Source organism: Marisediminicola sp. UYEF4, assembly GCF_040546025.1.
In the GTDB taxonomy this organism is placed as follows: Bacteria; Actinomycetota; Actinomycetes; order Actinomycetales; family Microbacteriaceae; genus Marisediminicola.
Genome location: NZ_JBEPNA010000011.1, coordinates 1 through 57,347 on the forward strand (window position 1 = coordinate 1; position 57,347 = coordinate 57,347).

Annotated in this window: 50 protein-coding genes, 1 tRNA gene and 2 pseudogenes (1 of these 53 running past the window's edge); 38 read left to right on the forward strand and 15 right to left on the reverse strand. The window is 68.1% G+C overall.

What is annotated here, in order from left to right; all coding sequences use genetic code 11:
- Positions 1-180 precede the first annotated feature (180 nt).
- The 3 genes from ABIB15_RS10630 to ABIB15_RS10640 all read right to left on the reverse strand — a co-directional run bounded on the left by ABIB15_RS10630 (position 181) and on the right by ABIB15_RS10640 (position 4,226).
- Positions 181-1,482 carry a HipA domain-containing protein gene (locus ABIB15_RS10630; RefSeq protein ID WP_354478084.1) on the reverse strand — a complete coding sequence of 434 codons (1,302 nt, stop codon included), beginning with the start codon at positions 1,480-1,482 and terminating at the stop codon, positions 181-183.
- Positions 1,475-1,888 carry a helix-turn-helix domain-containing protein gene (locus tag ABIB15_RS10635; protein WP_354478086.1) on the reverse strand — a complete coding sequence of 138 codons (414 nt, stop codon included), beginning with the start codon at positions 1,886-1,888 and terminating at the stop codon, positions 1,475-1,477. Before ABIB15_RS10635 ends, ABIB15_RS10630 begins: the two co-directional genes overlap by 8 nt.
- A gap of 880 nt (positions 1,889-2,768) precedes the next feature.
- Positions 2,769-4,226 (reverse strand): hypothetical protein, encoded by a 1,458-nt coding sequence (locus ABIB15_RS10640; protein WP_354478089.1) that lies wholly within the window; start codon positions 4,224-4,226, stop codon positions 2,769-2,771.
- 947 nt (positions 4,227-5,173) lie between these two features.
- Here ABIB15_RS10640 and ABIB15_RS15295 point away from each other — a divergent pair.
- Both ABIB15_RS15295 and ABIB15_RS10650 read left to right on the forward strand, forming a co-directional pair.
- Positions 5,174-5,242: pseudogene (locus ABIB15_RS15295) on the forward strand (hypothetical protein); the annotation flags it as partial.
- A gap of 281 nt (positions 5,243-5,523) precedes the next feature.
- A pseudogene (locus ABIB15_RS10650) lies at positions 5,524-5,778 on the forward strand (cell wall-binding repeat-containing protein); the annotation flags it as partial.
- A gap of 65 nt (positions 5,779-5,843) precedes the next feature.
- Here ABIB15_RS10650 and ABIB15_RS10655 read toward each other — a convergent pair.
- A complete protein-coding gene (locus tag ABIB15_RS10655; protein ID WP_354478091.1) occupies positions 5,844-7,388 on the reverse strand; it encodes an amino acid permease in 1,545 nt (514 codons plus the stop codon).
- Positions 7,389-7,615: 227 nt separating this feature from the next.
- Here ABIB15_RS10655 and ABIB15_RS10660 point away from each other — a divergent pair, with 227 nt between their 5' ends.
- From ABIB15_RS10660 to ABIB15_RS10685, 6 genes are read left to right on the forward strand one after another with little or no spacing between them, the layout of a single operon-like run.
- Positions 7,616-8,983 carry a glutamine synthetase family protein gene (locus ABIB15_RS10660; protein WP_354478094.1) on the forward strand — a complete coding sequence of 456 codons (1,368 nt, stop codon included), beginning with the start codon at positions 7,616-7,618 and terminating at the stop codon, positions 8,981-8,983.
- Entirely contained in the window at positions 8,970-9,704 is a 735-nt protein-coding gene (locus tag ABIB15_RS10665) for a gamma-glutamyl-gamma-aminobutyrate hydrolase family protein (RefSeq protein WP_354478096.1), read from the forward strand. Before ABIB15_RS10660 ends, ABIB15_RS10665 begins: the two co-directional genes overlap by 14 nt.
- Positions 9,701-11,065, forward strand: a complete 1,365-nt coding sequence (locus ABIB15_RS10670; RefSeq protein ID WP_354478099.1) for an aldehyde dehydrogenase family protein — start codon at positions 9,701-9,703, stop codon at positions 11,063-11,065. The genes ABIB15_RS10665 and ABIB15_RS10670 overlap by 4 nt, the downstream gene beginning before the upstream one ends.
- A gap of 13 nt (positions 11,066-11,078) precedes the next feature.
- Positions 11,079-11,867 (forward strand): 3-oxoacyl-ACP reductase, encoded by a 789-nt coding sequence (locus ABIB15_RS10675; RefSeq protein WP_354478102.1) that lies wholly within the window; start codon positions 11,079-11,081, stop codon positions 11,865-11,867.
- 2 nt (positions 11,868-11,869) lie between these two features.
- The gene (locus ABIB15_RS10680; RefSeq protein ID WP_354478104.1) at positions 11,870-12,628 is read left to right on the forward strand and encodes a FadR/GntR family transcriptional regulator; all 759 of its coding nucleotides are present in this window, start codon (positions 11,870-11,872) and stop codon (positions 12,626-12,628) included.
- Positions 12,629-12,683: 55 nt separating this feature from the next.
- The gene (locus ABIB15_RS10685) at positions 12,684-13,907 is read left to right on the forward strand and encodes a mechanosensitive ion channel family protein (RefSeq protein ID WP_354478106.1); all 1,224 of its coding nucleotides are present in this window, start codon (positions 12,684-12,686) and stop codon (positions 13,905-13,907) included.
- Between the two features lie 136 nt (positions 13,908-14,043).
- Here ABIB15_RS10685 and ABIB15_RS10690 read toward each other — a convergent pair whose 3' ends face one another.
- Genes ABIB15_RS10690 through ABIB15_RS10700 form a run of 3 tightly spaced genes read right to left on the reverse strand, consistent with a single transcriptional unit; the run spans position 14,044 to position 16,025 of the window.
- Positions 14,044-14,598, reverse strand: a complete 555-nt coding sequence (locus ABIB15_RS10690; RefSeq protein ID WP_354478109.1) for a LuxR C-terminal-related transcriptional regulator — start codon at positions 14,596-14,598, stop codon at positions 14,044-14,046.
- Entirely contained in the window at positions 14,592-15,161 is a 570-nt protein-coding gene (locus tag ABIB15_RS10695) for a sensor histidine kinase (RefSeq protein ID WP_354478111.1), read from the reverse strand. The genes ABIB15_RS10690 and ABIB15_RS10695 overlap by 7 nt, the downstream gene beginning before the upstream one ends.
- 15 nt (positions 15,162-15,176) lie before the next feature.
- Complete coding sequence (locus tag ABIB15_RS10700; protein ID WP_354478114.1) at positions 15,177-16,025, reverse strand: hypothetical protein; 849 nt, start codon at positions 16,023-16,025, stop codon at positions 15,177-15,179.
- Positions 16,026-16,198: 173 nt separating this feature from the next.
- Between ABIB15_RS10700 and ABIB15_RS10705 the strand changes: the two genes are divergently transcribed.
- Entirely contained in the window at positions 16,199-16,825 is a 627-nt protein-coding gene (locus tag ABIB15_RS10705; protein WP_354478117.1) for a hypothetical protein, read from the forward strand.
- Positions 16,826-16,842: 17 nt separating this feature from the next.
- On the opposite strand, the gene ABIB15_RS10710 is transcribed toward ABIB15_RS10705, so the two are convergent.
- Positions 16,843-17,019, reverse strand: coding sequence for a hypothetical protein (locus ABIB15_RS10710; protein ID WP_354478120.1), 177 nt, complete (start codon positions 17,017-17,019; stop codon positions 16,843-16,845).
- Between the two features lie 113 nt (positions 17,020-17,132).
- On the opposite strand from ABIB15_RS10710, the gene ABIB15_RS10715 reads away from it, so the two are divergent.
- From ABIB15_RS10715 to ABIB15_RS10725, 3 genes are read left to right on the forward strand one after another with little or no spacing between them, the layout of a single operon-like run.
- Positions 17,133-17,696, forward strand: a complete 564-nt coding sequence (locus tag ABIB15_RS10715) for a TetR/AcrR family transcriptional regulator (protein ID WP_354478123.1) — start codon at positions 17,133-17,135, stop codon at positions 17,694-17,696.
- 19 nt (positions 17,697-17,715) lie between these two features.
- Positions 17,716-20,661 (forward strand): MMPL family transporter, encoded by a 2,946-nt coding sequence (locus ABIB15_RS10720; protein WP_354478126.1) that lies wholly within the window; start codon positions 17,716-17,718, stop codon positions 20,659-20,661.
- Positions 20,658-22,511, forward strand: a complete 1,854-nt coding sequence (locus ABIB15_RS10725; RefSeq protein ID WP_354478129.1) for a YhgE/Pip family protein — start codon at positions 20,658-20,660, stop codon at positions 22,509-22,511. The genes ABIB15_RS10720 and ABIB15_RS10725 overlap by 4 nt, the downstream gene beginning before the upstream one ends.
- 151 nt (positions 22,512-22,662) lie before the next feature.
- Here the strand turns inward: ABIB15_RS10725 and ABIB15_RS10730 are convergent, their stop codons facing one another.
- Positions 22,663-23,457 carry a sugar phosphate isomerase/epimerase family protein gene (locus tag ABIB15_RS10730; protein WP_354478132.1) on the reverse strand — a complete coding sequence of 265 codons (795 nt, stop codon included), beginning with the start codon at positions 23,455-23,457 and terminating at the stop codon, positions 22,663-22,665.
- 138 nt (positions 23,458-23,595) lie between these two features.
- On the opposite strand from ABIB15_RS10730, the gene ABIB15_RS10735 reads away from it, so the two are divergent.
- The 14 genes from ABIB15_RS10735 (at position 23,596) to ABIB15_RS10800 (ending at position 38,189) form a co-directional block, all read left to right on the forward strand.
- On the forward strand, positions 23,596-25,080 hold the full coding sequence (locus tag ABIB15_RS10735; protein ID WP_354478135.1) for an alpha,alpha-trehalose-phosphate synthase (UDP-forming): 1,485 nt from the start codon (positions 23,596-23,598) through the stop codon (positions 25,078-25,080).
- An 11-nt stretch (positions 25,081-25,091) separates the two neighbouring features.
- Positions 25,092-25,907, forward strand: a complete 816-nt coding sequence (otsB, locus tag ABIB15_RS10740) for a trehalose-phosphatase (RefSeq protein ID WP_354478137.1) — start codon at positions 25,092-25,094, stop codon at positions 25,905-25,907.
- A gap of 102 nt (positions 25,908-26,009) precedes the next feature.
- A complete protein-coding gene (locus ABIB15_RS10745; RefSeq protein ID WP_354478140.1) occupies positions 26,010-28,913 on the forward strand; it encodes a Na+/H+ antiporter subunit A in 2,904 nt (967 codons plus the stop codon).
- Positions 28,910-29,344, forward strand: a complete 435-nt coding sequence (locus ABIB15_RS10750) for a Na(+)/H(+) antiporter subunit C (RefSeq protein WP_502908948.1) — start codon at positions 28,910-28,912, stop codon at positions 29,342-29,344. The genes ABIB15_RS10745 and ABIB15_RS10750 overlap by 4 nt, the downstream gene beginning before the upstream one ends.
- The gene (locus ABIB15_RS10755) at positions 29,341-30,903 is read left to right on the forward strand and encodes a Na+/H+ antiporter subunit D (RefSeq protein WP_354478142.1); all 1,563 of its coding nucleotides are present in this window, start codon (positions 29,341-29,343) and stop codon (positions 30,901-30,903) included. Before ABIB15_RS10750 ends, ABIB15_RS10755 begins: the two co-directional genes overlap by 4 nt.
- Positions 30,896-31,459, forward strand: a complete 564-nt coding sequence (locus tag ABIB15_RS10760) for a Na+/H+ antiporter subunit E (RefSeq protein ID WP_354478144.1) — start codon at positions 30,896-30,898, stop codon at positions 31,457-31,459. The genes ABIB15_RS10755 and ABIB15_RS10760 overlap by 8 nt, the downstream gene beginning before the upstream one ends.
- A complete protein-coding gene (locus tag ABIB15_RS10765) occupies positions 31,456-31,746 on the forward strand; it encodes an MrpF/PhaF family protein (protein WP_354478147.1) in 291 nt (96 codons plus the stop codon). The genes ABIB15_RS10760 and ABIB15_RS10765 overlap by 4 nt, the downstream gene beginning before the upstream one ends.
- On the forward strand, positions 31,743-32,129 hold the full coding sequence (mnhG, locus tag ABIB15_RS10770; protein WP_354478149.1) for a monovalent cation/H(+) antiporter subunit G: 387 nt from the start codon (positions 31,743-31,745) through the stop codon (positions 32,127-32,129). Before ABIB15_RS10765 ends, mnhG begins: the two co-directional genes overlap by 4 nt.
- A 34-nt stretch (positions 32,130-32,163) precedes the next feature.
- Complete coding sequence (gene ilvD, locus ABIB15_RS10775) at positions 32,164-33,873, forward strand: dihydroxy-acid dehydratase (RefSeq protein WP_354478152.1); 1,710 nt, start codon at positions 32,164-32,166, stop codon at positions 33,871-33,873.
- Positions 33,874-33,935: 62 nt separating this feature from the next.
- Positions 33,936-35,750: an acetolactate synthase large subunit gene (locus ABIB15_RS10780; protein ID WP_354478155.1), complete on the forward strand. Its 1,815-nt coding sequence runs from the start codon at positions 33,936-33,938 to the stop codon at positions 35,748-35,750.
- A 4-nt stretch (positions 35,751-35,754) separates the two neighbouring features.
- Positions 35,755-36,261 (forward strand): acetolactate synthase small subunit, encoded by a 507-nt coding sequence (gene ilvN / locus ABIB15_RS10785; protein WP_354478157.1) that lies wholly within the window; start codon positions 35,755-35,757, stop codon positions 36,259-36,261.
- Positions 36,262-36,291: 30 nt separating this feature from the next.
- Complete coding sequence (ilvC, locus tag ABIB15_RS10790; RefSeq protein ID WP_354478160.1) at positions 36,292-37,317, forward strand: ketol-acid reductoisomerase; 1,026 nt, start codon at positions 36,292-36,294, stop codon at positions 37,315-37,317.
- A gap of 99 nt (positions 37,318-37,416) precedes the next feature.
- On the forward strand, positions 37,417-37,836 hold the full coding sequence (locus ABIB15_RS10795) for a hypothetical protein (RefSeq protein WP_354478162.1): 420 nt from the start codon (positions 37,417-37,419) through the stop codon (positions 37,834-37,836).
- Complete coding sequence (locus ABIB15_RS10800) at positions 37,833-38,189, forward strand: hypothetical protein (protein ID WP_354478165.1); 357 nt, start codon at positions 37,833-37,835, stop codon at positions 38,187-38,189. The genes ABIB15_RS10795 and ABIB15_RS10800 overlap by 4 nt, the downstream gene beginning before the upstream one ends.
- 39 nt (positions 38,190-38,228) lie before the next feature.
- Here ABIB15_RS10800 and ABIB15_RS10805 read toward each other — a convergent pair whose 3' ends face one another.
- Positions 38,229-38,624, reverse strand: a complete 396-nt coding sequence (locus ABIB15_RS10805) for a DoxX family protein (protein ID WP_354478168.1) — start codon at positions 38,622-38,624, stop codon at positions 38,229-38,231.
- Positions 38,625-38,723: 99 nt separating this feature from the next.
- On the opposite strand from ABIB15_RS10805, the gene serA reads away from it, so the two are divergent.
- The gene (serA, locus tag ABIB15_RS10810; RefSeq protein ID WP_354478171.1) at positions 38,724-40,319 is read left to right on the forward strand and encodes a phosphoglycerate dehydrogenase; all 1,596 of its coding nucleotides are present in this window, start codon (positions 38,724-38,726) and stop codon (positions 40,317-40,319) included.
- Between the two features lie 72 nt (positions 40,320-40,391).
- On the opposite strand, the gene ABIB15_RS10815 is transcribed toward serA, so the two are convergent.
- Complete coding sequence (locus tag ABIB15_RS10815; RefSeq protein ID WP_354478173.1) at positions 40,392-40,649, reverse strand: DUF6458 family protein; 258 nt, start codon at positions 40,647-40,649, stop codon at positions 40,392-40,394.
- Between the two features lie 167 nt (positions 40,650-40,816).
- On the opposite strand from ABIB15_RS10815, the gene ABIB15_RS10820 reads away from it, so the two are divergent.
- From ABIB15_RS10820 to ABIB15_RS10860, 9 genes are all read left to right on the forward strand, one after another.
- Entirely contained in the window at positions 40,817-41,884 is a 1,068-nt protein-coding gene (locus tag ABIB15_RS10820; RefSeq protein WP_354478176.1) for a 3-isopropylmalate dehydrogenase, read from the forward strand.
- A 19-nt stretch (positions 41,885-41,903) separates the two neighbouring features.
- On the forward strand, positions 41,904-43,007 hold the full coding sequence (locus tag ABIB15_RS10825) for a branched-chain amino acid aminotransferase (protein WP_354478178.1): 1,104 nt from the start codon (positions 41,904-41,906) through the stop codon (positions 43,005-43,007).
- A gap of 223 nt (positions 43,008-43,230) precedes the next feature.
- Positions 43,231-44,001: a fumarylacetoacetate hydrolase family protein gene (locus ABIB15_RS10830; RefSeq protein WP_354478181.1), complete on the forward strand. Its 771-nt coding sequence runs from the start codon at positions 43,231-43,233 to the stop codon at positions 43,999-44,001.
- Between the two features lie 180 nt (positions 44,002-44,181).
- A complete protein-coding gene (locus ABIB15_RS10835) occupies positions 44,182-45,285 on the forward strand; it encodes a YeiH family protein (protein WP_354478184.1) in 1,104 nt (367 codons plus the stop codon).
- Between the two features lie 49 nt (positions 45,286-45,334).
- Positions 45,335-46,810 carry a glutamate--tRNA ligase gene (gene gltX, locus ABIB15_RS10840; protein WP_354478187.1) on the forward strand — a complete coding sequence of 492 codons (1,476 nt, stop codon included), beginning with the start codon at positions 45,335-45,337 and terminating at the stop codon, positions 46,808-46,810.
- Positions 46,807-47,769: an NAD(P)/FAD-dependent oxidoreductase gene (locus tag ABIB15_RS10845; RefSeq protein WP_354478190.1), complete on the forward strand. Its 963-nt coding sequence runs from the start codon at positions 46,807-46,809 to the stop codon at positions 47,767-47,769. Before gltX ends, ABIB15_RS10845 begins: the two co-directional genes overlap by 4 nt.
- Positions 47,770-47,771: 2 nt before the next feature.
- Positions 47,772-48,434: a hypothetical protein gene (locus ABIB15_RS10850; RefSeq protein WP_354478192.1), complete on the forward strand. Its 663-nt coding sequence runs from the start codon at positions 47,772-47,774 to the stop codon at positions 48,432-48,434.
- A 34-nt stretch (positions 48,435-48,468) separates the two neighbouring features.
- A tRNA-Gln gene (locus ABIB15_RS10855) sits at positions 48,469-48,540 on the forward strand.
- A 229-nt stretch (positions 48,541-48,769) separates the two neighbouring features.
- Positions 48,770-50,947: a S8 family serine peptidase gene (locus ABIB15_RS10860; RefSeq protein ID WP_354478195.1), complete on the forward strand. Its 2,178-nt coding sequence runs from the start codon at positions 48,770-48,772 to the stop codon at positions 50,945-50,947.
- A 137-nt stretch (positions 50,948-51,084) separates the two neighbouring features.
- Here the strand turns inward: ABIB15_RS10860 and ABIB15_RS10865 are convergent, their stop codons facing one another.
- The 3 genes from ABIB15_RS10865 to fgd all read right to left on the reverse strand — a co-directional run bounded on the left by ABIB15_RS10865 (position 51,085) and on the right by fgd (position 55,119).
- Entirely contained in the window at positions 51,085-52,359 is a 1,275-nt protein-coding gene (locus ABIB15_RS10865; RefSeq protein WP_354478197.1) for an alkaline phosphatase family protein, read from the reverse strand.
- The gene (locus ABIB15_RS10870; protein ID WP_354478200.1) at positions 52,356-54,011 is read right to left on the reverse strand and encodes an alkaline phosphatase D family protein; all 1,656 of its coding nucleotides are present in this window, start codon (positions 54,009-54,011) and stop codon (positions 52,356-52,358) included. Before ABIB15_RS10870 ends, ABIB15_RS10865 begins: the two co-directional genes overlap by 4 nt.
- 103 nt (positions 54,012-54,114) lie before the next feature.
- On the reverse strand, positions 54,115-55,119 hold the full coding sequence (fgd, locus tag ABIB15_RS10875; protein WP_354478202.1) for a glucose-6-phosphate dehydrogenase (coenzyme-F420): 1,005 nt from the start codon (positions 55,117-55,119) through the stop codon (positions 54,115-54,117).
- 221 nt (positions 55,120-55,340) lie between these two features.
- Between fgd and ABIB15_RS10880 the strand changes: the two genes are divergently transcribed.
- Entirely contained in the window at positions 55,341-55,748 is a 408-nt protein-coding gene (locus ABIB15_RS10880; RefSeq protein ID WP_354478205.1) for a four-helix bundle copper-binding protein, read from the forward strand.
- A 68-nt stretch (positions 55,749-55,816) separates the two neighbouring features.
- Here the strand turns inward: ABIB15_RS10880 and ABIB15_RS10885 are convergent, their stop codons facing one another.
- Entirely contained in the window at positions 55,817-56,170 is a 354-nt protein-coding gene (locus ABIB15_RS10885; RefSeq protein ID WP_354478208.1) for a hypothetical protein, read from the reverse strand.
- Positions 56,171-56,326: 156 nt separating this feature from the next.
- Here ABIB15_RS10885 and ABIB15_RS10890 point away from each other — a divergent pair, with 156 nt between their 5' ends.
- On the forward strand, positions 56,327-57,347 hold the 5' portion of the coding sequence (locus ABIB15_RS10890; RefSeq protein ID WP_354478211.1) for an MFS transporter. Its footprint extends 197 nt past the window's final position; the window shows 1,021 of its 1,218 coding nt (coding positions 1-1,021); it begins with the start codon at positions 56,327-56,329; the stop codon falls past the right edge of the window.

Below are 57,347 nucleotides of genomic sequence, written 5' to 3' on the forward strand. Positions count from 1 at the left end.
AAGAAGCCACCCGTTCTCCGGCCCACGATCGTCACCGCGCGACGCCAGAGCCAACGCCGCCCGCCACGTCACCCGATTCCGACCCGCGCACCTAGAAGGTTTGACGGGGTCTGAGCGGCTGGCGCGGCACACCCTCGAAGGGTGGCGCGTCCCGTCCGTCTGCGTGCGGTTCGCCCCGGGCTATAGCAGGGCGTCGATGCCGAGGGCCTCGGCGGCCTGCTTCGCTCGTATCGGCATCCAGGCCACCGTTCGCGCGATCGTATCCGTTTGCAGGCGCGGTGGCAGGTCGGAGGCGACATCTGACATGACGTCCGAAATCTCGATCAGGTAGACGGCCACGAGGGCCAGCAGGTCATCGCGATCCATTCCGCATCGTCGCGCGATCAAGCCCAGCTCAAAGCGTGCGACATCGCGGGCCAGGTAGCTCGCGCCGTACCGCACCGCCAGCTCTCGTTCCCCAGCCCGTTTCAACAACGAAGGCACATCCAGGGTCAGGTCGTTGCCCAGATAGGGCAGCGCGGACGAGGCGTCGTACAGCGGAGTAAGTCTCGCTCCGCCTGACTCCAGGAAGAGCGAGTGGTTCTTCGTATGCGCGTCCGTCGACAAGACTATCCAGGAGAAGAGGAGCATCGCGGCGTAGCGTCTGCGGGAATCGTCGTCGGCGACCTTCTCGAGCAAGCCAGCAATCTCGTCGACGCCCGGTCCGCCGTGTTTCTCAAACTTCAGGAGCCTGGGTTGTCCCAGAGCCTGCAGGATGTCCTCTTGATGCAGCCGGACGGTCCGGTCACCTTCGATTCGCCGGTCGAAGCGTTCGACCATGAGAGAGTGCTCGCCGCCGTGTTCGAAGAGTTCGACGGTTGCGGCAGGAATACCGAGGAGATACGCGGTGCGCATGACGAGGTACTCGATGAGTTCGCCGTCCTGGACGCCGGTGACCTGGGGCTTGAACAAGTGGGTTGATCCGTCGGCGCCGGCGGTTTCGAACCAGGCGCCACCGTGCCGGGCAAGAGAGAATTTCGTCTGGGCGCCGCCGAGCGAGAATTGCCCAGAGGCGGGCATGGAGTCGTCGTGCCACGCGGTGTCATCCTCTCGCAACAAACGGATTCGATCTGCGATCTCGCTATGGGAGATCGGCCGACGACTCGAGATCTCTGGTTCGCCCGCGCGGCGAAAGGACGCCGCCCCCGCGACATCCTGGCCATACTCTTGAAGCAAGTAGAAGGGTTCCACGGTGTCCAGCCCGGCGTCGTTTGCCCAGCGCTGCCGCACCTCCGGATTGTCCGGCAGTAAGTTGTCGACGAAGCTGGCGACGACCCTGCCGGTGTGCCTCCTCTGTCGCAGGGGGAGCGACAGAGATAGCGGGATCGCCTCATCGGCGCTCGACCATGCGTCGTCGTATTCAAGTACGTAGTCTTCGACGGCCCGGCGTTGCAGACGTCCGACCCGATAGCCATAGAGGACGACGTCAAGCGGGTCAGTCATCCTGGGCTCGGGGGTTCAGTCTCGCTGAATCGAGTTGTCGGATCGCGTCACGCATGGCCACCAGCTCGTCCTGCGAGGGGATCTGACGGACCGCCTCCAACGAGCGTCTCAGCACGTCCATGTTCAATTGCGGCATGTCGATCTTGGGAACCGCGTACTTCTTGGGCCGTGGGGACAGCGGTGAATCAGCGGACACTACCGGATCGGCGCGCACGATGAGGTTGAGCTCGCGTAGGACGGCGAAAACCTTCGCCAATGACACGTCAGAGCTATCGCGCTCGAATCGGACCAACCACTGGCGGGTGACCCCAGCGCGCTTGGCCAGTTCTTCTTGCGAGTGACCGAGTTCGCGGCGGCGCAGTCGTGCGACCGCACCAAAGTCATCAACTGTGCGGATCCGCATCATGCTCCTCGAGTGCCCAACACCACGTCATGTCGCTTTCGTGTTACATCATCAAATGTAACGCACAGCGTACATTTATGAATTGTAACGCAAATCGTACATTTGTAAAATGTAACGCAAACCGTACATTCAACCCAGTGTTGCATGGATGCGACAGGTCCCCACCGTTTTTCGATCAGTCGCCGTGCCGCCGCGGGTGAAGGCTGATCGGGCGTGGCATGGTTTCGGCCGACCGCCGGGGCCCCGCGGACGCTGCCGGAAACCGATGGGTTCGTCCGCCATATCTGTTAACTTCATCGAGAACGTACGGCCGGACCGTGCGTTGCCGATGGCACTGGACGCTCACCGCGGGTGGCGAGCACCGGTCGCATTCCACGCCAGCACTCGGTAGTCCTCGCCTGCCGAACCTTGAATCACCCGCTGAATGCACGCAATGCGTTGAGGACGTCGACGGCGAGATATGCGCCACTGACTCACCTGCTCCTTTCATTCCTGGATCAGGTGACGAGCACTGCCTTGTAGAGTTCCACAGCGTCTCGCTGGCGAGCGATCTCGTAGACCGTGTGTTCCGGCAAATTGACCCCGCGACGATCCCGTCGCGATCGAGAGCGCACGGCCGTCCGGTCGTCGACCAGCACTAGCGTGGAATCGCTGCCCGACCAATCGCTGAGGCGTGGAAGGGCTGAGGATACGCACCGCCCACGCTCGATTCTTGATCCCGACCGATTCGACGACGGCAGATGATCGGCCTGGTGCCGCGAGAAGGGTAGCGGGCTGTGCCCGGACCAACAGCGAACACTTTGATAGCCGCTCCACGTCCTGGAAGCACATCAGGTCGACCGTGTTATTAGCGATCAGTTGAACGGTCCGTCAATCGCCCACGCTATCCCGACCGCGCTGTCGGCACTTCGCTGCGCACTGATTCGAGGTCGCCTTGGTCGAGGTAGTTGTATTGGTTCCAGGCTCGTTCGAGGATCGGGTTCTTGCCGGTGTCGCGGAGGTCCTTCATGACGCTCACCAACGACCAGGTCCGCTTTTCCGGGTCTGCGAGCACGGTCTGTAGTAGGTCGACGGCTTCGAGCTCATCGAGGCAGGCGAAGTGCTCAAGCTCGCGGAGCGACATGACCTGGGCCGCGGTGGTGCCGTGCGCGCCGTACTCAGGCAGGATGCTGGCGTTGCCGAGGTAGAACGGTTCGGCGGTCACGATCAGCCCGATCACGGGCCGATCGGCTGGGACGTGCGCGAATGCGACGTGCCTGTTCTGGATCAGCGCGGCGGTGCGGTCGATCTGCTCCCGCGCTTTGCCGAGCGATCGAGCGACGACCGTGCCCAGCGAGGCATCGGCTGCTTTGGCGCCGAGAGTCATGCGCGCGCTCTTGCACTCGACCAGCACCACGGCACGCTCGGTGACCCAGATCCAGTCGACGGACTTGTCGCCTTTGCCATAGCTGATCTCGCCCTCGACGTGGTCACCGGCGATCAGCCGGAGTTGCCGCCCGACGTACTGCTCGACGCGGCCTCCGAGGTTCTCCGCGAACGGCAACCCCCACTTCTTCATACCGACGTAGTACAGGTTGGTAGGGAAGATTGCGCGCGAGACGAGCATGCTCTGCGGTGCCCAGACACCGGCCCGGCCGAGGTCAATCAGGGGGCGGGCAACGAAGGGATTGAAGGCGAAGCGTTGCCGGTGCCCGGCCACGGGCGGAGCCGCGCCGTGCAGCGCGCGTGCGCCATCGATTGTCGTGGTGAAGTGGCGGATAAGCTGCACCGGCTCGGCACGCGGCGCTACCCGGTTGAACACCAACTGCATGTGCGGGGCGTCTAAGAGGATGAAGTCGATGAAGCCGCTGTTGTGTGTCACCCAGGCGTGCAGGATCAGCGCTGCACGGGCGACCTCGCCAAGGCCGATCCCGAACACCTCATCCCAGGGGATCGGTGTACCAAGCGTGGGGTCTCCGAATAGTGCCCAGACCCGGGAGAGTTCCTCGAATTCCGACTCGCCATATCCGAATTGCTCGTAGACGAGCGGCGTCATAATGTCCGAGAGGCTCGGGTCGTCTTCCGGCTCGTAGGCATCATTGAAGCAGTTGTAGAGTCGCGCGAAGTCCGACTCCGTCGGTGTACCGCCGTGTCGCCATTCGTTGGAGTGGAGCACCGATTCGCGGGCCATCGCCGAGGCGGCCCATGGCCAACGTCCGTCATTGAGGCGGCCGCGACCGACGATCAGCGGATCGAGCTGGGAAGTATGTGCGGCGAGCGCGGGCAGGAACCTCGACGGCGGGAACCGGCGCACAGCTTGACGGAATTCGCTGTAGCGAGGCGACGAGCGTTCGAACGGCATGCCCTAACGGTATTCCGGAGCACCGACACGTGGTCGTCCCGGCCGACCGCCCACGCGCATGGGGAACTGGACGGCGACGGATGAGCAGTTGTAGCGTATAAGTTTTGATCAGCGCGCGCTAAGGGGCGCTAACGTCGTTGCGGTCGGCATCGATCCAGTCAGGTAGGAACCGGAGTCGAGCGGCACGCTCCGTTCGACCTCGTGGCCCGTTGGAGTCCGCTACCCAGAGTTCTGACCGGTAGCTATCGCTGTTCTGCCTGGCGCGCCGGTCCTTTACCTGCCATAAACCCACTCCGAAGTCGCCCCAAACAGTCCAAGCTCGACCGTAGAGTGGATCACGTAACGAAGCCCGAGATCCCCGTGATTCCGGGGGAGTAGCGCCTCAGATAGCCTGCAAACGGTGGGTGAAATCGCCTCCAGTGGGTTCTGGATTCAAGTCCCAGGGGGTGCACAGCGAAGCTCGTCGATTTACACCCGGGGCAACCACCCGACGCGCGGCACGAGATCTACTCGGCGCTCGCCAGGGCCGTTCTTTCCGCGCAGTCCGCGGCGCCCCCGGACGATCCGTGAGCCTCGCTCCAACTGGGGGTCTCGGCGCCACCACCTCGGCAGTTCGGGGGTGCAGAAATGGTGAAGCCGTCGGCGGGAAATCGGCGGCGGAACCGCTCATCACCCGCTCGGTGGAGCACGTCCGGCGTTATCGCGGACGCGGTGACGACATCGCCGGGGGCAACGATGGGCTCGAGAACACCGACAACGGGTGACGCTACACGTCGAATTCTCGGAACCGCCCTCCTCGCAGCCGCCCTTCTCGCGACGACCCTCGTGCCGACCATCGCGCCAGCCGCGGCGGCCGCGACCGGAGCGGACCGGTTCTCCTCACGCTGCCGACGGCGCTGCCGGATTCGGTAAAGACCGAACTCAACCGGCTGAGACCGCAGAAGATCATCGTCGTCGGCGGCACCGACCGCTTTGCGGCCTCTCAGGGTGTCGTCAGCGACGCCTTCGGAGCGATCGGCGCGACGAGGGTGTATCTGGCAACGGGAGCGAACTTCCCGGATGCTCTCGCGGCGAGTGCGGCGGCGGGAAAGCTCGGCGGCGCCGTACTCCTGGTGCAGGGGACCGCGAGCGGTCTCGATGCGACGACCGAGGCCCTCATCCTGCGCCTCAAGCCCATCGACGTTGTCGTGGTAGGAGGACCGGCGTCCATGTCGGCCGGGATACTGGCCGATGCGAAGGCACTGGGGTTGCCCGGCGGCGCCTTCCGGCTCGGAGGCACCGACCTGACCGAAACGAGACGTCGAAGAACATCAACAACGAGGCGTTCGAGGACGCGGAGTCCGTCGACCTCGCAACAGGCGCCAAGTTTCCTGATGCACTCGCGGGCGCGCCGCGGGCGGGAAGCGTCGGCTCGCCGCTGTACGTCGTGCCGGGCGTGTGCGTGCCGGCGGCCACACTTGCCGAGATCCGCAGGTTCGCACCATCGCGCATCGTGATTCTCGGCGGAGTGCAGGCGGTCGCACGGGCCGTCGAGACGCTCACCTCCTGCTGAGGCGCCCGAACGCACGGATGGGCCGGTCACGGGTGCGACCGGCCCATCGCAGCAGACGGGTGAGGCTACTTCTTCTCGCCGAAGACGTCCTTCTCCATCGCGTCATAGCCCTCGGCCTGCGGATCCCTGTGCAGGCCGCCGCTCAACGCGTACTCCTCCTCGGGCGAGAGCACGAGCTGGTGGCGTCCGTAGAGAGCGAAGCCCGCAAGGATGACCGCGTACACGATGATGATCCCGATGATGGCCGGCTGGAACGCCTCGTTGAGCAGGAAGCCCAGGAAGATCAGCGCGGAGATCACTGCGGCGGTCACCGCACCGGGCACGCCCCACGGGCTGACGTAGGGACGGGCAACGTTCGGGAACTTCCGTCGCAGGATAACGAACGAGACCATCTGCAGGAAATACGCGAGCACAGCACCCCAGACGGCGATGTTCAGGATGATCGCGCCGGCGACCGCGCCGGCACCCTCGCTGACCGAGGCGAGCACTTCCAGTACGAGGAGCGCCACGAAACCGATCACCGCGCCGACGAGAAGTGCGACCCACGGGGTCTGGCGCTTGCCGGTGAGCGAGAAGAACTTCGGGTAGTACCCGGCTCGGGAGAGCGAGTACATGTTGCGGCCGTAGGCGAACATGATGCCCTGAAGCGAGGCGAGTAGCCCCACGAGGGCGAACAACGCGAGGACCGCGGCCAATTCGTCGCCGACGATGGCGCGGAAGCCGTCGAGCAGCGGCTCGAGAGAGACGCCCGTCGCCTCCGCCCCGAGGATCCCGGTGTTGAGAACAAGGATGAGCAGGCCCGTCGCGATGAGGGTTGCCCGCGCCCACAGGCCCGCCCGCGGGATGTCCCTGGACGGGTTGTGGGACTCCTCGGCGGCGAGCGGGAGCTCCTCGATGCCGAGGAAGAACCACATCGCGAAGGGGAGCGCAAAGAGGATGGGCACAACGCCGTGCGGGAGGAAGGTGCTCTGGCCCTCGTCCGGCGGGATGTTGAACAGGTTGTCGACGCTCCAGAGGCCAGAGAATGCCGCCATCGCCGAGAAGACCAGAAGGATGGCGATGGAGATAATCGAGACGATGATCGCGAATTTGAACGAGATCGCGGCTCCCGCCGAGTTGAGGGCGATGAATACGGCATAGAGGATCAGCCACCAGATCCACATGTTGCCGTCGAGGGAGAAGCCGAGAAGCTCGCTCGTGATCCCGTCGGCGTATTGCGCGGAGAAGTAGACGATGACGGCGGTCGTCGCGACGTACTCGATCGTCTCTGCCAGCCCGGTGACCAGGCCGCCCCACGGCCCCATCGCCGATCGGGCGAAGGAGTAGGCGCCGCCGGTGTGCGGCATTGCCGCCGCCATCTCACCGATGCTGAAGATGAGGCCGTAGTACATGACCACGAGGATCGCGAAGGCGATCACCATGCCGCCGAAGCCGGCGAAGTCGACCCCGAAGTTCCAGCCCGAGAAGTCACCCGAGATGACGGCGGCGACGGCGAGTCCCCACAGTCCCCAGACTCCTGCGGATCTCTTCAGCGATCGTTTCTCGAAGTACCCGTCGGCGGCTGGCGTGTAGGTGACGCCGGAGGTGGAGCGCTTGCCTGAATCTGTCATGAGTTTTTTCTCCCAGAGGCGGTGCGGAACCGGTAGAGATCGCGGGTGGTCTCGCCCGCGAGTGGATCAGAGTTGATTGGAGCGTACTGGTCTATTGGTACCCGCTGTCTACCTTTGGACGTTAATATCTTGTGACAAACACGCCGAGCACACCGCGTGCGCTGTGGTGTAATGGTCGGACGTTGCCACTCGGGCAACCTCGCGGGGCTCGACGAGGAGACAAGATCATGGCAGGACGAACCGGAATGATCACCACGGACGAGCTCAACCCGCTCATCGACGCCGGCGAGATCGACACCGTGATCGTCGCGTTCACCGACATGCAGGGCAGGCTCGTGGGCAAGCGCGTCGCCGCGAGATTCTTCAAGGACGAGATCTCGTCGCACGGCGCCGAGTGCTGCAACTACCTGCTCGCCGTCGACGTCGAGATGAACACGGTCGACGGCTACCGAATCTCATCGTGGGAGAAGGGGTACGGCGACATGGCCATGATCCCCGACCTCGCGACCATGCGGCTCGTGCCCTGGCTGCCGGGCACTGCGCTCGTGATGGCCGACCTGACCTGGCTCGACGAGGCGCCCGTGCGGCCATCGCCCCGCGAGATCCTCAAGGCGCAGACTGCGCGGCTCGCCGACCTCGGTCTCGTGGCCCAGATCGGCACCGAGCTGGAGTTCATCGTCTTCGACGACAGCTACCGCGACGCCTGGAAGAAGGGCTACACGGGCCTGACCGCCTCGAGCGACTACAACATCGACTACGCGATCCTCGCCTCGACCCGCATGGAACCGCTGCTGCGCGACATCCGGGTGGGGATGGAGGGCGCCGGGCTGTACTGCGAGGGCGTCAAGGGCGAGTGCAACCTCGGCCAGCAGGAGATCGCCTTCCGCTACGACGAGGCCCTGGTCACCTGCGACAACCACTCGATCTACAAGAACGGGGCGAAGGAGATCGCCGACCAGCACGGCAAGTCGATCACCTTCATGGCGAAGTACGACGCCCGCGAGGGTAACAGCTGCCACATCCACATCAGCCTGCGCGGCACCGACGGCAGCGCCGTCTTTGCCGACGAGGATGCCGAGTACGGCATGTCGAAGATGTTCCGACACTTCCTCGCCGGCCAGCTGACAGCCATGCGCGAACTGACGCTGTTCTTCGCGCCCAACATCAACTCGTACAAGCGGTTCGTCGAGGGCTCCTTCGCCCCCACGGCCGTCGCTTGGGGCCTCGACAACCGCACCTGCTCGCTGCGCGTCGTCGGGCGCGGGCACAGCATGCGCGTGGAGAACCGCGTGCCGGGCGGCGACGTCAACCAGTACCTCGCGGTCGCCGCCCTCATCGCGGGCGGCCTCCACGGCATGGAGAACGAGCTCGAGCTCGAGCCACTGCTCGAGGGCAACGCCTACGGCAGTGCCGCGCCGCGCGTGCCCGCGAGCCTGCGTGAGGCGGCCGAGCTCTTCGGCGGCTCGGCCATCGCCCGCGCGGCCTTCGGCGACGACGTCGTCGAGCACTACCTCAATAACGCGGCCATCGAGGTCGCGGCGTACGACGCGGCCGTCACCGACTGGGAGAGGGTTCGCGGCTTTGAACGGCTCTGACAAGCAACCCTCCGCGCCGATCATCGGCATCACCACCTACCTGGAACCGGCCCACATGGGCGTCTGGGACGTGCGCGCCGCCGTGCTGCCCGAGGTGTACCTCGATTCGGTCATCGCTGCGGGGGGCATCGCGGTGCTGCTGCCGCCGCAGCCGGTCACCGACGAGATCGTCGACCGGGTGCTCGACTCGCTCGACGGCCTCGTGCTGAGCGGGGGAGCCGACATCGACCCCGGCCTCTACGGACAGGAGCCGCACGAGGCGACCGCCCCGCCCCGGGTCGACAGGGATGCGTGGGAGCGGGCGCTCATCACGAGGGCGATCGCGCGGCAGATGCCGTTCCTCGGCATCTGCCGAGGCGCCCAGATGCTCAACGTCGCGCTCGGCGGCACGCTTCACCAGCACCTGCCCGAGATCGTCGGCAGCACGAAGTACCAGCCGGCCCCCGCCCAGTTCGGGCCGGTCGACGTCGAGGTGACCGGGAACAGCCGTCTCGCGGAGGTGCTCGGCCAGACCGCGTCGAACCTCAACGTTCTCTGCTACCACCACCAGGGCATCGACCGGGTGGCCGACGGCCTCACGGTGACGGCGGTCTCCGAGGACGGCGTGATCGAAGCCGTGGAACTTGGGGCGGTGCCGTTCGGCATCGCCGTTCAATGGCATCCGGAGCAGGATGCCGCCGACCGACGACTCTTCGAAGGACTGGTGAGGGCAGCACGATGACCACCACGACACTCATAAATCCGGCCGACGAAACTGTGATCGGCACGATCGAGCACAGCACGATCGAGCAGGTCGACGAGGCGATCGCGCGGGCGACACTCGCCCAGCTCGGCTGGGCCGCACTCGCGCCCGCCGATCGCGCCGGCGCGCTGCGCCGGTTCGCGTCTGCCGTCGACGGCGCGATCGACAACCTCGCGGCCCTCGAGGTGACGAACTCCGGGCACCCGATCGGGCAGGCGCGCTGGGAGGCCGGCCACGTGCGCGACGTGCTGAACTACTACGCCGCCGCGCCCGAGCGGATGCTCGGCCAGCAGATCCCCGTCGCTGGCGGCATCAACGTGACCTTTCTGGAGCCGGTCGGGGTCGTCGGCATCATCGTGCCGTGGAACTTCCCGATGACGATCGCGAGCTGGGGGTTCGCACCCGCGCTCGCCGCGGGCAACGCCGTCGTGGTGAAGCCCGCGGAATGGACCCCGCTCACCGCGATCCGGCTCGGCGAGCTCGCGCTCGAGGCGGGGCTGCCTCCCGGTCTGTTCCAGGTGCTGCCGGGCAAGGGGTCGGTGGTCGGTGAGCGGTTCGTCACGCATCCCGGGGTCGGCAAGATCGTCTTCACCGGCTCGACCGAGGTCGGCAAGCGGGTGATGGCCGGATGCTCGGAGCAGGTCAAGCCCGTCACGCTTGAGCTCGGCGGCAAGAGCGCCAACGTGGTGTTCGCCGACGCCGACCTGGAGAAGGCAGCGGCGACCGCCCCCTACTCCGTGTTCGAGAACGCCGGCCAGGACTGCTGCGCGCGCAGCCGGATCCTGGTGCAGCGGAGTGTGTTCGATCGGTTCCTCGAGCTGCTCGAGCCTGCGGTGAAGGCCGTGAAGGTGGGCCAGCCCGGCGACGCCGACACGGAGATGGGACCGCTCGTCTCGCGCGCCCACTTCGATTCGGTCGCGGCCTACGTTCCCGATGACGCGAGAGTCGCCTTCCGCGGGAGCGCGCCCGACGGCCCCGGCTTCTGGTTCCCGCCGACCGTTCTGCTCCCCGCATCCGACACCGACCGAACGGTCTCCGACGAGATCTTCGGCCCCGTCGTCACGGTGCAGGCCTTCGACGACGAGGCCGACGCGATCAGGATGGCCAACGCGAGCCAGTACGGTCTCTCCGGCTCGGTCTGGACCCGCGATCTCGGTCGCGCCCTGCGGGTCTCGCGCGGCATCGCGAGCGGCAACCTCTCGGTCAACTCCAACTCCTCGGTGCGCTACTCGACCCCGTTCGGCGGGTTCAAGCAGAGCGGGCTCGGGCGCGAGCTGGGGCCGGATGCCGCGGAAGCGTTCACCGAGACCAAGAACGTCTTCATCTCGACCGTCGATTGAACCAGGAGCAGCCATGACAGTCACACCCCTCGATCTCACCCAGCGCCTCGCCGGCCGGGTCGCGGTCATCACCGGCGGCGCGAGCGGGATCGGCCTCGCGACGGCCAGGCGCCTCGCGGCCGAAGGCGCGAAGGTCGTCATCGGCGACCTCGATGTCGCGACGGGCACCGCGGCGGCCAAGGAGGTCGGCGGAATCTTCGTCCAGGTCGACGTGACCGACGAGGCTCAGGTCGACAACCTGTTCGCCGCGGCCGACGAGGAGTACGGCTCGGTCGACATCGCGTTCAACAACGCCGGCATCTCGCCGCCCGACGACGACTCGATCGAGACCACCGGGCTGCCGGCCTGGCAGAAGGTGCAGGACGTCAATCTCAAGTCGGTGTACCTGTGCTGCCGCGCGGCCCTGCGCTACATGGTGCCGCAGCGCAGCGGCTCGATCATCAACACCGCCTCCTTCGTCGCCGTGATGGGGTCGGCCACGAGCCAGATCTCGTACACCGCGTCGAAGGGCGGGGTGCTCGCGATGAGCCGCGAGCTCGGTGTGCAGTTCGCCAGGCAGGGCATCCGGGTCAACGCCCTGTGCCCGGGCCCCGTCGACACCCCGCTGCTGCGCGAGCTGTTCGCGAAGGATGCCGAGCGCGCGCAACGGCGCCTCGTCCACATCCCCATCGGCCGGTTCGCCCGCGCCGACGAACTCGCCGCCGCCGTGGCCTTCCTCGCGAGCGACGACTCCTCGTTCATGACCGCGACGACGTTCATGGTCGACGGCGGCATCAGCGCCGCGTACGTGACACCCGTGTAGTCATGTCCGATCCGGGGGGAGAGTCGCATCCGACGGTCGCCGACGATGCGCTGTTCCGGCCGGTACGGGCCGGCAACGCGTTCGAGGACACAGTCGCGCGGCTGCTGCAGGCGATCCGTCTGGGCATCGTCGCGCCGGGTGAGGCGCTGCCGGCAGAACGTGACCTCGCCGCCCGCTTCGCAGTGAGCCGGGACACCGTGCGCGAGGCGATCAAGTCGCTTGCCGATGCGGGCTTCGTGGTGTCGAAGCGGGGCAGGTACGGAGGCACTTTCGTGTGCGAGACGCTCCCACCGCGCGGGGTTGCAAATGCCGTCGAGGAGGCGGCGCAGCCGCACGAGGAGATTACGGCGGCCGAGATCGACGACGTGCTGGGCCTTCGCGAGATCCTCGAGACGGGCGGTGCGCGCGCATCCGCCGCCCGCCCCCTCGCGGCGGCGGAGCGCGACATGCTGTGGACCCGCCTGCAGGAGACCGCCGAGTCGCCGGTGGAAGACTATCGGCGGCTCGACTCCCGGCTGCACCTCACCATCGCCGAGCTCGCCGGCTCGCCGTCACTCGTGCCGCTCATCGCCGACAACCGCACGCGAGTGAACGACCTGCTCGACCGAATCCCGCTGCTCGATCCCAACATCGCGCACTCCAACCAGCAGCACCGGGCGATTGTCATCGCAATCCTCACCGGCGACGCCGAGCTCGCCGAGAGCGCGATGCGGGAGCACCTCGACGGGTCCGCCGCTCTGTTGCGCGGGTTCCTCTCCTGAGCCCCTGTTTAATGGTCGCGTCCGCATCGCACGATCCGACCGAAGGGCAAGCGCCATGCCAGAACTGAGCCCATGGCTGGAGGTGGTCGTCGCGGTCGTCGCCGCGATTGCCGTCGCCGTCGTCATCACGGCGGTTGCCGCGCTCGCCCTGCGGCTCGCGGGGCGGCGAAGGGCCTGGCCCAAGGTGCTGGTGGCGCGCGCCCGCATCCCGTTCCGCATCACTCTCACGGTCGCCCTTGTCTGGATCGCGGTCGAGCTGACACTGCCGGGCGGGGACTGGCGGTTCCTGGTGACGCTCGCTTTCCGGGTCGCCTTCATCATTGCCGTGGCGTGGCTCATCGCCGCCGCCGCGATCTTCCTCGAGGACATGGGCCTCGGCCGCTACCGGCTGGACGTACCCGACAACCGCGTCGCGCGGCGGATGCAGACCCAGGTGGCGCTCCTGCGCCGGCTCACGATCGTGGTGGTGGTCATCCTCGCCCTCGGCGCGATCCTGCTGAGCTTCCCCGGTGTCGAGACCCTCGGCGCAAGCATCCTCGCCTCGGCCGGTCTCCTCAGCATTGTCGCGGGGCTCGCGGCCCAGTCGAGCCTCGCCAATGTCTTCGCGGGCATCCAGCTTGCCTTCAGCGACGCGATCCGCATCGACGATGTCGTCGTGGTGGAGGGGGAATGGGGGCGCATCGAGGAGATCACCCTCACGTACATCGTCGTGCACCTGTGGGACGACCGGCGCCTCGTGCTGCCGTCGACGTGGTTCACGACGAACCCGTTTCAGAACTGGACGAGGCGCACCTCCGAGCTGCTCGGCGCCGTGGAGTTCGACCTCGACTGGAGCGTCTCGCCCGACCGCATCCGGGACGAGCTGACCCGGATCCTCGCCGGCACCGAACTGTGGGACCGCCGGGTGTCGGTGCTGCAGGTGACGGACGCCGTCGGCGGCTACGTGCGCGTGCGGATCCTCGTGACGGCGGTCGACGCGCCGACCCTGTTCGACCTGCGGTGCCTCGTGCGCGAAGAGATCGTGGCGTGGCTCACCCGCGAGAGCCCCGAGTCGGTTCCGCGCGACCGGGTGCAGCTCAGCCGGTCGGATGCGGCGGCGGACCGGCATCCGGTCACGGCGCAGCCCGAGCCCGTCGCCGGCACCGGGACGGCCGCCCGTGGCGGTGCCGGCCTCTTCACCGGGGACGACGATGCCAAGGCACGAGCCGGCCACTTCACGGGTGCCATCTCGCTGCCCGGGGAGGAGCGCGACGAGGGGCGCGCCGGGCCAGGCGTGTAGCCGCACCAATGATGATGGTCGGAGGCGTCGCCCACGCGGACACCACGACTTCACCGTCGAGTTCACGGCGGCGGCCAATGCAGTAGGTCACAGACGTCGCCGCCGTCATCGCGTGGGCCTTTCGGGTGGGCTCAGGTCAGACGTCGCCGCGCAGCACCCGGTATGCGCTCTCGCGATCCGTGAGTGAAAGCTTTCGGAGGACCGCGCAGACATGCACCCGCACCGTCGTCGGCGAGAGGAACAGCCTGCTCGCGACATCCTTCGTCGACACGCCGTCGGCGAGCAGCTCCATGACCTCCCACTCGCGCGCACTGAGCTTGCCTGCCGCCGCCGACTCGCGCGCGAACCGACGCGTCTTGGGGTCGCGGAACTCGTCGAGGATCCGCATCACGAGTGCGGGCGACATCGCGGCCTCGCCGGCGAGCACCGCGCGGAGCGCGCCGGGGAGCGCCGCCGGGTCGGTGCCCTTGAGTACGTAGCCGGATGCGCCTGCGCGAAGCGCGTCGAACAGATCGTCGCTCCCGGTCGACTGGGTGAGCATCACGATCGCGGTCTGGGGCACTGTCCGCCCGATCTGCTGGGCGGCATGGATCCCCCCGCCCGGCATATGAATGTCGAGGGCAGCGCGGACCCGCGATCGTATGTGAGCGTGGTCGTCGGCGATGACGACGCGGATGTGCGGGTCTACCATTCGACCGTCACGACGCTTCCGGTGCCGGTCTCGGCGGCGACGCTGAACGCGCCGGGCAGGCCCCGCGCGCGGTCGCGCATGCTGATGAGTCCGTAGCCGGCACTCCCGGCGACGGCACGGGCGACATCGAATCCCGAGCCGTTGTCTTCGATGGCGAGGCTGCGGAGGGCGTGCGCCTCGCCCAGACGCAGGCGAACGCGCTTCGCATCGCCGTGGCGCACCGCGTTGGACATCGCCTCCCGCGTGATCCGCATGAGCGCGTGCTGCTGGGCGGGATCGACCCTGATCGAATCGTCGAGGTCGACCTCGAGATCGACACCGTAGCGCTCGGCGAGCTCCGTCGCCGCGCGGCGAAGCGTGAAACTCAGCGGCTCGTCGCCGGTGCGGCCGAGTGCCTGGAGGGCCGCTCGCGCCTCGTCGAGTGCCCTGTCCGTCGCGTTGATGATGTGGATTCCGGATGCGACGTGCGGGGGGATCGAGTGCGCCTCGGAGCGGATGAACGCGAGCTCCTGGATCACGCCGTCGTGGAGCTCCCTGGCCAGTCGTCGCCGGTCGTCGAGCACGGCGGCGTGGGCGTTTCAGTACTGGCGGATCTCCCTCGTCGCCCCGACGAGCAGCAGGAGGTAGCACCCGGTGCGCAGGATGTCGCCGGTGTAGAGCCAATCGGTATAGAGCGAGGGGAACAGAACATAGTTGATGCGGGCGAACCCACCGAGCGCACACGCGGGCCCGAGCCAGCGGACCAGTTCGTCGCCGCGCCGGGCCGGCTGCGTCGCGAACGCGATCGAGGCGACGAGGAAGCTCAGAGCGGCTAGGCCCTGCGCGACGAGCAGCACGGGGTGGCCCGTCAGGATCGCCTTCTGCGCCGACGCCGGAACGAAGCTCTGGTCGAATGCGACGGGGAGCACGTCCCCGACTGCCCAGAGCGCGAGCGACACGACCGCGATGAGGGCGACGGGAGCGAGCGCGTGGAGCCTGCGAGGGGTGAGCCTTCTCGTCAGGCGCGGGTCGGAGAGGGCCGCGGCGACGATCAGGAGCGCGCCGGCGAGCCGGATCGCCAACGGGAGCCAGATGTCGAGGGTGCCGGCATCCAGCCCGCCGACGGGCGAGGTAACCCAGGACAACCCGAGGCCGGCGGCAGCGAGCAGCATGAGTCCGTTGAACAGGAGGAGGTCCTGCCAGGTGCCGCTGCGCTGGTAGCGGCCGTAGACCAGGTAGGCGACGAGCAGGGCGACGCAGGCGTCGACCGAGTCGAGAACGAGGTGCAGCGACGGGTTGCGGTAGCCGAAGACCAGGTACGGGCTCCAGATGATGAGCGCGGTGACCGTGATCCCGGCGATCCACGCGGCGGCCGTGAGGCGCGCCGAACTGGTTCGCGGCCAGAGCTGCCTGGAGTCGCGAGCGTTCCGGGGTCGGGTGGTACCCATGGAACTGCCTAGGTTCGTTAAGTGAGCAGGCCGTTCGGTCGACCCGTTCGGGTGGGGTGAGCCTACCTCCGCATGTTGGGCGGCGGTGAGTCCCCGAGCGGGCGCCACGTCAGCAGGCCCGAGCGGCCCCGCAACGTGCTCCGCCCAATAGGATGCGATGGAGAGGGGGGCGCATGGGCTCGCGGGCACTGCACCACGGCGAGGGGTCCCACGTCTTCCGGCCTAGGCACGACCTCTGGTCGAGCGCCTGGGTCATCTGGGTCGCCATCACGACCCCGCTGTTCCTGGCTCTCTACGCGCTCACCGTGCAGGGCGGGCGCTGGGTGCCGTTCCTCGCCGCCCACATCGTGCTTCTGCTGCTCTTCGCCCTGGCGATTCAGCGGCTCAAGGGGGCCGGGGTCGCCCTCGCCCCCGACGGCATCCGCGAGCGCGCCTACTTCGGCCGGGCCGTGTTCACTCCGGTCGATCTGGTCGAATCGGTGATCCTGATCAAGGTGTTCGATTCACTGAGCAACGACATCTCGCACCAGCTGTTCATGATTGACGCCGACGGGCGCGTGGTCCTTCGGCTCCGCGGCAAGCTCTGGCACCCGGCCGACCTGACGCGCATCACGAGCTTTTACCCGGTTCCCGTCCACGCACCGGAGGAGGTGTTGACCTGGCGCGAACTGCGACGTGACCACGGCAGCAAGCTGTCCTGGTTCGAGCGTCACGCGCTGCTGGCCCGCGCGCTTCTCGTGCTCGGGTTCCTCGCGATCGCTGTTCCCTCGTACGCCGGCATCATGGCCGCGGTCGCGTGAGGGAGATCTCGTGAGGGTCAGTCCTCGTGCGCCTCGTCGAGCACGGTGCCGATCGCGATCGCGAGCGACAGCGCCCAGCTGACCCACATGAGCGCCACACGCCAGTCGCGCGGTCCCTGACGGGTCATCTGCAGCGTGCTCCAGCCGCTGAACAGCGCGCTGATGACGCTGCTGCTGAAAATGAACTTGCGCACGGCGCCTCCAGAGATCGTGGGAATTCAACGCTACCCCGTTCGATCCCTGCGAAAAAGCCGAGAAACTGACCGATCGGACAGTGCCTGACCGATCGGTCAGCTAATCTCGGGGGATGTCCAGCGCCAACGACCTGCGAGAAATCGCCCTCACCGAGTTCTCGAGCAGCGGCTACGCGGGCACGTCGATCCACAAGATCGCGGATGCGGCGGGGCTGTCGAAGTCCGCCGTCCTCTACCATTTCGGGTCTAAGGAGATCCTGCTCGACGCCGCCATCCGGCCCGCGATCGACGAGCTCGAGTCGATCCTGTCGGAGCTCGAGTCGACCCCGTTCACGACCGAGTTTCGGGGAGCGTTCCTCGACCGGTTCGTTGATTTCCTGTTCGCTCACCGACTCGAGGTGAACATGTTCATCAACCAGGGTCCGTCCCTCGTCGATGTTCCGGTCATCGACAGGGCCAACGACCTCGTGCGGCGGTTGGCGACCCACGTCACCTCGACCACGGCATCCGTCGAGGAGGAGATGCGCTTCGCGATCTCGCTCGGCGGCGCGGCCTACATGCTCTGCACCGAGCAGTCGCTCGGGCTGGAGGCCGCGCCGATCGGCGAGGCCAAGACCGCGCTGATGACCATTCTGACCGAACTGTTGGCGCCTATCGGCGTGCGCCAGGGCGACTGAGAAACGGACCCGGACAGACATGGCCACCCTCCTCTACCGCCTCGGACGCTTCTCCTACCGGCGGGCCTGGCCCGTCATCGGCGTCTGGCTCGTGCTCTTCGTCGGCGTCCTCGGCGGCGGGTTCGCCCTCGGTGGGCAGACCCAGGAGTCGTTCGCGATCCCCGGCACCGAATCACAGGATGCGCTGGACCGGCTCGACGCGGTCTTCCCCCAGGTCGCCGGGGCGAGTGCGCAGGCGATCCTCGTGGCGCCGGACGGCTCCTCGATTACCGACGAACGCTTTGCGGAGCCGATCGCGGAGCTGGTGTCGGGCATCGCCACCGTCGACGGAATCGACTCGGCCATCGGGCCGTTCGACGAGTACGCGGGCGTCGCGGTGACCGACGACGAGCAGATGGCCCGGATCCAGGTGCAGTTCGAGGGCAGGTCGGAGGAGGTCACCCCGGCCATGCTCGACGACCTCACCGGCACCGCCGGCATCGGCGAGGAGGCGGGGCTCCGGGTCGAGTACGGCGGCCAGGTGTTCCAGGACAACACTTTCGGGATCACGATCTCCGAGGTATTCGGGGTGATCTTCGCCGGCCTCGTGCTGCTCATCACCTTCGGGTCGCTCCGCGCCGCGGGGATGCCGCTGCTCAGCGCCCTGATCGGGGTCGGCATCGTCATCGGAGGAATCACCGCGGTGTCGGCCTTCGCGACCGTCTCGAGCACCGCGCCGCTTCTCGCCCTCATGATCGGGCTCGCGGTCGGCATCGACTACTCGCTCTTCATCCTGTCGCGACACCGCAACCAGCTCGCCGAGGGCGAGGACCCTGAGGAGTCAGCCGGGATCGCCGTCGGCACCGCCGGCAGTGCCGTCGTGTTCGCGGGCATCACCGTCATCATCGCCCTGCTCGGGCTGCTCGTCGTCGGCATCCCCTTCCTCAGCGTGATGGGCATCGGGGCAGCCTTTGCCGTGCTCGTCGCCATCGCCGTCGCCACGACCCTCCTGCCCGCCATCCTCGGGCTCGCGAAGGGGCGCCTCGCCCCGAAACCCGGCTCGCGCGCCCACCTGCGGGCGCTCGCCCATAACGACCCGAACGCGAAGCCCGCCATGGGCCTGCGCTGGGTCCGGCTCGTGATGAAGGCCCCCATCCTCGCCACGCTCGGCGTCGTCGCGATCCTCGGCACCCTCGCGGTCCCCGCGCTGAGCCTCGACCTGAACCTGCCCGACGGCGGCTCCGAGCCAGCCGGCAGCACCCAGCGGGAGGCCTACGAGCTCGTGAGCGACGGCTTCGGCCCCGGCTTCAACGGCCCGCTCGTCATCGCGGTCGACATCACCCAGACGACGGACATCCTCGAGGACCTCGACGGAATCGGCGACGAACTCCGCAGGCTCGACGACGTGGCGAACGTGAGCCAGGGGATCCCGGATGCCGGGCTGGTCACGGCCATCATCCAGGTCACCCCGGAGAGCGCCCCGGACGCCGCGGAGACGAAGGCGCTCGTGCAGTCGATCCGCGACCTCGCCCCCGAGATCGAAAAGGAGTTCGGCACGACGATCGCCGTGACCGGCGCGACCGCGGTCGGGATCGACATCTCGAACCGGCTCACCAATGCCCTCGTGCCGTTTGGGCTTATCGTCGTCGGGCTCTCGATCGTGCTGCTGATGATGGTCTTCCGCTCCGTGCTGGTGCCGATCAAGGCGGCCCTCGGGTTCCTGCTGTCGGTCATCGCGTCGTTCGGCGTGGTCGTCGCGATCTTCCAGTGGGGCTGGCTCAGCGAGCTCATCGGGGTCGAGAACCCCGGGCCGATCATCAGCTTCCTGCCGATCCTGCTCATGGCCGTGCTCTTCGGCCTCGCGATGGACTACGAGGTGTTCCTGGTCTCGGGCATGCGCGAGGAGTACGTCAAGACCGGAGATGCGAGGTTCGCGGTCGCGCGGGGCTTCGGCAACGGGGCGAGAGTGGTCACGGCCGCCGCCCTCATCATGTTCTTCGTATTCTTCGCGTTCGTGCCCGAGGGAACGGGAACGATCCAGCCGATCGCCCTGGGACTCGCCGTCGGCATCGCCTTCGACGCCTTCCTCGTGCGCATGACCCTCGTGCCCGCGGTCATGACCCTCCTCGGCCGGTCGGCGTGGTGGTTGCCGAACTGGCTCAGCCGCACCCTGCCGAACATGGACATCGAGGGGGAGAGCCTGCGGGAGCACCGCCACGCCGTCGAATGGACGGCAACCCAGGGTGGCGCGGCGATCAGCACCGACCTGCTCGTCGCCGGGTCCGGCAACCACCGGGTGAGCCCGCTCAGCCTCAGCATCCCGGCTGGCACCCTCGTTCTCGCAAGCGGGCACCCGGCCGATCGCCGCGTCGTCGCCGCGACCATCGCTGGCCGCGTTTCTCCCGTCAGCGGGCGGGCGCAGGTGGCCGGCCTCCCGTTGCCATCCGAGATGGCCGGGGTCAGCCGTATCGTCGCGATCGCCGACACCGGCAGCCGCACAGGGAGCACCGTGAGCTATGGCCGTCTGCTCGCCGAGCGGCTCCGGCTCACCCAGCCCTGGTACCGGGCGCGGTCGATCGACGCTCAGACGCGCCGCTGGATCGACCGGGTCAACCAGGCGCTGGCGTACGCCGGGGCGCGGTCGGGCATCCGCATCCGCATCGGCCCCGACTCGATTGTCGACACACTCCCGCCGCTCGAGCGCTCCGTGGCAATCGCCGCGGCCGCGATCGCCGAAGGCACAGCCGTCATCATTCTCGACCAGCTCGAGGCTCTCGCCTCGGACGACGACGCACGCGTGTTCCTCGACACGGTCTCCCGGCTCGCCGCCGACACGACGACCATCGTCGTCGGGTCGCCCGTCGCCCGTGACCTCGCCGACCGGCACGTCGCCCACTCCCGCCCGATGCAGCACGTCGACCTCTCGTCGCCCGCGAAGCCGCATCCGCACCCGCACCCCATCGACATCAGAGGAGGCGCGCTGTGAGCACGCCCGTCAGTTCCCGACGCGCCGCATGGGGATCGAGGATCGCCGTCATCGCCGTCACCCTCATCCCGCTGGCCTTCGCCGGCCTCTTCGTCGGCTCGCTCTCGCAGGCGGACTCCTCACTCGACCGCATTCCGGCCGCCGTCGTCAACTCCGATGAACTCATCATGCAGACCGCAGCCGACGGAACCGAGACCCCGATCTTCGCCGGACGGCAGCTCGTCACCGAGCTCACCGGGGCGGGCAGTGCGGGCTTCGACTGGGTGATCACCAACGCGGAGGACGCCGAGGACGCCCTCGCGACCGGCGAGGTGTACGCGGTGCTCACGGTGCCGGACAACTTCTCCGAATCGATCCTGTCGCTGCAGTCGGACACGCCGCGGCAGGCGGAGATCTCCATCCGCACCGACGACGCCCACAGCTACCTCTCCGGCGCGGTCGCCCAGTCGGTGGGAGACAGCATGGTGTCGGCGTTCGGACGGGAAATCACCTCCCAGTACATTGCGGGCATCTACTCCAGCATCGGCGAGTTCGGGGAGTCGCTCGGAACCGCCGCGAGCGGTGCGAGCGACCTCGCGAGCGGTGCGCGCTCGCTCGGCTCCGGCCTCGACTCGATCGCCACCGGCGCGGCCACCGCCCAGACTGGGGCGGTGGGGGTGGCCGACGGCGTCGCCGGCTATACCTCGGGGGTCGCGTCGCTCAGCGGCGGTCTCAGCCAGCTGCGCGCCGCCGCCGGTGGGCTCACCGGCATCAGCGACGGGGTCGACGCATTCACCGGGGGAGTCTCGCAGCTCGCCGCCGGAATTGCCGGTGCGAACGCCCAGCTGAACGACGCGGACGAGACCAATGACGATGCCGCCCGGGCGAGCCTGTCCGCACTGTCAGGGCAGCTGTCCCAGACCGCGGCGGGCGGCGGCACCCTCGCCTCCAACGCCCGAGGCGGTATCCAGGGCATCCAGGGCGGGATCGCGAGCAGCGCGAACGGCGCATCAACTCTCGCCGCCGGAGGCGGCGACCTCACCACTGGCGCGGGGTCGATCGCAGGGGCGATCGGGTCGCTCAGCACGGGAGTGGCTGATGCGTCGGGCGGCGCCGCCGAGCTCGCCACGGGAGCTGCGGACCTGGCCGAGGGCCTCCGGCAGGGCGCCGACGCCGTGCCCCCGATGGAGGGCGACGCCGGCACCGAGGCAGCATCCGTCGTGGCCGAGCCCGTCACGCTCGCGGTCGACCGCGACAACGAGGTGACCAGCATCGGCCAAATCGTCGCGACGTTCTTCGTGCCCCTCGGCCTGTGGATCGGGGCGCTCGCGGCCTTCCTCGTGCTGCGCCCGGTCTCGCGCGTCGCCCTCGCCTCCACCGCGGGCACCGGCCGGCTCGTCGGCGCGACCCTGCTGCGGGCATTCGGGATCACGATCGCCCAGGCCCTCCTGCTCGTCGCGTTACTGCACACCGCGCTCGGCGTCGACTGGGCGCTTCTGCCAGCGACCCTCGGCCTCTCGGTTCTGATGGCGCTCGCGTTCACCGCGTTCCACTACCTGCTGACGGTCGGGCTCGGCCGCGGAGGGCTCGTGATCTCGCTTCTCGTGCTCGCCGTTCAGGTGACCGCGACTGGCGGGCTGTACCCGGTTCAGCTCATCGCCGAGCCGTTCCGCGCCATCAGCCCGCTGCTGCCGCTGACGTATGGCGTTTCGGGCATGCAGGCGATCATCGCCGGGGGAGGCGCCGGTGCTGTGGTGTCAGCGGCACTCGTGCTGGTGGGATTCGGGCTGCTGAGCATTCTCGGCGCGGTGCTCGTCGTGCGCAGCATCCGCCGCTCACGGTCCCTCGGGCTGCTTGCTGTGCCCGTCTAGGGCGCGCCGGGTTCGGGCGCGGTCTTACGCAGGAGATTCGGTGACACGTCGTCTCTGGGAGCCACCAGACAGGGTGTGTTGACCGAATCTCCTCGGGGAGGGCAGCGATCACCCCCGCACCACCGACGCCGTCAGCAGTGAATCGCGAACGTCAGCCGGCAATGGGAGTCAGATGGCGGCGCGCGAAGGCCACCGTCTCCCGCAGCCGGGCGAGCCGGTCGGCCTCGCTGGGGGAGCGTCGGGTATTGATCTCGGCGATCAGCGAGCCGTGAAACCCGGTGGAGGCGAGGAGGGCGAGTACCTCGGCGACCGGTTCAGTGCCGCGGCCGGGAATCAGGTGCTCGTCGAGGAACCCGCCGGCCCGGCCCGAACCGTCGCACAGGTGCACGTGCCGAAGCCGGTCCCCCATCGCCCGCGCGAGTTCGAGCGAATCGCGGCCGGACAGCGACGCATGGGAAAAATCGAGGGTCATCGCGTCGTAGGGGTCGAGGCTCGGATCCCAGCTCGGAGCGTAGACGTTCAGGCCCCGACCGGCGATTCTCCACGGGAACATGTTCTCGACCGCGATCTGGACGCCGGTGCTCTCGGCGATCTCGCCGACGATCGCGACGAACTCCGCCGCGTAGCCCCGTTGCCAGCGGAAGGGCGGATGCGCAACGACGGTCGGCGCTCCCAGCGCCCGAGCGAGCTGAGCGGACTTTTCGAGCTTGACCCGTGCGTCGCGGCCCCAGGCCAGCTGCGACATCAGCAGCACTGGCGCGTGCACCGACAGCACCGGCAACTCGTACCGCGCGGCCAAGGCGAGCATCGCGTCGATTGAACGTGTGGCCGGATCGCTCGTGACCATGAGCTCGACGCCGTCGAAGCCCGCGTCGCTAGCGAGACGGAAGGACTGCTCGGTGTCGAGCGGGTAGACGCAGGTGGTGCTCATGCCGACGGAGATCATCGAAATCAGCATAAGCACCGCGAGCCAACGCGAAGTGTCCGCGAGATGACGGCGAGGAGAGCGGCCCGGGCAGGCTGATAGCGTGGAATGTGCTTATCTCGCGACTACACGCGGCACTTAGCTGAGGAGAGAGCACGCATGACCGAGACCCGCGACGAGCGCAAGCAGTACGACTTTGTCGTCGTCTCCAACCGCCTGCCGGTCGACCGAGTGGTGAAGCCCGACGGGTCCGCGCACTGGCGGCCGTCACCGGGAGGGCTGGTGACCGCCCTCGAACCGGTCATGCACAGCAGGGGCGGCGCGTGGATTGGCTGGTCCGGCCAGCCCGACCTCGACTTCGAGCCGTTCGACAGCAACGGCATCCGGGTCGTGCCGGTGCGGCTGAGCGCCCGTGAGGTCGAGCACTATTACGAGGGCTTCTCGAACGGCACTGTCTGGCCTCTGTATCACGATGTCATCGCGCCCCCCATCTTCCACCGGGATTGGTGGGAGACCTACGTCAAGGTCAACCAGAGGTTCGCCGAGGCCGCGGCGGGCAGCAGCCACCACGGCGGCACCGTCTGGGTGCACGATTACCAGCTCCAGCTCGTCCCCAAGATGCTGCGCGCACTCCGGCCCGACCTCACCATCGGGTTCTTCAACCACATCCCGTTCCCGCCGTACGGCATCTACTCGCAGCTGCCGTGGCGTACCCAGATCGTCGAGGGCCTGCTGGGGGCGGATGTCATCGGGTTCCAGCGTCTCGCCGATGCCAACAACTTCTCCCGGGCGGTGCGCCGGCTCAAGGGCTTCGTCACGAAGAACCCCATCATCGAGGTGCCACTCGTCGACGAGTCCGAGGGGATCAGGGCGCACGGACCGGTGCGGAAGGGGCAGGAGTTCCGCACCGTCGTCGCGCGCCACTTCCCGATCTCGATCGACAGCGCGGTGTGGGAGAAGCTCGCTCGCAGCCCCTCCGTTCAGGCGCGGGCGAAGCAGATCCGCGAGGACCTCGGAAACCCCCGATCGATCCTGCTCGGCGTCGACCGGCTCGACTACACCAAGGGAATCGGCCACCGTCTGAAGGCATTCGGCGAGCTCCTCTCCGACGAAAGCCTCACGATCGAAGAGGCGACGCTCGTGCAGATCGCCAGCCCGAGCCGCGAGCGGGTTCGCACCTACATGCAGCTGCGGGACGAGATCGAACTGACGGTCGGGCGCATCAACGGCGACTTCGCCACAATCAGCCACACCGCGATCAGCTACCACCACCACGGCTATCCGCGCGAGGAGATGGTGGCGCTCTACCTCGCCGCCGACATCATGCTCGTCACCGCGCTCCGCGACGGCATGAACCTCGTCGCCAAGGAGTACGTCGCCACCCGCTTCGACGATGACGGAGTGCTCATCCTCAGCGAGTTCGCCGGTGCCGCCGACGAGCTCAAGCGCGCCTTGCTCATCAACCCGCACGACATCGACGGGCTCAAGGAGACAATCCTCGCGGCCATCGCGATGCCCAAGCGCGACCGCCAGGCGCGCATGCGCGCACTGCGCAAGCGCGTGCTCGAGAACGACGTCGACAAGTGGTCGACGGAGTTCTTGCGCGTTCTCACCACGAGCCGCGCGCGCGGCAGGAAAGACTGATTCCCCACCCCATGGTCGATATCGACTCTCCCCCCACCTACTCACGACTGCCCGAACCGCTGATCGGGGCGATGCGCGAGATCGCCCGCACCAAGCGCCTCCTGGTCGCGCTCGACTTCGACGGCACGCTCGCGCCCGAGGTCGACGAGCCGGAGCAGGCGCGGGCGACCCCCGAGGCGCGTGAGGCCGTGCTGCGGCTGCTCGAGATGCCGAACACCAGGGTCGCCCTCGTGTCCGGGCGCGCGATCGGCAGCCTCGAGCAGGTCGCGGACCTGCCCGACCAGGCCCTCCTCATCGGGTCGCACGGGATCGAGCTCCGCCTCGACACCCCCGACGTGCGGCTCAACCTCAGCAGCGACGAACTTGAGCGCCGCGGCGAGCTGAACCGCGTGCTCAAGGATGTGGTCGAGGACCTCGACGAGGTGTGGATCGAGTCGAAGCCCGCCGGGTTCGCGCTGCACACGCGCCTGGCCACAGCGGAGGACAGCCGCATTGCCCACCTCGTCGCCCGGCGCGAGACATCCGCCGAGTTCGACGACCTCACCGTGCGCGAGGGCAAGAACGTGCTCGAGTTCTCGGTGCGCTCAACGACGAAGGGCGAGGCGATCGAACACCTTCGCGAATACACCGGCGCGACCGCCGTGTTCTTCGCCGGCGACGACGTCACCGACGAGGACGCATTCGCCGCTCTTGAACCCGACGACCTCGGGCTCAAGAGCGGCGAGGGTGCCACGCTCGCGAACTACCGGGTGCCGGGGCCGAAGGATGTCGCGCGCGCCCTGGCGCTGCTGGCCGACCTCCGCGAGGGAGACGTGCACGAGCAGTGAGCGGCGCCGCGTCTGGATAGACTGGATTTGCGGCTCTCGTAGGGATTCCCCGGGTGCTCCCCAGCGACGTTCACTTGCCGCCCTGACGCACTGGGAGGCCCCGTGATCGCGCTCCTCGCCGCGTTCGGGCTCGTCCCGCTGCTGATCCTCCCGCTCGCCCGCCAGCTCGGCCGGCGCGTTTTCTTGGTTGCGGCCCTTGTGCCCTTCGCGGCGCTCGTTCACGCGCTCGTGCTCGGACCCGTCGTGGTCGGCGGCGACCTGGTCGTCGAGCGATACTCGTGGATTCCCGAGCTCTCGGTCGCTCTCGCGGTGAGGCTCGACGTGCTGTCGTGGGTGATGGTGCTGATCGTCACGGGTGTCGGCTCCCTCGTGCTCGTGTACTGCGCGAGCTACTTCCGCGACGAGGAGGTCGGTCTGGGCCGGTTCGCGGCGATCCTCCTCGCCTTCGCCGGTGCCATGTACGGGCTCGTCATCGCGGACGACGTCTTCCTGCTCTTCGCGTTCTGGGAGGCGACGAGCGTCTTCTCCTACCTGCTCATCGGCCACTACACCGGGTCGAAGACGAGCCGCACCGCCGCGCTCCAGGCTCTCCTCGTGACGACCCTCGGCGGCCTCGTGATGCTCGTCGGACTCGTGCTCCTGGCGGTCGAGACCGGCACATCGAGCCTTGCCGAGATCATCGCACTGGAACCGGATGGCGCGCTCGTCACGACGGCGATCGTGCTCGTGCTCGTCGGCGCACTGTCAAAGTCCGCGATCGTGCCGTTCCACTTCTGGCTTCCGGCGGCCATGGCTGCACCCACCCCGGTGAGCGCGTACCTGCACGCCGCCGCCATGGTGAAGGCGGGCATCTACCTGATCGCCAGGATGGCCCCCGGATTCGCGGAAATGCCCGGCTGGCGCGAGATCCTCGTGACGCTTGGCGTCGTGACGATGCTTATCGGCGGGCTCACCGCCCTCAGGCAATTCGACCTCAAGCTCGTGCTCGCCCACGGAACCGTCAGTCAGCTCGGCTTCCTCACCGTGGTCGTCGGCTACGGAACCCGCGATTCCGCGCTCGCCGGGCTCGCCCTGCTGCTCGCCCACGCGTTGTTCAAGTCGACGCTCTTCCTGTCCGTCGGAATCGTCGACCACGACGCGGGCACGCGGGACCTGCGCAAGATCTCCGGGCTCGGCCGCCGCTCCCCGGCACTCGCGGCCGTCGTGCTCGTCGCTCTTGCCTCGATGGCCGGGCTGCCGCCAACGCTCGGATTCGTCGCCAAGGAGGCGATATTCACGTCCCTTCTCGAGGAGGGGCTCGCCGGTGCACCGCTCGCCTGGCTCGCTCTCGTGGGCGTCGCTCTCGGTTCCGTGCTGACGGTCGCCTACTCCGCCAGGTTCTTCTGGGGAGCGTTCGCCAGCAAGCCGGGCGTCGAGCAGGTGGGTCCGGTGGCCCGCAATGCCTGGTTCCTGACCCCGCCCGCGATCCTGGCTGGCACCGGCCTCGCGCTCGGCGGGCTCGCGCCCCTTGTGGACGACTGGCTGTCGGGCTACTCCTCCGCGTTCGAGCCGGATGCCGCAGACCCCTACTACCTGGCCCTCTGGCACGGCCTCGAGCCTGCACTGGGCATCTCCGCAGTCACCCTCGCCGTCGGCCTCTGGATGTTCTGGAAGCGCGATGCCGTCTTCGGCGCGCAGGGGAGGGTGCGGACCGGAATCTCGGCCGGTGACGGCTACCTCGCGGCGGTGCGGTTCGTCGATCGGACGGCAGCCCGCACGACGAGCCTCACCCAGCGCGGCTCGCTGCCGTTCTACCTCGGCGTCATCCTGCTCGTCTTCGTCGCCGCGATGGGGGCAGCGCTCATCGGCAACCGAACCTGGCCCGACGGCATCCGACTCTGGGACTCGGCGGCGCAGCTCGGAATCGGACTTGTCATGGTCATCGCGGCCGTCGCGGCGACGCGTGCGGGCAAGAGGTTCCAGGCGGTGCTGCTCGTCGGCGTCACCGGGTTCGGAATGTCCGCCCTGTTCGCCCTGCAGGGCGCCCCGGACCTCGCCCTCACCCAGGCCCTCGTCGAGGTCGTCACACTCGTCGCCTTCGTGCTCGTGCTGCGGCGGCTCCCCGCGAGGCTCGGGCACCAGCACGGAACCGTGCACCGCGGCATCCGCGCGTTCATCGCGATCGCCGTCGGCATCATCATGGGCCTCGTGGTCATCGTCGCGCTCGGCGCCCGGACCGAATTGCCGATCTCGCTCGCCTGGCCGGCGCTCGCCTTCGACGATGCCCACGGTCGCAATGTCGTGAACGTCGCCCTTGTCGACATCCGCGGGTGGGACACAATGGGCGAGCTGTCGGTCATCATCGCCGCCGCCACGGGCGTCGCGAGCCTCATCTTCATCAGCGGGCGTGCCGACGACTTGCCCAGAGTGCGTCGCAGCCAGGCCAAAGCCACGTTCAGGGCCAGTCGGCAGAGGGCGATCGAGCGGGCGGGCACCGCTTCGGCCCGCACCCCGTGGCTCCTCGCCGGGCGGGACATCGCCCCGGAGAACCGGTCGATCCTGCTCGAGGTCGTCGTGCGCCTCACCTTCCACGCCATCATCGTCGTCTCGGTCTACCTGTTGTTCTCCGGACACAACGCGCCCGGCGGCGGATTCGCGGGCGGCACCGTCGCGGGCCTCGCCCTCGTCGCCCGCTACCTCGCGGGCGGAGGCCAGGAGCTCGGTGCCGCGGCGCCGATCAACGCGGGAAAGATGCTCGGCTCCGGGCTGGTGCTCGCCGCAGGCGCCGCCGTCGTGCCGATTCTCTTCGGTGCCGACGCCCTCACCTCCGGTTACATCGAAGGAATGGTGTGGCCGTTCGGCGATGTCGAGTTCGTCACCTCGACGATCTTCGACATCGGCGTGTACCTCGTGGTCATCGGCCTGGTGCTCGACGTGCTCCGCAGCCTCGGCGCCGAGGTGGACCGGCAGCAGGAGGCCGACGCCGGCCAGGCGAACGCCGCCCCGAAACAGGAGGTGGCATCGTGACCGTCTCGCTCGCGCTCGTGCTCATCATGGTCGTGCTCTATTCGAGCGGCATCTACCTGATGCTCGAGAGAAGCCTCACGCGCGTGCTGCTCGGATTCCTGCTGGTCGGGAACGCCACCAACCTGCTGCTGCTGATTGTTGCGGGCAAGGCGGGCGTCGCGCCGATTGTCGGCGGCGGGGTCGCGGCCGACGAGATGAGTGACCCGCTGCCGCAGGCACTCATTCTCACGGCGATCGTCATCACCTTCGGGGTTTCAGCCTTCCTGCTCGGCCTGCTGTACCGCTCGTGGCGCCTGTCGGCCGGAGACAGCCTGGTGGACGACGCCGCGGACGTGGCCATGCGCTCTGAATTGTCCACCATGAACGAGGGCGGGCCGGATCCGGAGCCGTCCGACACCGAGTTCGACACCGGACCGGGGGCCTCTCGATGACCGCCCTGGTACCCCTCGTCGTACTCCTGCCCCTGCTCGGGGCCGCGGTGGCGCTCATCTCCGGCCGCCGTCCGAGGCTGCAGCGCGCGCTGACCGTCATCGTGCTCGCTGCGGTGCTTGCGGTGAGCATCGTGCTGCTCGTGGCGGTGGATGCCGCAGGCCCCCTCGTCGTCGAGCTCGGCGGCTGGCAGGCGCCTTTCGGCATCGTGCTCGTCGTCGACCGGCTGTCGGCCCTCATGCTCGTGGTCTCCGCGACCGTGCTGCTCGCCGTGCTCGTCTTCTCGGTCGGCCAGGGCCTGGCCGACGGCGACCAGGAGACTCCGGTATCGATCTACTACCCCACCTACCTGATTCTCGCGACCGGCGTCTTCAACGCGTTCATCGCGGGCGACCTGTTCAACCTCTACGTCGGGTTCGAGATACTCCTCGTGGCGAGCTATGTGCTCATCACCCTCGGAGGCACCGAGCAGCGCATCCGGGCCGGCACGACCTACATCGTCGTGAGCCTCGTCTCATCGCTGCTGTTCCTCGCCTCGATCGCGATGATCTATGGCGCAGTGGGAACCGTCAACATCGCCCAGATCTCGCAGCGCATGAACGACATCCCCGTGGACGTGCAAATCATCCTGCACGTGGGCCTTCTCGTCGCGTTCGGGATCAAGGCTGCCGTCTTCCCCCTCTCGTTCTGGCTGCCGGACTCCTACCCGACCGCGCCCGCGCCGGTCACCGCGGTGTTCGCGGGCCTGCTGACGAAGGTGGGCGTGTACGCGATCATCCGGGCGGAGACGGTGATCTTCCCTGGCGCCGAGCTCAACCAGGCGCTGCTCGTGGTCGCGTTGCTGACCATGGTCGTCGGCGTGCTCGGCGCCGTCGCTCAGGCCGACATCAAGCGGGTGCTCTCGTTCACCCTCGTCAGCCACATCGGGTACATGGTGCTCGGCGTGGCGCTCGGCACGGCCGAGGGCACCTCGGCGGCGATCTTCTATATCGTGCACCACATCGTGGTGCAGTCGACCCTCTTCCTCGCCGCGGGACTGATCGAACGGCAGGGCGGCAGCACTTCGATCAACAAACTGGGAGGGATGCTCAAGACCGCGCCGCTAATCGCGGTGCTCTTCTTCGTACCCGCGCTCAACCTCGGCGGTATCCCTCCGTTCTCCGGCTTCATCGGCAAGCTCGCGCTGTTCCAGGCGAGCGCCGAGCAGGGCACCACGCTCACCTATGTGCTGATTGGCGCCGGCGCGCTCGTGTCGCTGCTGACCCTCTACACTCTGGTGCGCATCTGGACCCTTGTCTTCTGGCGCCCGGCCGGCGACGTCGAGGGATACGAGTCGGACCTCGTCGCGAACGTCTCGGAGGCCCCGGGGGACACCGCGACGCAGACCGTGCGGACGACGCCGCGACTCATGGTCGCCGCGACGGCGGCGATGGTCGCGGTGAGCCTCGCCCTCACCGTCTTTGCGGGGCCCCTGTACGCTCTCAGCACCCGGGCCGGCGAGAACCTCGAAGGACCGTCGTTCTACGTCGACATCGTCTTCCCCGGAGGCGGCGATGACTGAGCCGGCGAGCGAGCGCGAGATGCGCCGCGAGGTGCGCGCGAGCTTTGTGCAGCAGCTCCCGCTGCTGTTCGTGCTGGTGGTGCTCTGGATGCTTCTGTGGGGGGCGGTGTCGTGGCTCAACCTGGTCACCGGCATCATCCTCGCCGTCGTCGTCACGCGCGTGTTCTACCTGCCCCCGGTTGAGCTGTCGGGCCGGTTCAACCCGTTCTGGATGGCGGTGTTCATCGGCCAGTTTCTTGCCGAACTCGTCGTGGCCTCATTTCAGGTGGCGTTCCTCGCCCTGCGCCCGCGACGGATCAGCAAGAACTCGATCGTCGAGGTGCAGCTCCGCACCAGAAGCGACCTCATCATGACCGTGACGGCGATAACAATGTCGCTCATGCCCGGCTCCTACGTGATCGAGTCGGACCGGATGCGTTCGCGCATCTACCTCCACGCGCTGGACACCGAACACCTGGAGGGCGTCGAGGACGTGCGGAAGAAGGCGCTCCAACTGGAGCGGCTGCTCGTGCGCTCCTTCGGCTCCCTCGACGACATCGAAAGGACTCGCGGGTGAACTCCGTAGTCATCTCCGTGCTCTACATCACGATCGGGGCCCTGTTCACCGCCGGCGCCCTCGCCAGCGTCTACCGGGTCGTGCGTGGCCCCTCTCTCATCGATCGAGTCATCGCCTCGGACGTGCTCCTCACGACGCTCATCCTCGCGGCCGGCGCAGAAATGGTCTACAACGACCACACGCGCTCGGTGCCGATGATGGTGGCACTCGCCGCGACCGCGGTGCTCGGCAGCATTGCCGTGGCCCGCCACGTCTCGCCGAGGGATTCAGCACAGGCGAAACCGTGAGCGTCGACGACATCCTCGACATCGTCTCCGCCGTGCTGGTGCTCGGCGGCGCCTTCCTCACACTCGCCGCCGGCATCGGCCTGATCCGGTTCCCCGACGCGCTCAGCCGCCTGCATGCGGCAACCAAGCCGCAGATCCTCGGGCTCATCCTCGTGGTGCTCGCCATCGCGATCGAGGCCCGAAGCTGGACCACGCTCCTCGCCCTCGTGCCCGTCGTGCTGTTCCAGATGCTCGTGGCCCCGGTCGCTGCGCACATGATCGGGCGGGCCGGCTACCGCACCGGCGACTTCCGGCCCGAGCTCTCACTTGTCGACGACCTCGCCGACGACATCGACCTCGCCACGCGGGAAGCCGAACGCTCGTCGAGGCACCAGCGATCGTAAGTTTGCGGGGCCGAAGGAGTTCTACACTCGTACCATGCCAGACAGCGCCAGCACCCAGCCCGACATGAAGCCCCGATCCCGCGTCGTCACCGACGGCATCGAGGCGACCACCTCCCGCGGGATGCTCCGCGCGGTCGGAATGGGAGACGCGGACTGGGACAAGCCCCAGATCGGCATCGCGAGCTCGTGGAACGAGATCACACCGTGCAACCTCTCGCTCGACCGCCTCGCACAGGCATCCAAGGAAGGTGTGCACGGCGGCGGGGGATATCCGCTGCAGTTCGGCACCATCTCCGTCTCGGACGGCATCTCGATGGGCCACGAGGGAATGCACTTCTCGCTCGTCAGCCGTGAGGTCATTGCCGACTCGGTCGAGGTCGTCATGCAGGCCGAGCGCCTCGACGGCTCGGTGCTGCTGGCCGGCTGCGACAAGTCGCTCCCGGGCATGCTCATGGCCGCCGCGCGACTCGATCTCGCCTCGGTGTTCCTCTACGCCGGCTCGATCGCGCCGGGCTGGGTCAAGCTCAGCGACGGCACCGAGAAGGACATCACAATCATCGACTCGTTCGAGGCCGTCGGCGCCGTCAAGGCCGGCCGGATGAGCGAAGAGGACGCCAAGCGCATCGAGTGCGCCTTCGCCCCGGGCGAGGGTGCCTGCGGCGGAATGTATACCGCCAACACGATGGCGAGCGTCGCCGAGGCGCTCGGCATGAGCCTGCCGGGATCGGCGAGCCCCGCCGCCGCGGACCGGCGTCGCGACTACTACGCGCACCGCTCGGGCGAGGCCGTTGTCAACCTCATCCGCCTGGGGATCACTGCCCGCGACATCATGACCAAGAAGGCGTTCGAGAACGCCATCGCCGTCGTCATGGTCTACGGCGGATCGACCAACGCCGTGCTGCACCTGCTGGCGATCGCCAATGAGGCCGAAGTCGACCTGACCCTGGCGGACTTCAACCGGATCGCCGACAAAGTGCCGCACCTCGGCGACCTCAAGCCCTTCGGCAAGTACGTCATGAACGACGTCGACCGGCACGGCGGAGTGCCCGTCGTCATGCGCGCCCTGCTCGACGCCGGGCTGTTGCACGGTGACGCCCTGACCGTGACGGGCAAGACCCTTGCCGAGAACCTCGCCGAGCTCGACCCGGCGCCGCTCGACGGCGAGGTGGTGCGCACCCTCGACAACCCCATCCACGCCACCGGCGGGCTGAGCGTGCTGCACGGAAGCCTCGCCCCGGAGGGCGCCGTGGTGAAGACCGCCGGCTTCGACCTCGACGTGTTCGAGGGTCCCGCCCGCGTGTTCGAGCGGGAGCGCGCAGCGATGGATGCACTCACCGAGGGCAGGATCGGCAAGGGCGACGTCGTCGTCATCCGGTACGAGGGGCCCAAGGGCGGGCCGGGCATGCGCGAGATGCTCGCCATCACGGCCGCCATCAAGGGAGCCGGGCTCGGAAAAGATGTATTACTCTTGACAGACGGACGATTCTCAGGGGGCACAACCGGCCTGTGCATCGGCCACATAGCTCCCGAAGCGGTCGACGCAGGTCCGATTGCCTTCGTGCGCGATGGTGATCTGATACGGGTCGATATCGCAGCTCGCACCCTCGACGTACTGGTCGAGGACTCCGAGCTGGAAGCTCGCCGCAACGGTTGGGCTCCGCTTCCTCCCCGCTACACCCGTGGTGTGCTCGCGAAGTACTCACGCCTGGTTCGCTCCGCTGCAGTCGGCGCGGTCACCGGCTGAGAATCGTCGGGCAGCTCGGCACCCCTCACCATTTGACGTACGAGTGACAAAGGATTTCCACCATGTCCACCGATCAGACATCAGCGACGGCCTCTCGCCCGGCGCGGCCGGCGACCCCGACGGCACCGGGGCCGATCATCCTCACCGGCTCCGGTGCGATTCTCAAGTCGCTTGAGAAGCTGGGCATCACCGACGTCTTCGGGCTCCCCGGCGGCGCCATCATGCCCTTCTATGACGAGCTCATGTCGTCGGAGGGCATCCGGCACATCCTCGTCCGGCACGAACAGGGTGCCGGGCACGCCGCTGAGGGCTACGCGTCGTCGAGCGGACGCCTCGGGGTCGCGATCGCGACCTCCGGCCCTGGAGCCACGAACCTCGTCACCGCGATCGCCGACGCGCACATGGACTCCGTGCCGCTGCTCGCGATCACCGGCCAGGTCTTCTCGACCTCGATGGGGACGGATGCCTTCCAGGAGGTCGACATCGTGGGTATCACGATGCCGATCACCAAGCACTCCTTCCTCGTCACGAAGCCGGAGGACATCCCGGCGACGATCGCCGCCGCCGTGCTCATCGCGACAACCGGCCGCCCGGGCCCCGTCCTCGTCGACGTGACGAAGGACTGCCAGCAGGCGAGCGCGCCGTTCATCTGGCCGCCGAAGATCGACCTGCCCGGCTACCGCCCGGTCACGAAGGCGCACGGCAAGCAGATTCAGGCCGCCGCCCAGCTTCTCGTCGAGGCGAAGCGCCCCGTGCTCTACGTGGGCGGCGGAGTGATCCGCGCGAACGCATCCGAGGAGCTCCTCGCCCTCGCCGAGACGACCGGGGCGCCCGTCGTCACGACGCTCATGGCCCGCGGGGCGTTCCCCGACTCCCACGACCAGCACCTGGGCATGCCGGGCATGCACGGCACCGTTCCCGCCGTGCTGTCGCTGCAGGAGTCCGACCTGCTGATCGTGCTCGGCGCGCGGTTCGACGACCGGGTGACCGGCAAGGCGAGCGAGTTCGCCCCGCACGCCAAGGTCGTACACGTCGACATCGACCCCGCTGAGATCTCGAAGATCCGCGTCGCCGACGTGCCGATCGTCGGTGACGCCAAAGACGTGATCGCCGACCTCACCGTCGCCTTCGAGGATGCCGCGCGGGTGCACGCCCCCGACATCTCCCAGTGGTGGGAGCGCCTCACCGAACTGCGCGAGCAGTACCCGCTCGGCTACGACGAGCCTGAGGACGGCCTGCTCTCACCGCAGTACGTCATCGAGCGGATCGGCGCCATCACGGGACCGGAGGGCGTCTACGCCTCGGGCGTCGGCCAGCACCAGATGTGGGCCGCCCAGTTCATCAAGTACGAGCGCCCGAACGCGTGGCTCAACTCGGGAGGCGCCGGCACGATGGGCTACGGGGTGCCGGCGGCAATGGGCGCCAAGGTCGCCCAGCCCGACCGCATCGTCTGGGCTATCGACGGCGACGGATGCTTCCAGATGACCAACCAGGAGCTCGCGACCTGCACGATCAACCAGATCCCGATCAAGGTCGCGATCATCAATAACTCCTCGCTCGGCATGGTGCGCCAGTGGCAGACCCTGTTCTACGACGGACGGCACTCGTTCACCGACCTCAACACCGGCCACGACACGGCGATGATCCCCGACTTCGTCAAGCTCGCCGAGGCGTACGGGGCCCTCGGCATCCGGGTCACGAAGAAGGAGGACGTGGACGCCGCGATCCGGCTCGCGAACGAGACCAACGACCGACCCGTCGTGATCGACTTCATCGTCAGCCGCGACGCCATGGTGTGGCCGATGGTGCCGCAGGGCGTCGGCAACTCGTCGGTGCAGTACGCCAGAGAACACGCTCCCGAGTGGGAAGAGGAGTAGAGCCATGACCCACGTACTCTCCCTGCTCGTCGAGGACAAGCCCGGCCTGCTCACGCGCGTCGCCGGCCTGTTCGCGCGGCGCGGCTTCAACATCGAGTCCCTCGCCGTCGGCAAGAGCGAGATCCCGGGGCTGTCCCGCATCACCGTCGTCGTCGACGTCGAAGACCTCCCGCTCGAGCAGGTCACGAAGCAGCTCAACAAGCTTGTCAACGTGCTCAAGATCGTCGAGCTCGATCCGGCCCAGACCGTGGAACGCGAGCACATGCTCATCAAAGTGCGCGTCGACAATTCCACCCGCAGCCAGATCCTCGAGGCGGCCACCCTTTTCCGGGCGCGGATCGTCGATGTGGCCACGGATGCCCTCGTCATCGAGGTCACGGGGGACACCCCCAAGGTGCAGGCGCTGCTGCGCGTGCTCGAACCGTATGGCATCAAGGAGATCGCGCAATCCGGCCTTCTCGCCATCGGGCGCGGGCCGAAAAGCATCACCGAACGCATCTACAAGGCTTGACTCAACACCACCACCAAAGGAGAACCACCAGTGACCGAGATCGTTTACGACAAAGACGCTGACCTGTCGATCATCCAGGGCAAGAAGGTGGCCGTCATCGGCTACGGCTCGCAGGGTCACGCCCACGCGCTGAACCTTCGCGACTCGGGTGTCGACGTCGTCGTGGGGCTCAAGGAGGGCTCGAAGTCGATCGCCAAGGCGGAGGAGGCCGGCTTCACGGTGCTGCCCTCGGCCGAGGCCGCAGCCTGGGCCGACGTCATCGTCATCCTCGCGCCCGACCAGCACCAGCGCCACCTCTACGCCGACGACATCGCCGCGAACCTCGGCGAGGGCAAGGCCCTCGTCTTCGGCCACGGCTTCAACATCCGCTACGGCTACATCACGGCGCCCGCGGGCGTCGACGTGCTGCTCGTCGCCCCCAAGGGCCCGGGTCACACAGTGCGCCGCGAGTACGAGGCCGGCCGTGGCGTTCCCGTCATTGTCGCCGTCGAGCAGGATGCCTCCGGCAGTGCCTGGGACCTCGCCTGGTCGTACTCGAAGGCGATCGGCGGACTTCGTGCCGGCGGAATCAAGACCACCTTCACCGAAGAGACCGAGACCGACCTTTTTGGTGAGCAGGCCGTACTCTGCGGCGGCACCTCGCAGCTCGTGCAGTACGGCTTCGAGACCCTCATCGAGGCCGGCTACCAGCCCGAGATCGCCTACTTCGAGGTTCTGCACGAGCTCAAGCTCATCGTCGACCTCATGTGGGAGGGCGGCATCGCCAAACAGCGCTGGAGCGTCTCGGACACCGCCGAGTACGGCGACTACGTCTCCGGCCCGCGAGTCATCGACCCGAGCGTCAAGGAGAACATGAAGGCCGTTCTCGCGGACATCCAGTCGGGGGCCTTCGCTGAGCGCTTCATCAAGGACCAGGACGCCGGCGGACCCGAGTTCCTCGAGCTGCGCGAGAAGGGTGCCGCGCACCCCATCGAGGCGACCGGCCAGAAGCTGCGCGCCCTGTTCGCGTGGAAGCAGGCCGACGCCGACTACACCGACGGCTCCGCCGCCCGCTAAGGACGAGGAACGCAATTGCGGAAGGGGTGCGGCACATGCCGCGCCCCTTTTCGCGTTCCCCGTCCGCGCCGCATCGCCGTCGTCGGTCATACTTGATCCATGGCCTCCGACCGCGACGACGACGCCCTCACCTGGGGCGGCGAGTCCGACGACCCGAGCTACCTCGACGGCGCCCGGCCCACCACACCCGCGGACGTCGCGGGCCCGGAGCCCGAGGTGCCCGCTTCCGCCACCGCCTCCACGCTGCTGGTCGCATACGGCATCTTCGGCGGCGTCTACCTGCTGTACCTCGTCGGCTGGGTCATCTCGGTTCAGCGCGACACGTTCACCGCGTCGGGCCTGTTCTTCGAGATCATGTACCAGTTCGGCGAGTTCCTCGCGATCGTCTCGCCCGCCCTCTGGTTCGGCCTCGTGCTTCTGCTCACCCGCGACCGACGGCCGGCGCTGCGAGTCGTCTGGCTCGTCGCGGGCATCGTGCTGCTCGCCCCGTGGCCGTTCATACTCGGGAGCGTGTCGTGAGCGCCGCGACCCCGGATGCCACCGCGCCGCCGCGCTCAGTGCGCGTGGTGTTCCTGGCCGTGGCGATCGCGTTCGGGCTGCTCTACGCCTACGACCTCTTCGAGGCAGTCGCAAACACCTTCGGGGTTGTCGCGCAACTCGGCGGGTACAACGAGCTTGCCGCGGAGGTCGGGCTCGACGAGGCCACCGTGCCGTGGGGGATCCTGATCGCGAATATCGCGCTTGCCCCTCTGCTCTATACGGGCGCCTTCCTCATCGGCCGCCGGCACTCGGTGCCGACCGCCGCCCTGGTGTTCCTCGGCGGCCTCGCCGCCGTCGGTGCCCTGAGCCTCTCGCTCGTCGCGTTCGCCTGAGCTTGCCGAGCGCCGCGGTGGGCTGAGCCGGGGCGCCGGTCAGAGGGCGGCGAGCACGATGACGAGGATCAGCGCGAGCTGGGCGAAGTACCGCCGCCAGAACGGGATGGAGATCGCCCCGAACCGATCCGGATGCTCCGCGGCATAGGCGTTCGCCGGGAACACCGCGATCAGAAACAGCACGAGTCCGGCCGCCGCGGCGCCTCTCGTCGCGGGCACGAGCATGCCGATTCCGCCCGCGATCTCGCAGAGTCCGGTGAAATACACCAGGGCACGAGGGCTCAGCAGGCCCGTGCCGCGCAGCCGCGGCGGGATCAGCCGCGCCATGGTCCTGGCCGGTCCGGGGCGGAAATGCATCACGCCCATCACCACGAAAATCAGGGCGAGGCCTCCGCGCGCGATCCACTGGGCGGTCTCGATCGCGGCATCCGGCATGGGTCCATCTTGCGTCCTATGACACGCTCGGCGCGGCACGGGTGCGGCCGCGCCCTAAACTGGGCCTGTATTTTACGGATCGACCAAAGGACTGCATTCGTGGCAAAGCCGATCGTGTTGATCGCCGAAGAACTCTCCCCAGCTACCGTCGAGGCCCTCGGGCCCGACTTCGACGTGAGGAACGTGGACGGCACTGACCGCCCCGCGCTGCTCGCGGCGCTCGTGGACGCAAGCGCGATCCTCATCAGGTCCGCGACCCAGCTCGACGCCGAGGCGCTCGCCGCCGGCAAGAGCCTCAAGGTCATTGCGCGCGCCGGTGTCGGCCTCGACAACGTCGACATCAAGTCCGCGACAACCGCGGGCGTCATGGTCGTCAACGCGCCGACCTCGAACATCATCTCCGCCGCCGAGCTGACAGTCGGGCATATCCTCAGCCTCGCCCGGCACATCCCGCCGGCGCACGCGGCGCTCGCCGTCGGCCAGTGGAAGCGCTCGAAGTACACGGGCATCGAGCTGTACGAGAAGACGATCGGCATAATCGGCCTCGGCCGCATCGGAGCGCTCATCACCGCGCGGATGCAGTCGTTCGGCACACGCGTCGTCGCCTATGACCCCTATGTCACCGCGGCCCGCGCCCAGCAGCTCGGCGTGACCCTGCTGAGCTTCGACGAGCTGCTGCAGCAGTCCGACTTCATCACCATCCACATGCCGAAGACGCCGGAGACCACGGGAATGATCTCCGACGCCCAGCTCGCCCTCATGAAGTCGACCGCGTTCATCGTCAACGTCGCCCGCGGCGGCCTCATCGACGAGGACGCGCTGCACCGCGCCCTCACCACCGGCGTCATCGCCGGCGCCGGACTCGACGTGTTCGTGCACGAGCCGCCGACGGGCTCCCCGCTGCTCGCCCTCGACAATGTCATCGTCACCCCGCACCTGGGCGCATCCACCGACGAGGCGCAGGAGAAGGCCGGCGTCTCGGTCGCCAAGTCGGTGCGCCTCGCCCTCGCGGGCGAGCTCGTTCCGGATGCCGTGAACGTGGCCGGCGGAATCATCGACCCGACCGTGCGCCCCGGCATCCCCCTCATGGAGAAGCTCGGGCAGGTGTTCTCCGGCCTCGCCGAGCACAGCCCGATCACGAGCATCGACATCGAGGTGCGCGGCGAGATCGTCGCGCACGACGTCAGCGTGCTCAAGCTCGCGGCGCTCAAGGGCATCTTCACGAACGTCGTCGCCGAGTCGGTCTCCTATGTGAACGCGCCGCTGCTCGCCGAGCTGCGCGGCATCGACGTTCGACTGATCACCGACAGCACGAGCGACGAGTACCGCAACCTGCTCACGATCCGCGGCGCGCTCAGCAACGGCGCGCAGATCTCGGTGTCCGGCACCCTCACCGGCACGAAGCAGATCGAGAAGATCGTCGAGATCAACGGCTACGACGTCGAGGTTCCGGTCGCCGAACACCTCATCGTGATGCTCTACGCCGACCGCCCCGGCATCGTCGCGATCTACGGTCGCGAATTCGGCGAGGCCGGCATCAACATCGCCGGCATGCAGATCAGTCGGCGCGAAGCCGGCGGCCAGGCACTCTCGGTGCTCACCGTCGACTCCCCGGCGCCGGAGGGGCTGCTGGAGTCACTGCGCATCGCCATCGACGCGGATCTCATGCACGAGATCGACATCGTCACGACCTAGCCATACGCACCCGTCAGACGACGAAAGAATGGCCCGGCGAAATTCGCCGGGCCCTTCCTCGTGAACCGCTCGTTAGACGAGCGGATCGGTGTCGCTGCGCGTCTCGCGCTGGGTGACGCGGTCGGCGCCGCCGTTGTCGACCTGGCGAACGGTCGACACGCTTGAACGCTTGCGCATGACGAGCACGAGCGAGACGACGAATACGACGGCTCCAGCAGCCATCAGGATGTAGCCGACGAGGTCGAGATTGATGACGCTTGTCTCGAAGTTCAACGCGAACGTCAAGATCGCGCCCACGACGAAGAGGAAGATTCCAGTTCCAATACCCATGTCTTGTGGTCCTTTCGGTCGCCCGTCCGAGCATGGATGCACGTCGATCCGGTGCGATATGAATGCCCATTCTAACAAATCGGTAAAATTTCGCTCGGAATCAGCCGCGAACCCGGTCAGTCGGGCGTCGGATCGGGCGCCCGCGCCGCCTCCACTACTCTGAAACCATGCCCCGGAAAATCAATCTCGCCGTCATCGCCGGCGATGGTATCGGCCCCGAAGTGATTGCTGAAGCGCTCAAGGTGCTGCACGCCGCCGCTCCCGCCGACACCACCATCGACGCGACCCACTATCCCTTTGGGGCCGGGCACTACATCGCCACGGGGGAGGTCCTCACGGCCGACGGGCTCGAGGCCCTCGCGCAGCACGACGCAATCCTGCTCGGCGCAGTCGGCGGGGATCCGCGCGACTCCCGGCTCGCCGGCGGCATCATCGAACGGGGCCTCCTGCTCGGCCTGCGCTTCGCGTTCGACCACTACGTGAACCTGCGGCCGACGACCCTGTTTCCCAACGTGGTGTCGCCGCTCGCCGACCCGGGCGAGGTCGACTTCGTCGTCGTTCGCGAGGGCACCGAGGGTCCCTACGTGGGCAACGGCGGCAGCATCCGGGTCGGGACGCCGAACGAGATCGCCAACGAGGTCAGCGTCAACACCGCGTTCGGTGTGGAGCGCCTCGTACGCTTCGCGTTCCGCACGGCCCAGGCCCGGCGCGGGCGGCTCACGCTCGTGCACAAGACGAATGTGCTCGTCCACGCCGGCGGACTCTGGCAGCGCACGGTCGACGCCGTCGCCACCGAGTATCCCGACGTCACCGTCGACTACCTGCACGTCGACGCGGCGACGATCTTCCTCGTCACCAATCCGAGTAGATTTGACACGATCGTCACGGACAACCTCTTCGGCGATATTCTCACCGACCTGGCCGGCGCAATCAGCGGCGGCATCGGACTGGCGGCCTCGGGCAACATCAACCCCGACGGCGCCTTCCCCAGCATGTTCGAGCCGGTCCACGGATCGGCGCCCGACATCGCGGGCAAGGGCATCGCCGACCCGACCGCGGCGATCCTCTCGGCGGCCATGCTGCTCAGCCACCTCGGATTCACCGAGGAGGCGGCGAGAATCGGCGCGGCCGTCACGAACGACCTCGCCGGGCGAGGGACCGCCGGGCGCAGCACCACCCAGGTCGGTGACGCGATAGCACACTCGCTGCGCGACGCCGCGCCGACCACACACTGAACACCAACGAAGGACCATCATGACCATCGCGACAGGGTTTCCGCTCCCGTTTGACGTCACGCCGTCCGCCGCACAGCGCGCGGTTGCAGAGCGGGACGCGATCCTCGCCGACCCCGGGTTCGGCAAGCACTTCACCGACCACATGGTCGCGATCGACTGGACGATCGACGAGGGCTGGCACAACGCCAGGGTCATCCCGTACGGTCCGCTGCAGCTCGACCCCGCGGCATCCGTGCTGCACTACGCCCAGGAGATCTTCGAGGGGCTCAAGGCCTACCGGCACGCCGACGGCTCCATCTGGTCCTTCCGCCCCGAGGCCAACGCCGCTCGCCTGCGCCGCTCCGCCACGCGACTGGCGCTCCCGCTGCTGCCGGTGGCCGACTTCGTCGAATCGCTGCGCCAGATCGTCGCCGCTGATGGGGCCTGGGTACCGTCGGCGCCCGAGACGAGCCTGTACCTGCGCCCCTTCATGTTCGCGACCGAGAGCTTCCTCGGTGTGCGGGCGGCGCAGGAGGTCGGCTACTTCGTCATCGCCTCGCCCGCTGGCGCCTACTTCGCCAGCGGTGTGCAGCCGGTGTCGATCTGGCTGTCGACGACCTACTCCCGCGCGGGCAAGGGCGGAACCGGCGCCGCGAAGACCGGCGGCAACTACGCGTCATCGCTCCTGCCCCAGGCGGAGGCGTACGAGCACGGCTGCGCGCAGGTGCTCTTCCTCGATTCGGTGACCGGCGAGTACATCGAGGAGCTCGGCGGCATGAATGTCGTGCTCGTCTACAAGGACGGCACGCTCGTGACCCCCGAGTCCGACAGCATCCTCGAGGGCATCACGAGGGACAGCATCCTGCAGCTCGCCGAGGACCGCGGCCACAAGGTCGAGCGCCGCCGGGTGCGACTGTCGGAGTGGGCCGACGGTGTCGCGAGCGGCGAGATCACCGAGGTCTTCGCATGCGGCACGGCGGCCGTCGTGACCCCGATCGCGCGTCTCGTCGGCGAGGGCATCGAGATCGGGTCGGCGGATGCTGCTCCGGGCGAGCTGACCCTGTCGCTGCGCCAGGAGCTCACCGACATCCAGTACGGGCGTGCCGAGGACCGCCACGGCTGGATGACGCGCCTCGACGCCTGAGCTTCGCACTTCGGGGCGGATGCCGGGCACCCGCGCCGGGCGTCCGGCGGCGTCCGGCGGCGTCCGGCGGCGCCGAGAGTGCTCCTTTTCGTCGACTGTGACTGCCGCGAAAGGCACAGTCGGCGCAATTGCGCACTCTCGGCGAAACTGGGTAGCGCCCCGGCGGGGTGCGGTGTCTGCACCGTGCGGAACCGACACCCCGAACGGGTCTAGGCTCGAAACCGTGAAAATCGCGCGTTTCAGCACCGGTGGAGATCCTCGTTTCGGAATCGTCGACGACGACGACGACCTGGTCGTCCTCGCCGGAGATCCCATGTTCAGCGGCTTCGACACGACCGGCGAGCGCATCCCGCTCGCCGACGTGAAGCTCCTCGCCCCCGTCATCCCGCGGTCCAAGGTGATCTGCGTCGGACTCAACTACGCCGACCACAAGGCAGACATGGGCGACGTCGGGCCGACGAACCCGCTCATCTTCTTGAAGCCCAACACGGCAGTCGCCGGCCCCGGCGACACGATCGTCATCCCGCCCGTCGACGGGCGCATCGTGCACGAGGGCGAGCTCGTCATCGTGATCGGCAAGATCGGCAAGCAGGTCAAAGCCGCCGACTACGCCGACTACATCTTCGGTTACACGATCGGCAACGACGTCTCGGCGCGCGACGTGATGTTCGCCGACGGCCAGTGGGCAAGGGCCAAGGGCTACGACACCTTCGCTCCGATCGGTCCATGGATCGAAACTGACATCGACGCGCAGAACCTCGCCATCACGACGTTCGTCGACGGTGAGCCGCGTCGGGTCGGTACGACCTCGGACATGATCCACAAGATCCCCGAGATCATCGAATTCTGCTCGGATGTCTGGACGCTTCTGCCCGGCGACATCATTATGACGGGCACCCCGGCGGGCCTCGGCGGCTTCGTCGATGGACAGACGGTCGACATCACGATCGAGGGAATCGGCACGCTGTCGAACCCCGCGCGCAACCGCGCCTGAGTCGCAGCCCCGGTGTCGGTAGCGCGGTGACGTCCCTGTTCGGTGGCGTATCCGAGGAGTTTCTGCACCACGCCGTGTCGCGCGACCATCCGGGTCGGCGTGGCGCCGGATCTCCTGCGTTGCGTTGCGTGAGTGCGTTCGGCGGCGCGGGCGAGCGGATGCTGTGATGCGGGTCGCTGTGTGGATTACGTGACCGGCGCCGGAGTGCGAGCCGTCCTGCCGGGGCTCGCGGCGGCGGCATCCGCTGTGCTCGTCGCGTGGATGCTGCACCTCGTGCTTCCGTGGCTGCCGCTGCTCACCGCGGCCGTCGTGCTCGGCATCGTCGTCGGGCAGCTGCCGTGGTTCGCACCGGCGCTCGACCATACGCTGAAGCCCGGAATTCGGTTCTCGGCGAAGACGCTCATGCGTGCCGGCGTCGTGCTGCTCGGGCTGAAGCTCAGCCTCGGCGACATCGCCGGGCTCGGTGTCGTCGCGATCCTGGCGATCGTCGGCCTCGTGATCGTGACCTTCTTCGGAACCTGGGCCCTCGGCATCCTGATGCGCCTGCCGGGCAGCGAGCCGCTGCTCGTCGCGGCGGGCTTCTCGATCTGCGGCGCCTCGGCGATCGGCGCGATGAGCGCGGCGACCCGCAGCAGGCCCGAGGAGCAGGCGACCCCGGTGGCGCTCGTCACCCTGTGCGGTACCCTCGCCATCGCGGTGCTGCCGGCCCTCCAGGCTCCGCTTGGGCTGTCCAACGCCGGGTTCGGGCACTGGGTCGGCGCGAGCGTGCACGACGTGGGGCAGGTCGTCGCCACGGCGCAGACGGCCGGATCCGCCGCGCTCGCGATCGCCGTCGTGGTCAAGCTCACCCGGGTGCTGATGCTCGCACCGATGGTGACCGTCGCCTCGGTCGCCGTGCGCCGACGGGAGGCGCTCGCCGCCGCATCCGCCCGCAGCAATGCCCGGCCGGGCCCCGCCGAAGGCGCCCACGTCGCCCCCGCCGGCGCTCCGCCCGTCGGAAACTCAGGAAACCGCGCGAAGCCCCACGCGCGCATCCGCGTGATCCCGCTCTTCGTGCTCGGATTTCTCGCCGCTGTTCTGCTCAATTCCTTCGTTTCCCTCCCGGGGCCCGTGCTCGCGGGAGCGGATGCCGTGCAGACGGTGCTTCTCGCGACCGCGCTGTTCGCCCTCGGGACGAGCGTGCGCATCCGCTCCCTTGTCCGCACGGGATGGCGTGCCCTCATCGTCGGGCTCTCGTCCTGGCTGCTCATCGCGGTGCTCGCCTATGCCGCGATCTGGCTCTGACCCAGCGCCCAGCGGCGGCATCCGGCACGCCGATAGAATCGGGAGCAACATGCCTGCCTCCTTCACCTCCGCATCCGGTAGCGACGTCCGCGTGCGCTTCTGCCCGTCTCCGACGGGAACCCCGCACGTCGGGCTCATCCGCACGGCCCTGTTCAACTGGGCGTACGCGCGCCACACCGGCGGCAAGCTGATCTTCCGCATCGAGGACACGGATGCCGCGCGCGACAGCGAGGAGAGCTACGGGCAACTGCTCGAGGCGATGAGCTGGCTCGGGCTCGACTGGGACGAGGGCGTCGACGTCGGCGGGCCGCACGGACCCTACCGGCAGTCGCTGCGCACCAGCATCTATCGCGACATCATCGAGCAGCTGCGCGCGAGCGGACACCTCTACGAGAGCTTCGCTACCGGCGAGGAGATCGAGGCGCGCAACGTCGCCGCCGGCCGTGACCCCAAGCAGGGCTACGACAACTTCGAGCGCGACCTGACCGACGAGCAGCGCGCCGCCCACCTCGAGGAGGGCCGCGTGCCGGCGCTTCGTCTGAGGGTGCCCGACACCGAGCTGTCGTTCGACGACCTCGTGCGCGGGCCGATCACGTTCCCGGTCGGCAGCTTCACCGACTTCGTCGTCGTCCGCCCGAACGGCGCCCCGCTCTACACGTTCGTGAACCCGGTCGACGACGCCCTCATGGGCATCACCCACGTGCTGCGCGGCGAGGACCTGCTCTCATCAACCCCGCGGCAGATCGCGCTATACCACGCGCTCATCGAGATCGGCGTCGCCACGGCGATCCCGCGCTTCGGCCACCTCCCCTACGTGATGGGGGAGGGCAACAAGAAGCTCAGCAAACGCGACCCCGAGTCGAACCTGTTCCTGCACCGCGACCGCGGCTTCCTGCCCGAGGGGCTGCTCAACTACCTCTCGCTGCTCGGCTGGTCGCTCACCCACGACCGCGACGTGTTCACGACCGAGGAGATGATCGCGGCGTTCGACGTCACCGACGTGAACCCGAACCCGGCCCGTTTCGACCTCAAGAAGGCCGAGTCGATCAACGGCGACCATATCCGGATGCTGCCCGTCGACGAGTTCGCGCAGCGCCTCGCCCCGTACCTCGGCGAGCTCGTCTCGCTTCCGGAGGACGAGCCGATGCTGCGCGCCGCCGCCCCGCTCGTGCAGGAACGCATGCAGCTGCTCGGCGAGGCGCCGGGGTTGCTCGCCTTCCTGTTCACGCCGGACGACGAGATCGCTTGGGATGCCGACGCGCTGCCCAAGGCTGACGCCCGCCCCACCCTCGATGCCGCGCTCGCCGCGCTGCGCGCGCTCGAGGACTGGACGACGGAGACGACGGAGGATGCCCTGCGCACCGCCCTCATCGAGGGCCTCGGCCTCAAGCCGCGAATCGCGTTCGGGCCCGTGCGCTCGGCGATCTCCGGTCGCCGAATCAGCCCGCCGCTGTTCGAGTCGATGGAGCTGCTCGGCAAGGTGTCGACGATCGCCCGCATCGAGAGGCTCGCGGCGACCCTATGACCCGCGATACCGTGCCCGAGACGACCGAGGGGCTCTACGACGTCGCCGTCGTCGGCGCCGGCCCCGGCGGGCTCAGCGCCGCGCTGAACCTGGTGCGCGCGCGGCGGCGGACGATCGTGCTGGACGGCAACCGGCCGCGCAACGCCGCGACTTTCCACTCGCATGGTTTCATCACGCGCGACGGCGTCTCGCCGCTCGAGCTGCGCGGACTCGCCCGCGAGGAGCTGAAGGAGTACCCGAACTACGAGTACCACCAGACGATGGTGGTGTCGGTAGTTCAGGCGGACGAGGGGTTCCTCGTCGCCACGAAGGGGCCGGGGTTCACGAGGTCCGAGTACCGCGCCCGCACCATCGTGATCGCCACGGGCGTCAGCGAGCTCATGCCGACGCTGCCGACGCTGCGGGCGTTCTACGGCACCAGCATCCACAGCTGCATCGAGTGCGACGGCTACGAGGAGCGCGACAAGCCCATCGCGATCCTCGGCGACACCGACGACCTCGCCGATCGGGCGATCCTCGCCTCCCAGTGGAGCGGCGACGTGATCGTCTTCGCCGGTGCCACCGGAGGGGTGACCGACGACGAGGAGGCGGAACTGGCCGAGCGCGGCATCCGCGTCGAGCGCCGCCTCGTCGTCGACGTCGTCGGGGACCGCACCGGGCTCACCGGCATCCGGCTCGAGGACGGCGAGACGGTCGCCCGCACCGCCGCATTCGTGCGGCCCGTCTACGAACCCCGGCTCGGCTACCTCGAGTCGCTCGGCCTGCAGCGCGCCGACGACGGCTACCTCGCGGTGGATGCCGAGGGGCGCACGTCACTGTTGGGCGTCTACGCCGCCGGCGACTCGGCCTCTCCCGGGCCGCGCCAGCTCATCATCGCCGCGGGCCAGGGCGCGAGGGTCGCTTCCGCGCTCAACCGGGACCTGCTCGAGGTTCGCCCCGCCGTCACCGTGACGGGCTGAGGATGCAGACTCGGCGCAGAAAGCTGCTCGGCTGGCTGCCCGCCGTGATCTTGAGCCTGATCATCGCCGGTGCGTTGATCACCTCGGGTGTCGTGATCCAGCGCGGCCTCGCCGAGCCGCCGCCGCCGCCGGACAGCGCGCAGGTCACGGGAGCGGACCTGTCGCTGTTCACCGAGGAGGGTCTGGCCTACATCGACCGCAGCCGCAAGGTGCGCTTCGACCTGTCTGAGCCGCCGGTCACGGCAGCCTCCCTCGGCCTGCCCGCGAACGGGACCCTCGCGATCGAGCCGCCCGAGACGGGCCTGAGCTACAGCGTCGCGATCTTCGGCGGTGGCGCCGAGCCGGGCGGGCTCACCCTCAACGCGAGGGAGCTGAGCATCGAGACGGATGACGGCGAGGTCGTCGCCGTGCGCGTGCCGCTCAGCACCTTTTCGAGTTTCAGCGACCTGTTGAACGAGGCGCGCGCGGATGCCGGCACCTACGGCTGGGATGTGTCGGATGCCGACCGCATCGTCGAGGAGATGGGGGAGGCGACGCGGGCCGGAGTCCCCTACTCGTTCAGCTTCGGCCCGGGCGATGTCCTCGGGGTGGCCGTGATGGCGACGGCGAGCTGCGAGAAATTCGGGTGTGCGGTCGAGTTCGAAGTAGCCCCCCGCGTAGGCTAAAGTAGGGAGTCGGCCCGGCTTCGGCAGGGCCCTGTGGGGTGTGGTGTAATTGGCAACACGGAAGATTCTGATTCTTTTGTTCTTGGTTCGAGTCCAGGCACCCCAGCTTTGAGGCCCTGAATCCCGGGCCTTTTTCTTTTTCCTCGAGAGCGAGACTCGATTCGGCTCGATTTTCGTTCGATGATCCGGCGCGTGATCACAATTCATCGCTCCGAGGGCAGCGCCCGGGAGGCTGGCACAGCTGGGATTCGGGTGGGTTGCATCACGTGATTGGGAAGGCGATTCTTGAATGTGATGCACGCCAACGGAGGCGTGTCGCGCGTGAGGAGTTCGACATGAACCGCAGCATCCGCCACCGGGGCTCGGTCCCCGTCGCAGATATCGCGTCAGGGGAGATCGTGCGCCGAGGGCGCCCGGTCCGCATCACAGGGGAGTTCGGAGAGCGCGACGCGCACGCCGTCGTGGTCACAGGTGGCGGTGTTGCCGAAGTGTCGTTGGTGGGCGAGACGCTCGTCATCGACACTTCGGGGCTCGCGATCGGCGGCCACACGGTCCTGGTCAACGGGATTCCCGCGCAGGGCAAGCACAAGGGCCGGCAGGATGCGGCGTTCGATGTCGTCGTCGTTGACACGCCTGCGGCCCTTGACGAGGGGCTTGCCGTGCTGCACGCGTCGCGGATCCGCATCGGCGAACTTGACATCGAGTCTCTACCGATGGATGCCGGGGCCGAAGGCCAGTTCCGCGACATATTCAAGGCGGTGAGCCGGGACGGTGGGGAGGCGGTCACCCTCGCGTTCGACCAGGTCGGGGAGCGTATCGATATTGAGGAGGAGCTGGCGGCTCTCTCGAGTCGGCGGCGGGAGCGGTACGGTCGCATCGAGCCGGCGCTGTTCGAACAGCTCGAGCACGGCGGCGACGTCGAGGTCGCGGTGTGGGCGTCGACGCGCGGTATTGACCTGTCGACGCCGGAGAAGTCCGACAAGCGACCCGCGCGAAAGCCGAGCCGCAGTGACGCGCGCACGCGGAAGGAATGGACGGCGCTCGGCGAGACGCTCGCGGAGGTCGCGGGGGAGTTCGGACTCGTGCCCGAGCGAATCGACCAGGCGGCGCCCGTCGTCTACGGACGCATGCCTGCCGACGCCGTGCGCAGGCTCGCGGAGCACGACCTCGTCGCGGGCGTCTTCCGTTATGACCGTGAGGGCGTCGACGACCTCGACGACTCGATAGCGATCCATAACAGTGACGACGCGCACTCTGCCGGATTCACTGGCGCGGGCGTCGACGTGGCGGTGTACGAGCAGGGGCCGGACGTCACGACGAACCTCGCCATCTCCGGGCGATTTGAGACGCCGGGAGCGATGAGCAGCCACTCGCGCATGACGCACGGGATCATCCGCAACACGGAGCGCAACCGTCCGCGCGGGCACGCCCCGGGAGCCAACCTCTTCTCAGCGAACAGCTACGATCTCGATGCGATCCGCTGGGCCGCGCAGGACGAGGGTTGCACCGTGATCAGCCAGAGTTTTCACCGCAACGCCGAGCAGACAAGCGATTCGCTGTCGCACGACGACAACTACAAGGACTGGCTCGCGCTGCACTGGCCGTATCCGACGATCGTGGAGGCGGCTGGCAACGGCACCTCTACCGAGTTCGTCAACCACAAAGGCTACAACCGCCTGACAGTCGGAAGCCACGACGACAACGCGAGCGCCATGGCGTCGAGTTCGGTGTTTCGCAACCCCAGGTCTTCGCACGGCGACCGGGAGCTACCCGAGATCGCGGGCAACGGCATCGGTGTCACGGTCGTTGGGCTCACCGACAGCGGGACGAGCTTTGCGGCGCCAGCAGTCGCGGGCATCGCGGCATGCGTGCAGGAAGCGGCGCCGCTGCTGCGGTCGTGGCCCGAGGGGACTCGTGCCGTGCTCATGGCGGGCGCGTGGCGCAATCCGAGCGGGGGGCGCTGGCGGGCAGACCTCGTCGCGGGAGTCGACGGGCGCGACGGCGCCGGCACAGTCGACGCGGGGCGCTCCACATCGATCGCGCAGTCGCGCCAGAACCGCAACAACTCGGGGGCGCTCCGCGGCTTCGACGTCGGGACGCTGCGCTCGTCCGACCTCGACGGGTCGGGGCGTACGACGTTCCGTTACCGCATCACGACACCCCGGACGCCGCTGTTCTTCGGTTCGCACGTCAAGGTGGCGCTCGCGTGGGACTCGAAGGCAACCCGCACCGACATCCTGTTCCTGTCGATCTACCAGAACACGCTCACGGTCGACCTCGACCTCGAAGTGCGCGACTCGTCGGGCTCTCTCGTCGCGTCGAGCATGTCGTGGGACAACAGCTACGAGATCGCCGAGTTCGATGCCAAGGCGGGCGAGACATATGACATCCGGATCCGCCGCTGGGCGGGCTCCGACGACGTCTGGTTTGGCATCGCCTGGACGCAGATTTCGACGCTGTTCGACATGTTCGGCTCGGTGCAGACTGCTCCGGTCTTCGGGCTCGGAGGCTGACCAGGCCGGGGAAGAGGATGCCGCGACCCGCGGCATCCTCGTGGCGCTGCACGAGTGGACGGATGCCCGGACGGCACCGCCGCTCGGCACAACCGCCATCGCCTACCGCCGCGGCTTCGTCATTGGCGCCGTCGCCTTCAGGGGGGCCGAATCGCCGACATCCGCGCGGTCCCGTCGTACCCGCCGGTCGGCGTTCCCAGGCCGAAGAGCGCCCCGATTGTCGGCGCGACGTCGATAGTTCGCGCCTGCTCTGACGACACTCCGCCCGGAATGATCCGAGGGCTACCGCCGCCGATGAAGAAGGGGATCGGCTCGGTGGCCGGATGGCCATGGTTGCCCGGGATCGGATTGGACACCACATACGGGTCGGAGAACCGCCAGCCCGCGCGGCAGCTCGCGACGAGGTCACCGGCGTTCGGCCCAAGTCGGAGCTCCTCCGGGACGTTGATCTTCAGGACCCCCGGATGCGCGGCCACGAGGGCGCGCACCTCGGCGAGTGCGCCATCGCGGGCCGCGGGGTCGCCAACCCAGTAGAGCAGGTCGACACCGCCGTTCTGGGCGATCGCGATGTTTCCTCGGAGGTCGGGGCGGTCCTTCAGGATCAGGTCCGCGGAGATCACGTTGCTCGGGATGGACCAGTCCATTGAGTGGTCGGCGAGCACCATGATGATGCTCGACTCCCACTTGCCGGTCGACACCAGGTGGTCGACGAAGCGGCCGACCTGCAGGTCGGTGGAGGCGAGCGCGGCGGTGCGCGCGGCCTGCACGGTCGTGCCGGTCAGGTCGCTGTGGCCGATCCGATCGACGTCCCCGAGGTTGACGAAGACCAGGTCAGGATCGGCCCCGTCGACCATCGCGATGAGCGCGGTGGTGGTCGCCTCGTCCGGGGCGTGATTGGTCAACGGGATGAGCGGAGCAGGCTCCCACCGATAGGTCGCGCGCTCGCCGAAGATGCCGAACAGGTACTCCTTGCTGAGCACCGACCCGGTAGTGCGACCGGTCGCCGCGACCCGTTCGAGCATCGTCGGGAAGACGAGGTCGGCCGGGCGGTCCATATCGCGGACCACTGCCTCCGCACGGTCGTAGATCGCATTGGCGGGCACACCCGACCGGTCCGGGCGCACCCCCGTCATCATCATCACGTGGTTCGGGATGGTCTCCATCACGGGCAACGACCGCGCCGACGGAAAGTTCGTGCCGCCCGTGCGGAGGGCCGCGAGCCGCGGGGTCACGGCAGCGGTTATCTCGCCGGGGCGGCATCCGTCCACCACCACCACGTAGACGCGGGTGCGCTCCGCGACCGTTCCGGGGGCCGCCCACGCGGCCCCCGGCGCTGCCGACAGGAGCACCGCGGCGCCGCCGACCGACGCCATCGTGAGGAACTGGCGGCGTGACGCGTTGACCGCGCTCACTGTGCTGCCCCGACTGCTGCGGTCACTCGTTGAGTGCCGGCGATCACCTGCCACGACGCCGTGACGGCGCTCGTCGCCGCCCGGACCGTGCGATCGGAGATCGCATACCAGTCCATCCGCAGCCCGGCCGGCGTCACGTTGAGCACGGAGTAGCCGTGTGTGTCGAAGTCGAGGTACTTCACGTGCGGGTTGGACGCCCTGAAGGCGGTCTCCACCGCGAGGGACCCCGTGCGCGGCGGCACCCTGAGGATGTCGTCGAGGTTGTCGCTCGTCACCGAGGTGCAGACGAGTTCGGTGGCGACCGAGGCGCCGTTCGTCGGGTAGGTGAGGGGATCGGCGGGCACATCACAGGCCCACCCGGAATGGATGTCGCCGGTGAGGAACACGGTGTCGGTGACGGCGTTGTCCCTGAGGTGCTTGAGTACCTCGCCACGGTCGGCCGTGTAGCCGTCCCACTGGTCGACGTTGTAGGGCACCCCATCGATCGTGGTCGTGCCGAGCAGCTCATGCATGGCGCCGATCTCACCCGAGTTCAGGGTCGACGGGAACCTGATCGGGGTGATCATCACCGGGTTGCCGATGAGCTTCCATTGCGCGACGCCGGCGGTGAGCCCATCGAGGAGCCATGCCAGTTGGGCGTCGCCCGTGATCGTGCGGTCGGGGCTGGAGATGCCCTGGTCGACCACGCTGGGGGCCTGCTGGCTCCGATAGGTGCGCAGGTCGAGCATCGAGATGCTCGCGAGCGACCCGAATTGGAGGCGACGATACAGGATGCCGCCGCTCGTGTAGCGGACCGGCATCCACTCCGAGTAGGCCTGCTGCGACGCGGCGCGGCGCGCATCCCACGACCCCTCCGTGGTCTCCGTGTGATTCTCGGCCCCGCCCGACCAGGCGTCGTTGGCGAATTCGTGGTCGTCCCAGGTGACGACGAATGGCGCCGCGGCATGCAAGGCCTGGAGGTCGGTGTCGGACTTGTACTGGGCGTGGCGGCGGCGATAGTCCTGCAGGACGACCATCTCGGTGGGCGGGTCGTGCGGGCGGACGACCACGTCGCGGGCCTGGTACTCCCCGGGGGCGTACTCGTAGAGGTAGTCGCCGAGGTGCAGCACGAGGTCGAGATCGCCCCTGGCCGCAAGGTGCCGGTACGGGGAAAAGAAGCCGGCCTGGAGATTCGCGCAGGAAACCACACCGAATCGCAGGCCGGTCACCGCGGCGCCCGGCGCTGGCGCGGTGCGAGTGCGACCGATGGGCGAGACATTTCTATTGACGCGGAATCGGTAAAAGTAGGTGGTGGCGGGGGCGAGGCCGCGCGGCTCGGCCTTCACCGTGTGATCGCGCGCCGCGCCGGTGGCCACCGTGCCTTTCGCCACGACCCGGGCGAACGTCGCATCCGTCGCCACCTCCCAGGTCACCGTGACGTTCGGACCCCGTCCGGAGCCCGGCAACGAGACGGCGTCGGGAGTGACCCGGGTCCAGAGCAGGACCCCGTCGGGCAATGGGTCACCGGAGGCGACGCCGTGACGGAAGTAAGGGCCGGAAGCGGGTGCAGCGGCATCCGCTTCCTCGGGGCCCATGGCAAGAGTCGCGGTCCCGATGGCGACTACACCGGCGGAACCCAGCAGGAGTCGGCGCGTGAGGGTTGAAGAAGGCATCATCCCATTAGACAGCCTTCGTCCGTTATCGAACCGTAATCCGCGGTCTGTCCATCCGACGTTCACGTTGGTCCGCGAATTCGGTGCCGCGGGATGCCCGCGACTAGCCGAGCGCGCGCAGCCGCGGCGAGAGATCGCGCTCGAACAGCTCGAGGAACCGCGTCTGGTCGTGGCCGGGGGCGTGGAAGACGAGGTGGTTGAGGCCAGCGTCGAGGTACGGCTTGATCAGGGCGACGGCCTCGTCGGGGTCGGTCGCGACGATCCAGCGCTTGGCGACCTGCTCGATGGGCAGGGCGTCGGCGGCGGCCTCCATCTCCAGCGGGTCCTCGATCGAGTGCTTCTGCTCGGGGGTGAGCGAGAGCGGCGCCCAGAACCGGGTGTTCTCGAGCGCGGTGGCGCGGTCGGTGTCGTACGAGATCTTGATCTCGATCATCCGGTCGATCGCGGTGCCGTCGCGCCCGACCTTCTCGGCGCCCTCGGCGACCGCCGGCAGCAGCTTCTCGGTGTAGAGCTCCATGCCCTTGCCGGAAGTGCAGATGAAGCCGTCGCCCGCGCGCCCGGCGTAGCGCGCCACGACCGGGCCGCCGGCGGCGATGTAGACGGGCACCGGGGCATCCGGAACGTCGTAGAGGGTCGCCCCGACGGTCTTGTAGTACTCGCCGTCGAAGTCGATCCGCTCACCGGTCCAGAGCTGGCGCATCAGGTCGACTGACTCGCGCAGCCGGGCGAAGCGCTCCTTGAACTCGGGCCACGAGCCGTCGAAACCGGTGGCGATCTCGTTGAGGGCCTCGCCGGTGCCGACGCCGAGCATGATGCGATCGGGGTAGAGGCAGGCCATCGTGGCGAAGGCCTGGGCGAGCACGGCGGGGTTGTAGCGGAACGTCGGCGTCATCACCGAGGTGCCGATCTGCACCCGGGAGGTGCGCTCGCCGACCGCGGTCATCCAGGCGAGGGCGAAGGGGGCGTGCCCGCCGTTGTGCCGCCAGGGCTGGAAGTGGTCGCTCACCGTCACACTGTCGAGGCCGTGCTGCTCAGCCAGGACGCCGAGTTCGACCAGCTCGCGGGGGGCGAATTGCTCGGCGGATGCCTTGAGGCCCAGTTTCAGCACGGTGTCTCCTTGAGTCGGGTGGCACACTGATGCTATTCCGACTCGGGTTCGAGGAGCCTGCGAGTGCGCGACGAGTCTCGGCCCGTGCCGCACGAGGTGGTGACAGCGGGATGAGCCCAGGCGTAGCATTCCGACATAGCGGGGGTGTCGCGTCAGGCACCGGTATCGGCCGGTGCCCGGCACTGTCCGCGTCTGGAGATCGATCAATGATGAACTCAACGATGCAGATGATGCAGATGCACGAGAAGGACATGTCGATGATGGGCATGGACATGGCGATGATGCAGGAGTGTATGGAGGCGTGTTCGGCCTGCGAGCAGGCGTGCACGATGTGCTCCAACTCGATGACCGGCGAGTCGATGGCCACCTGCATGGGCCGCTGCGCCAACACCGCCGACATGACCAACACGATGATGCGCCTGATGATGCGCCCGAACGGCATGCACAAGGAGAGCATGATGGCGATGCTCCAGGCCATGATCACGATGTGCGGCGCGTGCGCCGAGGAGTGCATGACCCACGCCGCCATGAGCGACGATTGCCGGATGTGCGCCGAGGCCTGCCGTCAGTGCGCGATGGCCTGCCAGAAGATGATGGACTCCATGATGGGGTCGATGGCCGGGAGCTGAGACTCCCGCGTGAGCGGCCTCAGCCGGGGCCGCTCCGCTCAGTGCCGCTCGGTTCAGTGACGCTCGGTTCAGGCGAGTGACGCGGCGACCAGCACGTTGAAGCGCGTCTGCCCCACAGCGAGCGCGCTGTAAACCGAGTGGAGCGCGACGGGTTCGCCCGGTGCGACGAGCTCGTGAGCGTGATTCCAGACCCAGACGGTGTGGTTGCCGGCAGCATCCGCCTCGAGCAGCTCGATCGGGATCCAGCCGTCGGCGGTGGTAACCCCTGCGACGCCGTCGCGCCACTTGCTCGGGGTCGCCGACGCGAGGCGGACGTGCATCGCTGACAGCGCGTGTCCCGCGCCGTGGGCGGAGCAGGCGTCGCCGTCCGTGGAGGTGCACAGCATCGGGTTCTGCACTTTCGGCTTGAGACTGGACATCATGACCTCCGTTCGTTGCGTGGGCTCGTGGGCGTTGTATTGGAGTGTAGATTTTCGGCTCCCGGATCTCACCTGCCGTCGTCACACAACGACACACTCGCGTTGTCGTCGCGCGACGACGCGGTCGGCCGCCGCGTCTGGCCGACGTAGCCTGAACCCATGAGGTTCGCGCGATTCCGGAGAGCGAGCTCGCCCGCATCCGCGGCACGGCCCCGCCTCTCCCGTGACGCGTACGTGCTCGGCGTCATCGCATTCTTCGTGATGGTCGGCTTCGGTGTGGTCATCCCCGTGCTGCCGGTCTACGCGCGCAGCTTCGGCGTGGGCTACATCGAAGTCGGGGCGATCATCTCGGCGTTTGCGCTCATGCGCTTCGTCGCGAGCCCGTTCGTCGGCCGGATGATCGACTGGGGCGGCGAGCGCACGATTCTCACGATCGGCATCGGCATCGTGGCCGCCTCGAGCGGCCTCGTCGGCATCGCGCAGGACTACCCGCAGCTGCTGCTCCTGCGCGGGGCGGGCGGCGTCGGCTCCGCGATGTTCAGCGTCTCGGCGATGACGCTGCTGCTGGGAGCAGTGCCGTCGCTGCGTGCCCGCTCGATCGGCTTCTACCAGGGCGGGTTCCTGATCGGTGGAATGGCCGGCCCCGCGCTCGGCGGCCTGCTCGCGACGATCTCGCTCACCGCCCCGTTCTTCTTCTACGCCGGCACGCTCGCGGTCGCCGGTCTTGTCGGGCTCGTGCTCCTGCGCCCGCGCACCGTGCGGGGCGGGGATGCCGCGGCGGAGTCCGCGCCACCCATCCGGTTCCGCGAGGTGCTGCGCGACCGTGGCTTCCGGGTCGCGTGTGCCGCGAACTTCTCGCAGGGCTGGACTTCGTTCGGCGTGCGGGGTGCGCTCATCCCGTTGCTCGTGGTCGAGGTGCTGCGCGAGCCGACCGTCTTCACCGGGATCGCCTTCGCGTGCGCCGCCGTCGCCCAGACGCTCGCCCTGGCCCCCGCCGCGCGATTTGTCGACACCGTCGGGCGGCGCCCGGCGATCATCGGCGCATTCGCGGTCGCCGCGGCCACCATCGCCGTCGTTCCCTTCGCCCCCAACATCTGGGTACTCACCGCGCTGCTGTGCATCTACGGTGTCGCGGCGGCCTTCATGGGCACCGCGCCCGCCGCCGCCGTCGGAGATGCTG

Excerpts from the sequence above, each read along its gene's own strand:
- ABIB15_RS10635 (WP_354478086.1), bottom strand. The coding sequence starts at position 1,888 with ATGATGCGGATCCGCACAGTTGATGACTTTGGTGCGGTCGCACGACTG.
- ABIB15_RS10630 (WP_354478084.1), bottom strand. The coding sequence starts at position 1,482 with ATGACTGACCCGCTTGACGTCGTCCTCTATGGCTATCGGGTCGGACGT.
- ABIB15_RS10820 (WP_354478176.1), top strand. The coding sequence starts at position 40,817 with ATGCCCCGGAAAATCAATCTCGCCGTCATCGCCGGCGATGGTATCGGC.
- ABIB15_RS10880 (WP_354478205.1), top strand. The coding sequence starts at position 55,341 with ATGCAGATGATGCAGATGCACGAGAAGGACATGTCGATGATGGGCATG.
- ABIB15_RS10815 (WP_354478173.1), bottom strand. The coding sequence starts at position 40,649 with ATGGGTATTGGAACTGGAATCTTCCTCTTCGTCGTGGGCGCGATCTTG.
- ABIB15_RS10870 (WP_354478200.1), bottom strand. The coding sequence starts at position 54,011 with ATGCCTTCTTCAACCCTCACGCGCCGACTCCTGCTGGGTTCCGCCGGT.
- ABIB15_RS10690 (WP_354478109.1), bottom strand. The coding sequence starts at position 14,598 with ATGGTAGACCCGCACATCCGCGTCGTCATCGCCGACGACCACGCTCAC.
- ilvD (WP_354478152.1), top strand. The coding sequence starts at position 32,164 with ATGCCAGACAGCGCCAGCACCCAGCCCGACATGAAGCCCCGATCCCGC.
- otsB (WP_354478137.1), top strand. The coding sequence starts at position 25,092 with ATGGTCGATATCGACTCTCCCCCCACCTACTCACGACTGCCCGAACCG.
- ABIB15_RS10795 (WP_354478162.1), top strand. The coding sequence starts at position 37,417 with ATGGCCTCCGACCGCGACGACGACGCCCTCACCTGGGGCGGCGAGTCC.
- ABIB15_RS10655 (WP_354478091.1), bottom strand. The coding sequence starts at position 7,388 with ATGACAGATTCAGGCAAGCGCTCCACCTCCGGCGTCACCTACACGCCA.
- ABIB15_RS10825 (WP_354478178.1), top strand. The coding sequence starts at position 41,904 with ATGACCATCGCGACAGGGTTTCCGCTCCCGTTTGACGTCACGCCGTCC.
- ABIB15_RS10685 (WP_354478106.1), top strand. The coding sequence starts at position 12,684 with ATGCCAGAACTGAGCCCATGGCTGGAGGTGGTCGTCGCGGTCGTCGCC.
- ABIB15_RS10680 (WP_354478104.1), top strand. The coding sequence starts at position 11,870 with ATGTCCGATCCGGGGGGAGAGTCGCATCCGACGGTCGCCGACGATGCG.
- ABIB15_RS10780 (WP_354478155.1), top strand. The coding sequence starts at position 33,936 with ATGTCCACCGATCAGACATCAGCGACGGCCTCTCGCCCGGCGCGGCCG.
- ABIB15_RS10715 (WP_354478123.1), top strand. The coding sequence starts at position 17,133 with ATGTCCAGCGCCAACGACCTGCGAGAAATCGCCCTCACCGAGTTCTCG.
- ABIB15_RS10730 (WP_354478132.1), bottom strand. The coding sequence starts at position 23,457 with ATGATCTCCGTCGGCATGAGCACCACCTGCGTCTACCCGCTCGACACC.
- ABIB15_RS10670 (WP_354478099.1), top strand. The coding sequence starts at position 9,701 with ATGACCACCACGACACTCATAAATCCGGCCGACGAAACTGTGATCGGC.
- ABIB15_RS10705 (WP_354478117.1), top strand. The coding sequence starts at position 16,199 with ATGGGCTCGCGGGCACTGCACCACGGCGAGGGGTCCCACGTCTTCCGG.
- ABIB15_RS10850 (WP_354478192.1), top strand. The coding sequence starts at position 47,772 with ATGCAGACTCGGCGCAGAAAGCTGCTCGGCTGGCTGCCCGCCGTGATC.
- ilvN (WP_354478157.1), top strand. The coding sequence starts at position 35,755 with ATGACCCACGTACTCTCCCTGCTCGTCGAGGACAAGCCCGGCCTGCTC.
- ABIB15_RS10640 (WP_354478089.1), bottom strand. The coding sequence starts at position 4,226 with ATGCCGTTCGAACGCTCGTCGCCTCGCTACAGCGAATTCCGTCAAGCT.
- ABIB15_RS10885 (WP_354478208.1), bottom strand. The coding sequence starts at position 56,170 with ATGATGTCCAGTCTCAAGCCGAAAGTGCAGAACCCGATGCTGTGCACC.
- ABIB15_RS10760 (WP_354478144.1), top strand. The coding sequence starts at position 30,896 with ATGACTGAGCCGGCGAGCGAGCGCGAGATGCGCCGCGAGGTGCGCGCG.
- ABIB15_RS10845 (WP_354478190.1), top strand. The coding sequence starts at position 46,807 with ATGACCCGCGATACCGTGCCCGAGACGACCGAGGGGCTCTACGACGTC.
- ABIB15_RS10805 (WP_354478168.1), bottom strand. The coding sequence starts at position 38,624 with ATGCCGGATGCCGCGATCGAGACCGCCCAGTGGATCGCGCGCGGAGGC.
- ABIB15_RS10675 (WP_354478102.1), top strand. The coding sequence starts at position 11,079 with ATGACAGTCACACCCCTCGATCTCACCCAGCGCCTCGCCGGCCGGGTC.
- ABIB15_RS10755 (WP_354478142.1), top strand. The coding sequence starts at position 29,341 with ATGACCGCCCTGGTACCCCTCGTCGTACTCCTGCCCCTGCTCGGGGCC.
- gltX (WP_354478187.1), top strand. The coding sequence starts at position 45,335 with ATGCCTGCCTCCTTCACCTCCGCATCCGGTAGCGACGTCCGCGTGCGC.
- ABIB15_RS10700 (WP_354478114.1), bottom strand. The coding sequence starts at position 16,025 with ATGGGTACCACCCGACCCCGGAACGCTCGCGACTCCAGGCAGCTCTGG.
- ABIB15_RS10660 (WP_354478094.1), top strand. The coding sequence starts at position 7,616 with ATGGCAGGACGAACCGGAATGATCACCACGGACGAGCTCAACCCGCTC.
- ABIB15_RS10860 (WP_354478195.1), top strand. The coding sequence starts at position 48,770 with ATGAACCGCAGCATCCGCCACCGGGGCTCGGTCCCCGTCGCAGATATC.
- ABIB15_RS10735 (WP_354478135.1), top strand. The coding sequence starts at position 23,596 with ATGACCGAGACCCGCGACGAGCGCAAGCAGTACGACTTTGTCGTCGTC.
- ABIB15_RS10720 (WP_354478126.1), top strand. The coding sequence starts at position 17,716 with ATGGCCACCCTCCTCTACCGCCTCGGACGCTTCTCCTACCGGCGGGCC.